Consider the following 57,671-nt stretch of genomic DNA (forward strand, 5'->3'; position numbering starts at 1 on the left):
ATGCATTCTGATTTCCTCGATGAATGAGTTTTACGTGCCTCTGAATTTGGGGATCGTTCCTTTGTTTATCGGTATTTTATACGGCAGCAGAAGGGATGGAATTGTGCTTGCTGCCACCTATATTATGCTTCTGGCATGGATCGGCGAATTCTCGTACATTCTGATCCCGCTGCTTGCGGTCTGGATCGCTTATCCCTTCCTCCCATGGTACTCAGCACATTTCAGCAAAGGCTCCAAGATGGAGAAGGTCGGCTGGTTATGGAGCGGACTCATACCGGCCATGCTGATTATTATTGCTTCCCGTGTGATGGATGGCAAGATCAACAACTATCATCTGGACCCCGATGAGCTGCTGGCTATGATTCTTTATGTTTTGACCGGTATTTTTCTCGCCGGATTTATCGTGTATGGGATTGAGACTACGCAAGAACGGCTGATATACACCCGTTATTATACGATGCAGCAATCGCGCGATGGACTGCAAAAATTACTGGAGATGGTGCCGCTGGGGATGGTTACGGTGGATCGCCAGGGTGGCGTCATTGCGTCCAACCAGCTGTTCATGGCTAACCTGAAGTCGATCTTCCCGCATCTGACATCCCGTGATCTTGCAGCGGAGCCGCTGATTGACGTGCTGGAGCAAACGCATGAAAAAGAATACATACATTCCAAATTTCATAACGCTCTCCTCGGGGAAGAAACGAATGGAGAGATCGTTCGCTGCGGCTCCAGAGTATATTCCGTCAGTGTGTTCCCGCTTCGCCGATTATATCAGGAGGAGGTCACCGAAGTGGTCGGCATCCTTCACGACATGACGGAGCTCGAACGCATGCGGACAGAGTTCCGCAATGCCGAGCGGCTCAGCCTGGTCGGGCAGATGGCGGCCAGCATCACGCATGAAATCCGCAATCCGATGGCCGTTGTCCGCGGTTTCCTGCAGCTGATGAAGGAGAAGAGTCCGGATGAGCTGGATCATTATTACCGGATCGTCATGGAGGAGCTTGACCGGGCCAACGGCATCATTAACGACTTTCTGTCCCTGGCCCAGAACCGCGATCAGGAGAAAGAGGATTGTCATCTCCATGACATTATTCAAGAGCTTAGCCCGCTGCTGTGGGCCGATGCGAACTTGCGCGGACAGAGCATTGAGCTGAAGCTGGCGACAGCGGTGCCAAACATGCAGCTCAATCCGAAGGAAATCAAACAGCTCATCTTGAATCTGTGCCGCAACGGCATGGAAGCGATGAAGGAAAAAGGTGTGCTCACGATTGAAACGAAGCGTTCCGAGGATGACGTGGAACTGTACATTATCGATACGGGAATCGGCATCCCGGAAGAAGAGCGCGGGCGATTGTTTGAGCCCTTCTTCACGACCAAGAGCAAAGGGACCGGTCTCGGTCTGGCACTATGCCTTAGCATTGTACAGCGGCATAACGGCACGATTGCCGTAGATTCGGAGGAAGGGAAGGGGACGGTCTTCAAGATCAGACTGCCGCTTCGCTCCTATGCCCAGTCTGTTCTTCCGTCTGCAAGTGCTGCATCGGCTGCTTCCGCCGAATAAGCTGCTTCTGGAGAAGACATAATATAGTGGAGTTTTACTTGAAAAGGAGGCCACTATCGGATGAGCAAAAACGATTCCAAGCAGCAGGAGCAGCAAAAGCGGGACAATACACAGCGTCGCGGCGAACCGATCGCCGATAAGAAGAAGGACGGCGTGAACTATCCGGCTACCTAGACTCCGGGATGACGGGCGAGCGGTATTGCGACGGAGCAGATACCGCTCGCTTTTTTATAATGTCGATGGAGGCGGGCAGCCGGGTCTATTCCGTAGGCCAAGGGGCACTAGAGTCCTCCTTGTTTTCGGCTTTATGAAACATTCATCATGGCCCCAAGTACGCATTGCCAGGCCTGCCCCGGTCAAAAGGCGCTCCTTCCCGGCTTGTTATTCCTTGCTTTCATATTGTGTGATTGTATAATATAGATAGCGAACAGCTGTTATACATTGAACAATCTTGTTTATATAAGGAGTGAAAGCAGTTATGGGTATGTCTTTTGATCGATATATGCGCGATATGGTTCAACCGATGAGGGATGAACTGACCCGTCTGGGGATCCAGGAGCTGACCACACCTGAAGAGGTGGAACAATCGCTTCCGAATGCTAAAGGCACGGCGCTTGTCGTGGTCAATTCCGTATGCGGATGTGCAGCAGGTCAAGCGCGTCCGGGAGTCGCTCTCGCGCTGGAGAGCACGGTGAAGCCGGATCACCTATATACCGTATTTGCCGGACAGGACAAGGAAGCAACGGCGAAAGCCCGTGAATATTTCGCTCCATATCCGCCATCTTCTCCTTCAATTGCGCTTTTGAAGGATGGGGAGCTGGTACATTTTATCGAGCGCCATCAGGTTGAGAACCGCTCGGCAGAAGAGATTGCGGCGGATCTTGTGGACGCGTTCGAGCGTTATTGCCAGTAATTCGGCAGCATTTTGCAAGGCCCCGATGCATTCGGCATATCCGATGCCTGCGGGGCTTTCTCATTTATTCTCGAAGGGAGTCGTGAGGGATGAGCCTACAAGAACAAATCATCGCTGAACTGGGTGTCAAGCCCGCTATTAACGTGGAGGAAGAGGTCCGCAAGCGGGTAGATTTTCTGAAATCTTATGTGAAGAATGCCGGTGCATCCGGTCTGCTGATCGCGATCAGCGGCGGGATCGATAGCGCGGTTACAGCGGGTCTGTGCAAGCGTGCAACGGACGAGCTTACTCAGGAGGGCAATCAGGAGTACAAGACGCTTGGCGTATTCCAGCCGTATGGGGAACAGGCCGATATTGCAGACAGCTATGCGGTGGCCAAAGCATTCGATCTGAAGTATACCGTGGAGACGAATATCGAGGAAGCGGTGAATGAGATCGCGCTTGAGGTTGAGCATAGTCTCAAGAACATCGGTGTGAATCAGCATATCAGCATCCCTGGCAAAGGCAATGTCAAGGCTCGTGTGCGCATGGTTATGCAGTATGCCCTGGCATTTGAGCAGAATCTGCTCGTTGTCGGTACAGACCATGCCTCCGAAGCGATCACGGGCTTCTATACCAAGTGGGGCGACGGCGCAGTGGACATTACTCCTCTCACATCGCTGAACAAGCGCCAGGTGCGGCAGCTGGCCTCTTATTTGGGCGTGCCTCAATCGATCCTGGACAAAGCCCCTTCGGCAGGGCTCTGGGAAGGGCAGACCGACGAGAAGGAGCTGGGCATCAGCTATGATGACAACAGCGATTATCTTGAAGGCAAAACGATCCGTCCAGAGGTTCAGGAGAAACTGGAACGCATGTATGTGAAGACGGCTCACAAACGGAACCAGATCCCCGGGATTTAATCCCGATCCGTTACATAAACAGGAACGACAGGCATCTTTTAAGTCTCATTATAGGCTTAAGAGATGCCTTTTTCGCTGCCCAGGCTCGCGTTAGGCGGGCTTGGACTGATACAATAGAGAAGATGTTTTTATTTTCCCAAACGACATATTGGCATATTGGAGAAGAAGGGGAGTAGATCTCGTGATATACGGAATCGGCCATGACGTCCTGGAAATCGGGCGAATGGAGATTTTGCTGACCGGACCGCACGGTCAAAAATTTATAGAGCGTGTGCTTACCGAGGCGGAGCGGGTGATCGCAGAGAGGAAGGGCGCCAAGCGTACGGAATTCGTGGCCGGGCGCTTCGCGGCAAAGGAAGCGATATCCAAGTCGTTCGGCTGCGGTATCGGCAAGCTGATCGGCTTTCTCGATATGGAAATATTGCCGGATGCCTGCGGTAAACCGGTGGTTACTTTGTCGCCGGATGCATGGGCGAGGCTCGGCTTGGGCTCTCCCCGGGGCTACACGATTCATCTGAGCATCTCCCATCAGCCCGAGCTGGCCTCCGCTTTTGCCGTTGTCGAAAAGAATGTGGGATAGTTCAATGAAGGAGAACCGCTATTAAATATGTACAATACAGAACATAAACGATATTTCAGCCATGAGCTGCTTGACTGGTACGACAGAAACAAACGTGATTTGCCTTGGAGACGCCACCGGGACCCCTACTATATATGGGTGTCGGAGATTATGCTGCAGCAGACCCGGGTGGATACGGTCATTCCATATTTCCAGCGTTTTATTGAGCGCTTCCCGACGATTGAAGCGCTGGCTGATGCCCCCGAGGATGAGGTGCTTAAATGCTGGGAGGGGCTCGGCTATTATTCGCGTGCCCGCAATTTGCAGCAGGCTGCCCGTCAGGTCAAGGAGCAGTATGGCGGCATGATGCCAAGCGGCAAGGATGAGGTGGCTGGCCTCAAAGGAGTTGGTCCGTATACAGCGGGTGCGATCCGCAGCATTGCCTTCAATATTCCGGCCCCTGCGGTCGATGGAAACGTCATGCGGGTGCTGTCCCGATACTTTCTGATCGAAGAGGATATTATGAAGGTTCGGACCCGGACGCATATGGAGGAGCTGGTCATGACGCTCATTCCGGAGGGCCGGGCCTCTGATTTCAGTCAGGCGCTGATGGAGCTGGGTGCGCTGGTGTGCACACCGAAGTCGCCTAAATGCCTGACGTGTCCGGTCATGCATCACTGTGCGGCCAGATTCGAGGGGAAGGAAGAACAGCTGCCGATCAAGACGAAGGCGAAGCCGCCAAGACCAGAGTATCGGTTGACGGCGATTGTCGAAGGGAGCGGTCAGCATCAGGGCAAGATCCTGGTCCGCAGGCGTCCTGCAACCGGCCTTCTGGCCGGGATGTGGGAGCTGCCGCATGTGACGGTATCGGCTGATGGCAGCGCGAATCTGGCGTCATTGCCGGAAGAGGCCGCTATGGAACGCCTGACAGGCGCGCTGCGGGAAGAGGGCATTCCTGCCACTGCGGCCAGCTATTTCATGGATGCAGAGCATGTCTTTAGCCATATCCGCTGGCATATGCGGGTGTACCGCTGCCAATATCAGGAGCTGCCCTCCGCTGAAGCTTGGGTCGCCGAGACGGCAGCTGCTTATGAGGCACCAGAAGCGCAATATCAATGGATCGATGCGCAGGACATGGAGCGCTATGCGTTTCCTAATGTGTTTATCCGCATTTTAGGCGCATATTTTGCATCCTAGACGGTCCGAGGGTCAAGGTGCCACTCGTCTGTTTGGACTTAGAGGGACATAGGGGGAATAAGCATTGCAGAGCTGGAGGCAGGCACTGCTGTACATTGTCGGGATTGGCATCTCCAATTTGGGAAACTGGATTTATCTGGTTGCGATTAACCTGCTCATATTGCATATGACGGGGTCTCCGGCGGCGGTGGCCGGCTTGTTCATCATTCGTCCGCTGGCCGTGCTGCTGACCAACTCATGGGCCGGAAGCCTGATCGACCGGATGAATCAGCGAAGGCTGATGATCATGACCGATGTGATCCGTGGGGTTCTTATCGCAGTCATCCCTTTCCTGTCGTCGGTATGGGCGATTTATGCGGTGATGTTTCTTGTCAGTGTGGCTGGCGCATTCTTTGGCCCGACTTCGATGACTTACGTAACCAAGTTGATTGCACCCGAAGACCGCAAGCGATTCAATGCATGGTCCAGCTTTACTACATCGGGAGCCGTGCTGCTCGGACCGAGCATATCCGGCCTGCTTATCGCCTACACGGATATTCGGGTATGTATTTTCATCAATGCGATATCCTTTCTTCTCTGCGCATGGGTGATCCGTCTCCTGCCTGATGTGGATCAGGAGAAGGCTGCCGAGGGCGAGCCGAAGCAGCGGCTGACGCTGCAGGTCTGGCTTCAGGACTGGAGGTCCGTCATCCGGTTCGGTCAGGCGGCGAAGTATTTCGTGACGGTGTATATTTTATTCCAGACGGCGATGCTGCTCGGGTTCGCGCTGGATTCGCAGGAGGCCACCTTTATCAAGCAGGTGCTGCTGCTTGGCGATGAGGGCTACGGCTTGCTGGTGAGCGTGGCGGGTGCAGGCTACTTGGCCGGTTCAGCGGCAGCGTCCTTTTCCGTGAAGCTCTTGTCCCTGCGGATGTTCATCAGTGCGGGCACTTTGCTGTCGAGTCTCGGTTATTTATTGTTCTATGCGTCGTCCGGCCCGATGGTTGCTGCGGCGGGGTTCATTCTGTTCGGATTCTTCTCTTCCTATGCCAATGCGGGCTTTACCACGTTCTTTCAGAATCAGGTGCCGATTGAGCTAATGGGACGCTTTAGCAGTGTAACCCGGCTGGCGGAAGGAATGCTGCAAATTGTGCTGACGCTCTTGCTCGGCTTTGCCGCAGACCTGTGGTCATTGCAGGTGGTTTGTCTGATCGGCGCCGGCGCGGCCGTTGCCGTATCGGTGGCTGTGCTTGTGGCGGTATATGCGCCTTCCAGGGCGCATCATTATGAGCCTCCGGCATCTAACAGAAGTGCGGCAACGTAGCCCCCGGTTGATAGACGGGCGGGTGCAGGATGAATGATGTGTGGTTATGAATATGCATATAAAAACAGGCTGCCAATGTAGAAATCATCTACAGGCAGCCTGTTCTTATATAGACCGTAACTTACTTCGCGTTCTCGTAGCGCTTGCCAACTTCTTCCCAGTTTACAACGTTCCAGAAAGCAGCGATGTAGTCAGGGCGTTTGTTTTGGTATTTCAGGTAGTAAGCATGCTCCCATACGTCCAGACCAAGGAGAGGCGTTTGCCCTTCCATGATTGGGCTGTCCTGGTTAGGCGTGCTGGTGATTGCAAGCTTGCCGTCTTTTACAACCAGCCATGCCCAGCCGCTGCCGAAGCGAGTTGTAGCTGCTTTCGCAAAATCTTCTTTGAATTTGTCGAAGCCGCCAAGCTCGTTGTTGATCGCATCAGCCAGTGCGCCGGTAGGTTGTCCGCCGCCGTTTGGCCCGATGATTTCCCAGAACAGGGAGTGGTTGGCATGTCCGCCACCATTGTTGCGAACCGCAGTGCGGATGCTCTCAGGTACAGCGTCAAGGTTGCCAATCAGCTCTTCCAAGCTTTTGTTTTGCAGTTCAGGAGCGCTTTCCAGAGCTGCGTTCAGGTTCGTTACATAGGTGTTATGGTGGCGATCATGGTGGATCTCCATCGTTTGTGCGTCGATGTGTGGCTCGAGCGCGTCATTTGCGTAAGGAAGCGGTGGTAATTGGAATGCCATAATGAAATACCTCCTGATATTATATAGTTTTTGGTTATGATCAAAGCACTTCCTTCATTATAAAGTGGAGGAAGTCTTTATCATCCGAAGCCAGCCCATATGTAATGTTGACTACACTACATATATTAAACCTTTTGAGGGGATTAAATCAACATTTATGTTTGAAAAGTCCATGAAGAGGGGATGAAGATGTTTTTGAAACTTATTATGGAAATCTGTCGTTATTGTAGTATAGCCCATCCACCCGTAGAAAAATCAGGGATGGTGGGAAGGAAGGAGGAGCATCCTAGTATGCCTATCAACAGTAAAAACTTCAAAGCAGCAGTCATCCTGCTGGCTGCTGCCATGGCCGTCTCTCCGACGGCTAGTGCATCTAACAATGGGACTACAAGTTCGAGGGAGACGGCGCCGGCTGCTAACACGTCCCTTAACTGGAACGTAAAGCTGGGCAACGGGGTAACCGCATCCCTGGAACAAGCGGACGTATGGAATCAGGATAGCGGCAATGTGGCTGTCTTTACTCTCCGCTACAGGAACGGAGGCAAGAGCCCTGCACGACTAGTAACTTATTTTCCTAAGGCGGTACTTCCCGGGGGGGACGTCAAAGCTGCCAATCCGATTACGAAGGATCTGGCGAAGAAGAAGGTCGAGCCGGGCCAGAGCCTGAGTGTGACCTACTATGTAAAAACGGAGCAGGCATCCATTTCCGGGATGAAGCTGGTTATGGACGTGTGGAACCCGAAGGTAAAAGGATACTTGGAGCGCGTCGGGTCTTATAGAATACCGGCTACATACTCGGCTGCGGTTGCTTCCGGGGCAGCCCGGAAGCTCAGTTTAGGGGGAACCCCGGTTACGGTCAAGGCTGAATCGCTGGAGGTGATCAAGTATGACGGCAAGGTATATGCCAAGGTCGGCATGTCGCTGACGAATCACGGAAGCCGCGTCTGGACGGACAATGCACTGAATCCGTATTTGGCGACAGGCAGCGGGAGTGCGTTCCAGCTTCAGCGGGAAGCGGGAACGGAAGGAGTCCCTGTGCAGCCCAAAGAACGGAAAAAGGTTTACTACATAACAGAAATCCCTTCCTACCTTAAAACAACCGATCTTCGTTTTTTGTGGACGGAAACTGACGATACGCTGAAACTGGATCTCCCGGTGGCCTCTTTCAAGCTGCCTAAGGCCATAACGCCCCAGTGGGATGTGCCTGAGGGAGAGGCCAAGGCCTTGACGATATCCGGACAGCCGGTAAGAGCCAGCGTCCGCCAGGCATTGCTGCGGGTTTCAGGCGATCAGGCAATATGGAATATCGAGGTGGCCTTCAAGAACAACGGGAAGAAATCGGTGACGATTCCTGCCTATGATTATGCCATCAAAGCCTCGGAGGGCTCTCTGTATCCTTATGAGGCAGAGGATCGGGGCGCGCTGACCATCAAGCTCAGCCCGGGGGAGGAGCGCGCAATCACACTCGATATGGCGCTGCCGGCTCAATTGGATCAGGAACGGCTGAGACTCCGTATGATCGCACCATCCGGGGAGTACGGGACAATCGGTAAGTCCGCAGATCAGGAATCAGGCAGCCCTGTTGCTCCTACGGAAATGGCTCATATTAACCTGCCTTTGGCCTATTTCAGCATCCCTTATCAAACCGAGCGCAGATCCTCGATCGGCGTGGAGTATCCTCCACAAAGCCCGCAAGGATTCGCCTATACACTGGAATCCATCCAGCGGCTTCCATGGCAGGATACGGATCTTGTGGTGGCGAAGCTTCGTTTGCGTAATCCCCATGAGACGAATTCGATTCTGCTGCCTGAACTGACGGCGGAGGTGATAGCGGATGAAAAGGTCTTGCTGTCGGCTCCAGAAGTGATTGCCGAGGAACAAGGATCACGGATCGCACCAGGAGCTGCGACAGAAGTGTATGTCATGGCAAAGATTCCATATACAAATGATATTCAAACCCTGCGCTTCCGATTGTCTACGCAGCAGGATAGCGCCAAAAGTCCTTTCCTGACATGGACCGCTTCGGGTCACGCCCAATCCGTGGAGCGTCTGGAACAAGGAAAGCCTTATTCAATCAAGACCGCCGGCAAGAGGTCGGAATTGCAGGAGCGGCGAACGATCATCTATGAAGGAACAGACTCGGACATCATTTATTCTGAATTTACCTTGGCCAGCAGTGAGCAGCGCCGGATCCAGGCTCCATTAATGAAAGGGTATTTCCAGGGGACCAGCGGACAGATCTACGAGGCCGAAACGGTACAGCCGGAAACGCCGCTTCAACCCGGAGCCAAGCAGTTGGTTACCTTCTGGGCGAGAGTGCCGAAAGGGGCCGGAAACGATTTGCAGCTGGCTCTGGGTACAGCGATGACGGGGAACAAACTGGCAGAGTCGGGGACAGAAGCAACCGGCATAATGAGCGTGAAGAAGCTGACGCTGAATCCGATTCGACCGGCCACAAGCAGAAGTCTGACTCAGCTGGACTGGTATCCTTACAACATTTCGGTTACGAAATTAGCAGGGTCTCTGCAGGAGGGAAGCCCGACCATTTCGCTGAATCTAACGTTTGATGTTAAACGGACTGACAGCATCACCGCAGCCGATGCCGGGCATAAGCTGATCTTAACGATCAAGGACAGCCTGGGTCAGACACAGGAGCGGGTGCTTACCCCGGGAACCGATATCCAGGTGCCGGGAACCCGGACGGTTTCGCTTGAATTAACGGACGAGCAGTATAAGAGGCTTCGGGGTGGATGGCTTAGCCTGACGTTGTCGGATGAGTTCCAGAATGAACGGATTATTATGGGAAGCCAAACCGTTAACCTGACCTTCTATCCGAATTCGGTGCCGGATTCGGAGTGGTAACGATGAGCAAAGGAAAGGAATCGAGCGAACATGTTACGTTTGGAAAATGTATCGCACAGCTTCAAGAACGGCAGTGAAGTGCTGAAGGTGCTTCACCATATCGAGTTCGAGGTGAAGGAAGGCGAGATGATAGCTTTGCTTGGCAGCTCGGGCTCGGGGAAGTCCACATTGCTTAACTTGATGGCGGGGCTGATGAAGCCGACGGAGGGCCATATTTATATCGCCGGCCAGGATATCGTCAAATTCAGTGAAAACAAGCTCGCCGTCTTTCGGCGCAAGCATATCGGATTTATATTTCAGGCTTATGAACTGATTCCTACGCTGACGATATTGGAAAATGTGGAGCTTCCGCTAGTCTTCCAATCGGTTTCTGGATCAAAACGCCGGAAAAAAGCACTGGAGCTCTTGGAAATGACGGGAATCGCAGACAAGGCCCGCCTTTATCCTTCCCAGCTTTCGGGAGGCCAGCAGCAGCGGGTTAGCATTGCCCGTTCGCTGATTACGGAGCCCTCGGTCATTTTTGCTGACGAGCCAACGGGTAATCTGGACACCCGTACGGAAGAAGAGATTATTCGGATCATGATGAATCTTAACGAATCGATGAATACGACATTTGTCGTCGTCACGCATGAAATGGAAGTTGCCGCCCAGATGAAAAAAACAATCATGCTTCGAGACGGTTATTTGGTCCGTCCGGATGAGAAGCAGCCGATGCTGGCTCATGCTCCATCGCTTCCTGGAGGCGATCTGCAGGCTTCTGCTGATGAATCTGACATGCAAGATGATTCGGAGAGCGCGGAGAAGGCAGGTGACGTCAGCTGAAACTAACAGACAGTATGCGGCTCGCGTGGGGGCAGATCAAGCGCCGTAAAGTCGTTACAGCCTTGTGTATGACAGGTATATCGATTGGCTGCGCGGCGATCATTGTAGCGATCAGCATAGGCAATGCCGCTCAAAGTTATTTGGATAAGGAAATCATAGGCGGTTTGAAATTAGATGAAATAACGGTAACCCCCCAGAGCATGGGAGGAAATAGAGGTGGCGAGGAGCAGGATGGACTGGAGCGGGGACTGCTGACCGAGGACAAGCTTCAAGTCATTGAGGGTTTCCGCCACGTAAAATCTGTCATTCCATCCAAGCAGCTTGGATATCTTCGCTTTGTCTCTTCCGACAATCTGGTCCATGATGGGATCAATGTCATGGCTGTGGATCTGTCGAAACTGAGGGAGCAGGGGAATCAGTTCCAGCAGGGCGGTCCGCTCGATCAGGTAGGTGCCGTTGTGCTTAATTACGGAGCCACAACAGGCTGGAAGGATTCGGAGACAGCCAAAAGATTAATGGAGATGATCAATAGCGACGGCAATAACCCGATGCTGTGGGAAGAATATGAAATGTATGAAAGAAACATCACAGATATGATGGGCAAGAGCCTTCAGCCGGAGCAGATGATTGGGGAGAAGATGGTGCTCGGCCCGCAGCTTTATATCGGAGGCATTCTGGAGGTAGAGAAAGGTCAAAACCCGATGTATGCCATGTATGACCGCCGGGCTTATATCTCCTTTGAAACGGCGGAGTGGTTGAGCGACTATCTAAACCCTGAAGACAACTCTTCCACAAAGCGGCGGACCTTCGATACCTTGACGGTAAAGGTAGATGATCTTCAGAACATCAGGCCGCTTGAAGAGCTGATATCCAAGCTGGCCCTGAATGCCACCGACAATCTGGCGGCGCGGGACCAAATTGCTTCTCAGCTGAATACGTTCAAGGCAATTGCACTGGGTATCGGTATTTTCATTTTGCTGCTGGCCTCAATCTCGATTATTGTGGCTATGACGATGTCCACGCATCAGCGCCGTCGCCAAATCGGTATTATGAAGGTTCTCGGAGCGCATATGGGTCAGATTCGGATCATGTTTATTGTGGAGGCCAGTGTGCTCGGTTTTCTTGGTGGCTTGCTTGGGATCGTCTTCGCTTTTTTGATTATTAACGGGTTGAACTCGTTTATTACGGCATCGGCAGGGATAGCCGGGCTGCAAATTGCCGTGACCCTGGATACATTGCCTATCGGAATCGCATTCGCAGTTATGACGGGAATTCTATCGGGGATTTACCCGGCGATCAGTGCGGCTAGGACCAACGCGCTGCTGGCGATTAAGCGGGATTAGGATATGAGAGACATCGGAAAGGATGCTAAAACGGTATGAAAAAGGTCATTAAATGGTTGGTCATTGTATCGGTGCTGGCTGTGGCCGGCTATTGGATTTATGGGCAGATGAAGCCGGGGGAGCCTGAAGTATTCATGATGGAGGAGCCGCAGGTTATCTCTTTTCCAGTGACCGAAGAGACCGTCGTATCGACTGTACAGGTTAAGGGGGCCTCGGAGTATGGACATGAAACGATGGTGTATGCCCCTTTTGAAGGTACAGTGGAGGCTTGGAACGTCACGAACGGTCAGCAGGTCAAGAAGGGCGATGTCATGTTTAAGCTGGACCAAAAGCCCATCCGCCAGCAACTGCAGCAGAAGGAAGCCGAACGGAAAAAGCGGAAGCTGGAGCAGGAAAAGAGGGAGATGGAGCAGGAATTGAAGGAATTCACCCTCAATCAGGAGCTCGACAACGCGCCGATGGGAGCGACGGAGGCAGAGCGCTTGAAGATGCTGGCTGACCAAGAGAGCGCGCGTCTTAGCGGCGAGCTGGATTCTGTGAACGAGCTGATCGAAGAACAGACGATCACCGATTTGAACGATCGGCTGAAGAAATCGACCTACACATCGCCTACAGCAGGTATTTTTCTGTTCGGCAACTCAGAGCAGCAGCCGCAATCCCTTACAGCGAACCAATATATAGGCAAAATTGTGGATCTGAATTCGCTTCAGTTTGTGGCCTATGCCGGGGAAAATGAGGTGTTCAGCATTAAGCCGGGCATGGAAGTCGAGGTGAAGCATTCGTCTCTGAAAGATATCCGACTGAAGGGGGAGGTGAAGGAGGTAGCCAAATTCGCGGAGACGATCTCCCAGGAGAAACAGACCTCCCAGGCACCTCAGTTCAAGGTCATCATCTCTCTACCTGAAAATGATCGCTTGATCGGCGGACTGACCTTGACCGGGGACATCGTAACCGAGCGCAAGGAGAAGGCTGTTGTTGTTCCGAAGCTGGCGGTATTGACCGAAGGCGAAACCAGCTACGTTATGGTGGATAAGGGCGACGGACAAATCGAGCGGCAGGATATCCAGACCGGGATGCAGACACTGGACAAGATAGAGGTGTTATCCGGGCTAAAGCCGGGGGACACGGTCGTCCTTCAATAAAATCATGACAGTATACCAGGCGTCTTTCCGGGCACACCGGAAGGGCGCTTTTTATATAAGGATGCAAGAAAGAGATCGAAAAAGAGCGGGAAATGTTGGATCTTATCATTTAACGTTCAGCTAATAAATACCCCGGTTTTATCAAATATTTTCGCTGTGTAATATGGAAATAAATGTTTCCCTAAAAATGTAAACGCTTAATATGAAGCGCTTTCAGAAGAAAACTCGTGAATTTCTGCGGAAATTGTGGTTTAATGGACAAGGGAAAAGGATTATGGCCATTTTTGTAGTATTGAAAAATGTTAGGTTTGCATAAACGCAAGACGATAAAATTGTAAACCGCATCATGTTAACGAAAAGGGAGATTGGGAGATGCATGTTCGTTCCTTTCAGTTGAGTGATTGTAACCCGGTAACAGAACTTCTGCGAATCGCTTTGTCGGAAGAATGCTACGAGAATACGATGAAGCCCTTCTCAAGACAACTCGCTTGGGACTCGGACCTGATTATGGTAGCGGAAGAAGACGGGGAAATCGTCGGTGCCTTGATCGGCACGATTGAGCGCAATCATGGTTGCTATTACCGCATAGCCATTCATCCTGATCATCGCAGAAAGGGAATTGGCAAAGCGCTTGTTTCGGCTATGGAGCAACGCTTTCAATCGCGCAAGGTCAGCCGGATCCTCGTTGCGGGTGATGAGCACAATGCTGCCGCTATGCCATTTTATGAGGCTCTGGGTTACGGAGCTAACCAAATCCTGAAGTCGTTCCAGAAGCTTAGCATCGTGAGCCAACAATAGGTACATATCGCGAAAATAAGCCCCTAGAACAGCAGGCCTGCAGGCTTCCATAGAGACATGAATGGACCGTTAAACAATATGAGCATATCTTTCAGCCGTTGCAAATGGGTGGGAGATATGCTTTTCTATTAATGTACCTGTATTTGGGTGAAGGCATCGTCTTCCGGTGCTTCCCAGGTGAAAAAGACACAAGGAAGGTGTATTATGGAACAAGTAATTCCACCGGAATCTCCCAATCGCGGAGAGGGTAACGGTCCTGAGAATCCTAAGACCGGCAGTAATGGATGGGCTACGGAGCTGTGGGACTGGATCAAGACGATTGCTATTGCATTTGTTATCATGGTGCTTCTTAATATGTATGTTTTCAATCTGTCCATGGTAAAAGGGGAGTCGATGCAGCCTACGCTGGTGGCATCGGAGCGACTGTTCATTAATAAAGTGGTGTATCATTTCTCCAAGCCTGCGCGAGGAGATGTTGTTGTGCTGAAAGATCCGAGCCAAGGGCCGGACAAGAAGGAATTTCTGGTGAAGCGTATTGTTGGCGTTCCGGGGGATACCATTGAAGTGAAGAACCAGAAGCTGTATGTCAATGGTGAAGCCCAGGTGGAATCGTATACGGATGTTCCGATTGAAGATCCAGGCTTCCAGCCGGTTACGCTGGAGGAAGGCCACTACTTTGTAATGGGGGATAACCGCCATCTTGGAAAGAGCAAGGACAGCCGCATGTTCGGAAGTGTGAAGGAATCCGACATTGTTGGCCGGGCGGAGTTCATCTTCTGGCCGATCTCGGAAATTAAAAAATTATAACGCTGTTTCTCAAACGGTGAAAGGAGGCGCTGGAGAATGACAGACAGACTAGGCTCTTACGCTCCTCCGCCTTCGGTTTGGGAGGAATTGAAAGCGGAGCTGAAGCAGGCTGCGCCGGAGCTCGGTATTGATGATATCGGATTCGCTTCAGCGGAACCGTTCGTGTCGCTGAAGTCCATCCTGCAGCAGCATCGTGATAAAGGCTATGAGTCCGGCTTTGAAGAGCCGGACCTGCACAAGCGGGTGACGCCTATGCTCCCGGGGACCGAGCCGGCGTCACTTATTGCGATTGCGGTGGCTTATCCGTCGAAGATGGCCAATCCGCCGAAGTCGGAGCCCGGCAAATATCGGGGCATTATGGCCCGGTCGGCGTGGGGGCGGGATTACCATCATGTGCTTCGGGAGGCGATGAGCCGTCTGGAAGCTTTTATTCGTGAGCGAGTGCCTGATGCGGTGCTCGAGAGCATGGTGGATACAGGCGCGCTGGTCGATCGCGCTGTAGCGCAGCGGGCGGGCATCGGCTTTAGCGCCAAAAACTGTGCGATCATCTCCCCGAAGTATGGATCATGGATTTACTTGGGTGAGATGGTGACGAATATCCCGTTTCCGCCGGATACGCCGGTTACCGAGGACTGCGGCGAATGCACGAAATGCATTGATGCCTGCCCGACTGGCGCGCTCGTCGGACCCGGGCAGCTTAATAGCCAGCGCTGCATATCCTTCCTTACCCAGACGAAGGGATTCCTGGACGAGGAGGTTATGCGCAAGATCGGCAACCGGCTGTATGGCTGCGACACTTGCCAAATCGTCTGCCCGAAGAACCGGGGGAAGAACTGGGACCATCATCCGGCGCTTCAGCCTGATCCGGAGAAGGCGAAGCCGCTCTTGCTGCCGATTCTGGATCTGAGCAACCGCGAATTCAAGGAAACTTACGGGGATACGGCGGCGGCCTGGCGAGGCAGAAAGCCGATCCAGCGCAACGCTGTAATTGCGCTTGGCAACTTTAGAGACGCTTCGGCAGTACCGAAGCTTAGCGAGGTGCTGCTGAAAGATCCGCGCCCGGAGCTGCGCGGTACCGCTGCGTGGGCTCTGGGCCGAATTGGAGGCGAAGAAGCAATGAACAACTTAGAGAAAGGCATGGCTTCCGAACAAGACAGTCAGGTTCGGAACATGCTGCAGCAAGCCTTATCCAAATTGAAATCGGCATCGAATAACGATACACCGGCTGCGGAACATGAGCAGGCGGGATCGCAGACTGACAATGCGGAAGCGCACGGCGCTTCCGGACAAGGGGGTACACAGCAAGGCAGCGGCCCGGCTGATGCGCCTGTTCAGGGAGCCGAGCCGATGGCCGTCCCGGAAGGCGGTCCGGAGATGATCTATTATGATGAGATCCAATCGCCCGTCGGGCCATTGACGCTGTGCGCAACCGACAAAGGCCTGTGCTTGATTGAATTCGGCAGCTTTTATGTAAAGGAAGCCGTCATTCAGCAATGGTCCCGGACCTGGGCCGGCAACGGCGGGTACAAGCGGGATCCGGAGCGGCTTGCTCCGGCAGCGCAGCAGCTTAAGCAGTATTTTGCCGGTGAATTGAAGGCGTTTGATCTGCCGCTTGATATGCGGGGCACCTCCTTCCAGCTCCAGGTATGGGAGGCGCTCAAGGCCATTCCTTACGGTTCGGTGCGCTCATATAAAGACATTGCGGAGTCGATTGGACGTCCGAAGGCGGTGCGGGCGGTCGGCGGCGCAAACAACAAGAACCCGATTCCGATTGTGGTGCCATGTCACCGCGTGCTCGGGGCGGACAACTCTCTGATCGGTTACGGCGGCGGGGTGGAGCTTAAGCGAACACTGCTGGTGCTTGAAGGAGCTATTGCCGATCGGTAGAAGGGAACACGGCTTGTCTTTACTGAAATATGCCTAGCGGCATATTTCTTATTTGCCGTCTTTTAGAGGACATGCTATGATAGGTTCGTCGTATATGCGACAACGAGTGGAGAATATTAGTGTCTAAAGGTGGTCAAGTGATGCATATTGTCATTCCGATTATCACGTTAATTGTGGGTTTGGTGGCCGGATTTTTCATCGGTGCGTTTTATTTGCGGAAGCAATTGGAGAAAATGCAGAGTGATCCGGAAATGCTGCAGAAGATGGCGAAGCAAATGGGCTATAATATGAACAGCAAACAGATGCAGCGCGCACAGCAAATGATGAAGAATCAACCGCTTCCTGGCAAAGGGCAAGGTCGCAAACGTAAATAATCATGACAGAAGCGTCAATCCCGCTTGAAGCATGGGGCGGTGGTGGCCGCTTCTCTTTATAAATACCGCTAACAGCGGAAATGTTGCCCGTTGTATTCGGAAACGGAAGGAGGATGTACCGTGTCAGGCGTTAAAGACTACGTTAATCATAAAGTGGGTCAGCATCGTGAGCAGATTGAATATCATGTAGAGCAGATACTGAAGCTGATCGGTGAAGATCCAAGTCGGGAAGGACTGCTTGAAACCCCTGCAAGAGTGACCCGAATGTACGAGGAAATTTTTGCAGGGTATGAAGTGGACCCGAAAGACGTTCTGGGTGTTACCTTTGACGAGAACCATGAAGAGCTGGTGATCGTGAAGGATATTGTGTATTACAGCCAGTGTGAGCACCATATGGCGCCGTTCTTCGGCAAGGTCCATATCGGCTATGTACCGAGCGGGAAAATTGCCGGATTGAGCAAGCTGGCCCGTCTCGTGGAGGCCGTTACCCGCCGCCTGCAGGTACAGGAGCGGATTACAGCGCAGATTGCGGATATTATGGTTGAAGCGCTGCAGCCTAATGGTGTGATGGTTGTTGTGGAAGGGGAGCATCTGTGCATGTGTGCACGGGGCGTGAAGAAGCCTGGAAGCAAAACCGTGACCTCTGCCGTTCGCGGAACGTTCCAGAGCGATGCTGCGCAGCGTGCCGAGTTTCTGTCCTTGATCAAGGACTGAGTGGGTCATATATTCATAAGGAAGGGCTTTGCCTGTGATGGCAAAGCCCTTTTTGGTGTGTGCAGCAGGATGCGAAAGCTAGAATGTCAGGGAGCGAATCCCCAGTATATGTTTTGACACGGAAGACGCAGAGGCATCCGCAGCGGTGCCCTGGGTGGGGCCTGCTTCAAGAGGCGCCATCCACACGCTTCATCTCCTGCACGTACTGCACCAGCACTCTTTTTTGCTGTTCAATGTCCTGGATGCGGCGAGCGATTTCGGTGAAGAACACCTCGATCTCATCGCGCAGCAGCAGGGCCGATTGTCCTTTCCAATCCTGCAGACGGGCGTACAGCATGCGCGCCTCCCGCTCATCGGCCTGTATCGCTGCCAAAAGCCCGGTCAGCTCGCGCTCGGCCTGCAGCAAATCGTCCAGCTCGAGTAATATTTCCCGGTTCATATAATCCCTCCCCAGGGGTTAGTTGAAGGTTGTTAGCTGCTGCGATCGGTTCGCTCGAACAGATCGGCTTTATAACTGATGTAGTTCACGATATCGGTCGTGTGCTGCAAATGCCACTGGCTCATCGACACAATCGAGGCATCCAGCTGCTGTACGATCGGCTGCAGCCGCCGGCTGTGGCTGGAGTTCAAGTATCGGGCAAGACGCTGGCGAATGCCCTGCAGCTCGTTGTGACTGTGCTGGGCGTGGGCTCTCCACCGTTCGGCCACATTTCTTAGCTCAGCTGGCGTCACCTGAATCGTCCCGGCTGAGAGGCCTGCCAGACCGCCGGTTAAAGACCAAGGCATCGCTTGGCCAAACAGGCTCAAGGCAGGGGAGCCGCTCGCCCATGGCGCTCTTGAGAAGTCAACCCGTTTATCGGTTGCTCCATCGTACAGCGGGTTGGAGATGTACCCGTTCTCGAACTGGTAGCGGTCCAGCTGATGATAGTTCGGTCCGCCGAGGGTATTGGCGATTTTGTCCTTGATGCTCAAGCCGTCGTTAGCTTCTCTATAACTGGAATCTATGTAGTAGGTGGAGCCGACATGCCCCTCATACCCACCGAACGCTCCGCTGGCGATAATGTCGCCCGGGTGGGCATAGTTCACGATCAGGTCGTTAAATTCGCCGTTCTCGGCTCTTCTTCGGTATTCGGGAGACAAGCTTCCGATGACGGAGGGAGCACTGAAGGTGACGGCCGGTATGCCGGTATAGGCTGCTGCGTACTGCGCGTTCGCGCCTCCCAGCGAGTGTCCGGTCATCGAGAAATCGAAATTTTTGTATTTCTTCTGCATGTCCTTGGCATAATCCTCAGCCTGGTACAGCTGGTTTTTGCCAATAAAATCAGTGGTCTTGTCCCACTTGCGCGATTGTTCGCCGAACCAGTCCTTGACCGTGGTAAGGCCAACCGTATCCTCGATCTTCGTTAGATGTTCATCAAACGGGCGCTTGACCTCGGTTTTTCGCTTGATCTCGTTGATGCCGATGCCGGCATCGGTGATGTAATCGGGAACGGATGCGCTCAGCCCCTCGCTGCCCTCGGTGCCGCGGTAAGCGATGACCGCTTCACCGGAGTTGCGGTTGACGAAGGTGACGGCATCGAAGCCGGATACCCGATAGCTTTTCGTATCCTCGAGAACTTCCCAGCCTGGAAGATCCCCGATCTGTTCACCTTCCTTCAGATCCTTGTACGCGAGTCTGGATAACTTCTGATATGTTTCATCATCTACCATCTTGCGGTCCTCCGAATGAATACATTATTTCGAGCCTTGAGCCTCAAGCGCTTCTTTCAATTGCGGGCTCATGACAAAATTCTTGGTCTCCTGTGTGTTGAAATTGACGGACAGGTTGAAGGTCTGGTCCTCATGCCCTTGTACATAGCCTTCAACATCAATTTCATCGGCAACATAGGAAGGGACCTTCTTGGCACCGGTAATCTGGACCTCGAGGCCGTACTCCTCCCGGAAGTGCTTAATCACCGTTTCCTTGGCTTGTTCAAGCAAGGCTTCCTCCTCTGTTGCAGGTGTTACCTGGCCCCCATTATTCGGGGATTCATGGGCGTTCATGCTTTGGCAACCTCCTAATACGATCGTAAATAACATCCCTATCGCAAGCAGCATCCGGAATCCGAAGCGAGTGCGGCTCGGCATAACCCTATCATCCCCTTGATATTCATCGATTGGCTTACCGGTATCATAATCCAGTATTCAGGTCCATTCAACGGGAGAATTAACCAGAAATTTGGTGAATTAGGCCTAAGATTGGATTGTGTCCCTGGACCTGGATGTTGCGGCTTCTCGGAGAGACGAGCCTCGGCATAGTTCATGAGGAGAAGGAAGCCCGCCCCACGCTTACCGCAAGCGAGAAGGGCAGGCTGTACTCTGCTTAATACCCCGTTATGCGAAGTTTGAAGCATCGGTTATGCAAGACAACTGGCATTTCCTTATCAGAATGGCGGCCACTTCAGAGTACGGGCGTGGCGGAAGCGCTCGGCCACCTCAGGCCAGTACACGACATTCCACCAGTTCCGAATATAGTCGGCGCGCTTGTTCTGATATTTCAGATAATAGGCATGCTCCCATACATCCAGCGCGAGGAGCGGGACGACATCCCACTGGGATAAATTCTGATGCTTCTCGGCCTGAAGAATTTCCAGGCGATGGCTGCGCGGGCTCCAGACGAGGATGGCCCAGCCGGAGCCTTCGACTTTGTCGGCGGCTTCGGTGAAGTGCTTCTTGAAACGCTCGAAGCTTCCGAAGTCTTGATTGATCTGCTGAGCGAGTTCCCCTGTCGGCGCACCTCCGCCTTTCGGGTTCATAATGCTCCAGAAGATCGTGTGCAGATAATGACCGGCTCCATGGAATGCCAGCTCGCGTTCCCAGTGCTTCACCAGCTCGAAGTTGCCGGTTTTGCGCGCTTCCTCAAGTTTGTTCTCCGCGTTGTTGAGCCCGTCTACATAGCTTTGGTGATGGGCATCATGATGCAGGCGCATGGTAGCCTCATCAATATGGGGCTCCAGCGCATTGTACGGGTACGGAAGCGGCGGCAGCTTGTGCCCGCCTATCGGAACAGGCTTGCTGCCCGCCGGGCCATAGACCGAGCCAGGACCGTTACCGCCGGGCGCATGATCCGAGGCGGCCCGGGCCTCGGCCTCGGCTTCCCCCTCGGCCCGGGCATCCGCCGTGGCAGCTGCCTTGGCGGGCTCCGTGGCTGCCGATATCGCCGCAGCCGGGGCGTTGCTGCCCGTCCCCTCAGGGGCAGAGGTGATCCCCGCCTCTAGGGTGTCCGATGGATGCGGCGCGGCGTCCTGGGCAGCCTGGGGAACTTGGATTTCGGCCCGAGGCGGGTGGAGCGTCTGCTCCGACTTGGCGCTCGCCATCCATCGTTCAAGCGCTCCAGGAGCATTCAAGGGCTCGAGCACGCGCAGGAAATACTCGGATTCGCGAATAATGTGCAGCAGCACCTTGTCTGCGAGCGGCGCTTGTCGTACAGCCGGGCTGGCATTTCTCAAGTCATGCAGCTGGCGGATGAAGTGCTGGGATTGGTCAAAGGATACTCTGAGCAGCTGCTCCACCTGGCTGATCAGATGAGCCGGGACCGAAGCGCCGTGCTCCAGGATCTGACGAAGCAGTGCGTCGGCCGCTCTCTCCGTCTCTGCAAATACGACATGCCATTCATTGAACAGCCTGACGTAAGGTTGCTCCAGTGTTGGCACAACCGTCTGAATAAACTCGGTATGCTCCATCTCCTGCTGCTTCCAGAAGCGGATTTCCTCCAGGATGCGTGCCGGGAGCAGGGTGCCGTATATCAATAACATAATTCCTTCCCTCCTGTTCCTGTCCTCACTATTACATACTGTATTCGCAGGCAGGCTTGTACTATGAGACAAGAATAAATAAATAACCCCGCTGTCCGAATTGCAGGACAGCGGGGGAAGGGAAATCTTCATTAAGAGCCTTCTGGAACCGGCAGTTTGCCGAGAAAGGTGGATACACGTCGTAAATATTCGCGCGTGTGCGCCCGGTAGATAAGCTCGTGATGAGCATCCTCAACGATCCACACATCCGAATCCTCGTGCGTCTGATTAGCGGCTATTTTCTCGGCGATCGGATAAGGGGCTTTGTCGTCGAGCGTGCCGTGGATGAACAGGATCGGGAACGGATAATCATGGCGTCTCACTTCGCTATATGGAATCTGGTCGAGACTGGTGCCGTTCAGCACCGGGAACAGCAGCTCCAATATTTCAAGTGATGGATGTCTCGGCAGATTAATGTGATTTTGGATATTATGGTACAGTGTGTCCGGCTCAAGCAGGAATGTGCTGTCCAGAATCATGGCGTCCACATCCTTGGTGTCAAGGCCTGCCTGAAGCGCGGTTCCGGCCCCCATCGAGAAGCCCCATACGACAATCTGCTTAGCACCGCGCTGCTTCGCTTGCTCGATCGCGCCCAGAAGCTGCCTGCGCTCTTCCTTGCCGCCTGTCGCCGCTGCGCGGCTGGTCTGGGAGGCAAATCCGTAATCAAACATGAGGACGTTAAAATTCATGTTGTGGGCGTAATGGGCAATATCGTACATCGGAACCCAGGTCTCTTCCCGGTTGGCCCCATAGCCGTGGCTCAGCACAATCGTTCTTGTGGAATCCTTGGCAGGGATATACCAGCCGTCCAATTCGCGCTTCCCATCGATGGAATGAAAGGTGATGTTCTCATAATTCATATCCTTGGCTAGCTTCGGATTGGAATAAAGCGGAGCGACCGTCGGGTTAGACAACACCCAGGCGATATAGGCATGGAGCGCAATAAAGCAGAAGATAAGGAAAAAGACGACCGAAAGAACAAGAGCGAGTGCGATATGCTTGAATCGAACCAGGCTGGGTGACAGCTCGGTTGGATTGTTCGTTTGGGAGAGTGGGGCGTTTCTACCAGTAATCATGCTCATGTCTGGCCCCTCCTTACCATATATAAATTCCTTAACATGAAAAAAGGCTGTTTGTATCATCGTATGCCGGGCAGTAATGAAAGTCAATCGATATCCATAGATTGTTAGACAACTGTAATGTCTATGAATGCGGTTTACTTCTGGGCCATTTTTTCATATAATTCTTGTAACCAGGTTTCATGTAATGAAACGCGAGAGGAGCAGGTCGGTATGGAGGACCGCAAATTGACTGTGCGTGCCGTTGAACGGGCATTGGATATATTGCTGTGTTTCACGAAGAGCAAGGAGCTGGCGCTAACAGAGATTGCATCGTTGATCGGACTTCATAAAAGCACGGTACACCGGCTGATGGCTACGCTGGAGGATAAAGGATTTGTCGTTCGCAACAGCGAGACGGAGAAGTACCGCCTTGGCTTGAAAATATGGGAGTTGTCTGTGCATATGTCACAGAGCGACGATCCGGCAGCGAGGCTGCTGCCTGCCATGGAATCGCTGCGCGACCGGCTCGGAGAGACGGTCAGCCTATATTTAAGGGATGGCGCAGAGCGGATACGTATTCAGGCAGTGCAGAGCAACCAGGCCATTCGCCGGGTCGCCCAGGTCGGGGCCAGGCTGCCGCTTTCCGTTGGGGCTTCGAGCAAGGTGCTGGTCGCCTTTGCTGCGCCGGCGGATCAGGAGGAGCTGTTAAACGCCCCGGATTGGCCTGAATCGGTAGATCGGGACGCGTATCGGAAGCAGCTGGTGGATATCATTCAGGATGGCTATGCCATCAGCATGGAGGAGCGCGAGCCGGGTGCAGCGGCTGTTGCGGTGCCGATCTTTGATCGGAACGGGAAGGTGGCTGCCGCGCTGTCTATGTCCGGGCCGGTGACCCGGCTGTCGGCGGAGAAGCTGCGCGAATATGCCCCGATCTTGAAAGAAGCAGCGCATGAGATGGGAATGATGATTTAGAACATGAATAATGAATAGGGCCTCAGTCTTCCATGCTACAGTGGAAGCTGAGGCCCTTCGTATTATTGGGCCGGCCAGATACTTCTGGCTGGCCTTTAGGTGCTTGTACCGCCCCGGGGCTTGGTGAGGGCTTTGAGTATCGTTTTATCTGGCTAACAGCGTCACTAGCACAATCAGGACAATCGGGGCCAGAAGGATCAGCCAGCCCAGCGGATGGGCGTGATTGATCGTCCAGCCGACGCCCATTCTTTTCTCCACGAACAGGGAAGGGTCCTGGCGGTTGAAGTAGAAGAGACCGAGCTTCCAGTGTCTATCGTCATTCGGATGATATGTCGAAGGCGAAGCATCCGGCGTTCTTCCGATCCGGCTTCCGCCTTGGCCGGTTGTGATCGTCAGCCCTAACGCGGCAACGACAATGACGACAGGGATGATCAGGCTGACAACCGTGAGCAGATTCGGATCCAGCTGAAGCGCCATGTTCACCTGAATACAGGAGAAGAGCAGCACAATCAACAGGCCGGACATGATGCTGAACAGGGACCATCTTCTGCGGAAGATGGTGTTTCGCGCTTTGGACTGCTCCGGGCGATTCGGGTCAAGCTGCTGCTTGCTGTTCCCGATAGACCAGTTGATCATCAGGAATACCAAGATCATAATGACCTGCAGAATGTTCGGAAGGAACACATTCAGGTAAGACTTGGCGGCTGTCTGCGTGACATTGCCGGCAAAATCGAATTTCATCGCCAGCGTATCCGGGATCCGGTCGTAATATGTCAGCGTCCAGACGGCGCTAATCCCGGCGATGGCGGCGTGGATGAGAAACCACAGGTTGCTCAGCACCAGCTTCGTATTGCGGAAGCTGGTATCTACCGCGACGATCTGACGCTGCGGGGAGGACTGAGGGAGCGTCTCCTTGATCGTTTTGGCCATGAAGTGAAAGCGCAGGTACAGGAACGTATGAAATACAAGCATGGCAGTAATGCAGACAGTCAGGAGCCATCCTTGCCCGTTCATGTCCAGGCGTATCATGCCGGTCAGGGAAGCTGCGAATATCAGCGCGTAGCCGATGCAGCTGATCCGGATGAACCTTCTGCGCAGACGGTTCAGCGGCTCGCTGCGGTTCATCTCCTCACTGACAGAGACGCCGAAGCTGATGGTTTCCCTGGTGAATAGAGGCATAAAAGCCAGCGTTAGCGCTATGGGAACAAGTAGACAAGTCAATACTAAAGCGGCTGCGAAATTCATGGGGCATCCTTCCTTTCATTGGTTGTAATGTGGCTGTATAGGTCATGGACGACGGCCAGCAGCTGCTGCTCATTCATGCCGCGGCAGATCGCTTCCGCGATAATCGGCCGCAGCTGGGCATCGCGCCGATGTGCGTAATCGCTAGTCATGCCAGGCAGTGCGTCAGGCTGAACGACAACGCCTTTTTGCCGGTGAATCTGAATGAAGCCCTCCTGTTTCAACAGCGTGTATGCTTTATTCACCGTGTGCAGGTTAATGCCGATATCAGCGGCCAGGCTGCGAACAGAGGGGAGCGGCTCGCCCGGCTGGAGACGGCCGCTGGCTATGCCTTCGATAATCTGGTTCATCAATTGGGTGTAGATCGGAGTGTCCGACTGGAGATCCAGCTCAATAATCACAAGATGCTCACCGTCCCGTTCGTGGTATAGTTCTAACTGTTATATTTATAGTATAACAGATGGAACAAAAAATATATAGATGAAACTATAAAAAAGGAATGCCCGATTTATGATCGGGCATTCCTTAACGTGTATTATGGCTTGCGCTTTGCCTGCGATTCCTTCATTTTCTGATTCAGTATTTCCTGAAAGGTCGGTTTAGCGTCATTGGCCTTTTTGCTTGCGGATATATAGTACGGTCTAGGATATTGATAGTGATAAGGCATAAGATGATGGATTTTGATCATAGCGGTAGTCCTCCCATAGCCGCCAGGGATATAAACGGCCTTTACAAGGATATAACCCGCATGGCCCGCAGCGAAACCCCTTGTCTGAAATTCAGGAAGATCGCATTACGGAATAAACAAAATCCCCGGCATCCGGTCATGGATGCTGGGGATATATGCCTAGAGCCTGTGTTTGGATGTTAGGAGTACGAATGACCTGCTTATTGGTTCGAAGCGATCATTTGACGGAGCACCGTTTGCAGGATGCCGCCGTTATGGTAGTAATCCACATCAACCATGCTGTCAAGACGAGCGGTTACAGGGAATTCGAACTTCGTGCCGTCCTCGCGGGTAGCGACCACCTTCAGCTCTTGCCCTGGCTTGACGTCATTGCTCAGCCCTTCGATATCAAAGGTTTCACGTCCGGTCAGCCCAAGGCTCTTCCAGCTCTGGCCGTCCTGGAACTGGAGCGGAAGCACGCCCATGCCGACGAGGTTGGAACGGTGAATCCGTTCGAAGCTTTCAGCCAGAACCGCCTTGACGCCGAGGAGGAAGGTTCCTTTGGCAGCCCAGTCACGGGAGCTTCCGGTACCGTACTCTTTACCGGCGATAACGATCAGGTTCTGTCCGCCAGCCTGGTAGTTCATCGAAGCATCATAGATCGACATCACTTCCTCGGTAGGCAGGTATGTTGTCACACCACCCTCGGTTCCAGGCGCAACCTGGTTGCGGATCCGGATGTTCGCGAATGTACCGCGCATCATGACCTCATGGTTACCGCGGCGGGAGCCGTAGGAGTTGAAGTCCTTGCGTTCCACACCGTGCTCGGTCAAGTATTTGCCTGCCGGGCTGTTCACCGCAATGTTGCCTGCTGGCGAAATGTGGTCGGTCGTTACGGAATCGCCGAGAAGGGCGAGTACGCGAGCCTGCTTGATGTCCTGAATGTCAGACAGCCCGTTGCCCAGTCCTTCGAAGAACGGCGGGTTCTGAATGTAAGTGGACTTGTCGTCCCACTCATACAGTTCGCCTTCCGGAACAGGGATCTGGTTCCAGCGCTCGTTGGCAGTAAATACATTTTCGTACTTCTTGCGGAATGCGTCTGCGCTGACGGACAGTCCGATCGCTTCGCGAATTTCCGCGCTTGTAGGCCAGATATCCTTCAGATATACAGGCTGGTTGTTCGGATCGTAGCCGATCGGATCGTTCTGGAGGTCGATATTGACCGTACCTGCCAGTGCGTAAGCAACTACGAGCGGAGGAGAAGCCAGATAGTTCGCCTTCACCTGTGCATGCACGCGGCCTTCGAAGTTCCGGTTACCGGACAGCACGGCAGCTACCGTCATGTCGTTGTCAGCGATCGCTTCGCTTACTTCGTCCGGAAGCGGACCGGAGTTACCGATACATGTTGCGCAGCCATAACCAGCTACATAGAAACCGAGTGCTTCAAGGTACTGGAGCAATCCGGCTTTCTCCAGGTAGTCGGTAACGACGAGGGAACCCGGAGTCAAGCTGCTCTTCACGTAACCTGGCTTCGTCAGGCCGCGCTCCACCGCTTTTTTCGCAAGGAGACCGGCACCGAGCATAACGCTAGGGTTTGAAGTGTTCGTGCAGCTTGTAATTGCCGCGATAACTACGGCGCCTGTACCCATAGTGCTCTTGCTTCCGTCTTTATGGGTAACTTCAACCTTCTGCTCGATTTTCTCATCGCTCAGACCATAGCCGCCCTTCTCGATCGGGGTGCGGATGATGTTGTTGAAGTTCTCTTTCATTTGGGTCAGCTCGATGCGGTCCTGAGGACGCTTCGGACCAGCCAAGCTTGGTACAACCGAAGCCAGATCCAGCTCGATCACATCGGTAAACTCCGGATCCGGCGTATCCGCTGTGCGGAACATGTTCTGCGCTTTGTAATAATTCTCAACGAGCGCTACCTGCTCATCGGTACGGCCGGTGTTGCGAAGGTAAGCCAACGTCTCGTCATCGACAGGGAAGAAGCCGATCGTAGCGCCGTATTCCGGAGCCATGTTAGCAACCGTTGCACGGTCAGCCAGGCTGATGTTCGCAAGGCCAGGGCCGTAGAACTCCACGAATTTGCCGACAACGCCCTTTTTGCGGAGCAGTTCCGTTACAGTCAGGGCAAGGTCAGTTGCCGTTGCGCCTTCCGCAAGGCTGCCTGTCAGTTTGAAGCCGATAACCTCAGGGGTTACAAAATAGAGCGGCTGACCGAGCATGCCGGCTTCAGCCTCGATACCGCCAACGCCCCAGCCGACAACGCCCAGACCGTTGATCATGGTCGTATGGGAGTCCGTACCTACGAGGGAGTCAGGGAAGACCAGCGTTTCGCCGTCAACGGTCTTCGTGGCGGCAACCGATGCGAGATACTCCAGGTTAACCTGGTGAACGATCCCTGTTCCCGGCGGCACCGCACGGAAGTTGTTGAATGCGGTTTGAGCCCAGCGCAGGAAGCGATAGCGCTCTTCGTTACGCTCAAATTCAACCTTCATATTGTATTCCAGTGCCTGATCGGTACCGAACGCGTCAACCATGACGGAGTGGTCGATGACAAGGTCAACCGGAACGAGCGGGTTGATCTGCTTCGGATCTCCGCCGGCTTTCTTAACGGTGTCACGCATAGCCGCCAGGTCAACAACGACCGGTACGCCGGTGAAGTCCTGGAGAACGATACGAGCTGGAATGAATGGGATTTCCTTATTGCTGCCTAGACCTTCATTCCATTTGGTCAGCAGTTTGACATGATCTTCGGTAATTGCCCGTCCGTCAAATTGGCGGACAGCTGCTTCAAGCAGTACCCGGATAGAGAAAGGCAGCTTGGAGATTTGGCCAAGTCCTTGCTCTTCGAGGGCCTGCAGGCTGAAATAGCGGTATTCCTTGCCCCCTACCGTAAGATTACGGGAGATAGAGAACTGATCCTTTACTGGCATACATGATCCTCCTTGTGTGCTGTCAATCTGGCTGTAGTTCCACCAGATGAAACTCAATTTCAAAATTCAACATACTTTAAGTATAACGTTTTCACCCCTGTACGTAAAGTTTTTTTTGAGAGATCGAGAAGCCCGATTTTGTAGACATACTGCCTGATTCAGGGCGTATTTCAAGGCTTCGGGGACGCGGGGAAGATAGAGGAAAGGAAGCGGTAGTGAAGCCTATTCGGAAGGAGGTTCATAGCAGAGCGGATTACTTCATATAGTTGTGATAGGGAATAGGGCTGATGTTGAAGGAGGGAATGGCAATGAGCAGCGTAACGGAAGCGGAACAGCCGTGGAAAAACGCATTATATACCTATGTCAATCAGTATAATCAGAACCGGATTGATTACTCCTCAGGGCTGAAAGAGCAGATCGTCACAGACCTGGATTATTTAATGGAACGCGGGGAGCGCCAGTCTCGTCTGGCGGCGTGGTTTGAGGAAAGGGGCGTATTGCCGCTGAAGAGCGAGACTCGGGCGAAGCTGCAGCGCGTCGTGCATGAAACCGAGGATAGCGTTACCGTGGACGTAAGGCTTCACAGCCTGTTTTATTATGATAAAAGAGGGGTGACCCACCGGGAGGACACCATTCAGTTGGAGCGGCTTACGCTTGTGCGGGACGGGGATTCCTGGCTTATCGTCGGTATCGAGCGCTTGTCGGACGAACGCCATCCCGCGTGGAATCTGGAGGCCAAGACAGAGGCTAGCGGCGGGGAACCGCTCCCTTCAATTCCGTTGCTGAATAACCGCGTATATGCCGGAGGCAGTCATCCCAGATCGGGGCGATATGACCGCGAAGCCGCGGCTGCTTATGCGGACCGCTGGTGGGATTCCGGCAACCCGGAGTTTGCCGTATTCGATGTGAATTGCACGAATTATGTCTCGCAATGCCTCTTTGCAGGCAAAGCCCCAATCCACTATACTGGTAAAAGAGAAACGGGTTGGTGGTATAAAGGCTATATCAATAAGCGCGAGTGGTGGAGCTATAGCTGGGCGGTATCCAACAGCCTGGCCATTTATTTAGGCACCAGTGCATCCGGGCTTCGGGGCGAGCTCGTGGAGCGGCCCGAGCAGCTCATGCTTGGCGATGTAATTCTGTATGACTGGAACGGAGACGGGGCTTATCAGCACAGCACCATCGTGACCGCGTTCGATGCAGAGGGGATGCCTCTGGTGAACGCACATACGGTCAGCAGCCGGCACCGCTACTGGGATTACCGGGATTCCTATGCATGGAACGATCGGACACAGTATCGTTTTTACCATATCCCTGATGAATTTTAAGGATAGATCATTAGCTCCGCTGTAAAAGGATGAAAGCCGTTTACGCATGGGAGACAGCATGAACAAGCTGCATTACGGACAAGAGAGAGGTTGACATGGGACAGAACAAATTGACGGTTGGTTTGGTATACGGCGGGAAATCGGGGGAGCACGAGGTTTCGCTCTCGACGGCATTTGCCGTGATGAACGCGTTTGATTATGAGAAGTACGAGATCCTCCCTTTTTATATTACGAAGCAGGGAACGTGGAAGGTAGGTGCAGTCATGTCCGCTCCTTTCTCGGAGCAGGAAGAGCTGAAGCTTTCGCAAGGGGAAGGAACTGAGGCGGCGCTGAATGCCGTATTCAGCCGGCTCTATGGCAGCGAGCAGCCGAAGGTCGACATCATGTTCCCGCTTTTGCACGGAACGTTTGGCGAGGACGGCACGATTCAAGGACTGTTCGAAATGGCGGACATTCCTTATGTCGGAACCGGCGTGCTGGCATCGGCAGCAGGCATGGACAAAGTAGTGATGAAAAAGCTGTTCGAGATCGCCGGACTGCCGCAATGCGATTACGACTATTTCAATCGCACCCAGTGGAATCGCAGCCAGCATGATGTGCTTCAGAGCATTGAGGATAAGCTGGGGTACCCCTGCTTTGTCAAGCCGGCGAATCTGGGTTCGAGCGTCGGCATATCCAAGGCGAAAGACCGGGAGCAGCTGACCAGCGCGATCGAAACGGCGCTGAAATTCGATAACAAGATTATCGTCGAGCAATTTGTGGATGCCCGTGAAGTGGAGGTCAGCGTGCTTGGTAATGATGAGCCGATGGCATCCGTGCCGGGTGAAATCGTCTCTTCCAGCGAATACTATGACTATGCTGCCAAGTACACCGACGGACAATCGCAGATGCAGATTCCGGCGAGCATTGACCCGGATACGGCCGATCGGCTGCGCGAGCTGGCGATCCAGGCATTCAAGGCGATTGAAGGCAGCGGCATTACCCGCGCCGATTTCTTCATCCGTCGCTCGGACGGCGCGATTATGATCAATGAAGTCAATACGATGCCTGGCTTTACACCGTTCAGTATGTACCCGCTGCTGTGGAGAGAGACAGGTGTCTCCTACCGAGAGCTGCTCGACCGAATGATTGAGCTTGGCCTTGAGCGCTACAACAGCAAGCAGTCCCTGGTATATGAGAATCAATTCTAATAGAAGTTGAATAAAGCCCATTCATCCGTGCTGGACAGCATAACGGCCGGAAGCGAAGGCGAAGAGGGGCTGAAGAAGCAAGGCGCTCGCCTATGTCCCCCTCAAGTTCCACCGCCAAGGCGATAAGTGAAGAAATCTGGATCCAGGAGCGATCCGAAGTCCAGCTGGTTTGTTCCGCAATCTATGGAATTTGTACATGTGCAGTCAAGCCGAAGAAGGTTTATCATGGTGTACAAGGAATAACAATATAGATAACGCCGGGGGGAGTCCGTCTATTGCAGCGGCTCCCCTTGAATATAAATTTATAACGAAAGGAAGCTGGCACATGGGATTTCAAACCGAGTTCAATTCCGTTTGCAAGTTCAAGAATGAGCAGGAGCTGTACGAGCTGTTGGAGTATGGACGGGGGAAGATGCTGAAGCAGGGCCTTCGGGTGTTTCCAACCGGACAGAAAGTGATCGCTTACTCTCCGGACAATGTTGCGGTGGCGATCGTGCGGATTACGGCATGTGTTGCCGAGATTAATTTTCAGGGACAGGAAGTGACGTCAGTGGAGCTGCAGCTTGTGCGCAGGCTGACGGAAGAAGAGTCCAAGATGCAGACCGCGCTCGCCCATGAAATGTTCTTCGGAGACCATGCGTGATTGTCCGCTTCGGCTATGTGGCTATGTCAACCGTTATTGAGAATGCATCGCCTTCCAGGACGATGACCATGAAAAGTTTCTCAAAGCTTGAGGACAGGGAGGCAGGCCTGCGAAAGCTTGAACGGATCGCGAATGAGAACCTCCACAATACGCTCCGTCTGCTCAAGCATAACGAGGCCCATGACATCAAGGTCTACCGCTTTTCCTCCAAGCTGATTCCACTGGCGACACATCAGGACATGCAGGATTGGGATCCGTTCCCGGCCCTGTCGGCAGGATTCTTGGAGATAGGCAGCTACGTTAAGCGACAGAAGATGCGGGTGTCCTTTCATCCGGATCATTTCACGGTGCTCAGCACGCCTAGACCCGAAGTGTTGCGAAGTTCGATCCGCGACCTGAAGCAGCATGTGCGCATGCTGAAGGCGATGGGGCTGGACGCCAACATGAAGAATAATATACATATCGGTGGAGCATATGGAGACAAGCCTTCCGCTGCGGCGAGATTTGTGGAGCATTTTCACGAACTTGACCAGGAGATCAAGGAGCGCCTGACGCTCGAAAATGATGATAAAACCTTCACGGCCAAGGAGACGCTGGCGGTATGTGAAGCAACCGGATTGCCGATGGTGTTGGACCTTCATCACCAATGGGTAAATCATGATGGGGAGTCGCCGGCGGATCTGTGGCCGCACATTGTGCAGACATGGACCACCCCGCTTGCTCAGGCTGGCTCACAGCCTGACCACCCGCTTCCGCCCAAGATTCACGTGTCCAGTCCCAAAAGTCCGTCAGATCCCCGCAGTCATGCGGATGAGGTGGAGGTGGCACCGCTTCTGGGCTTCCTTCGGAGCATCGCCGGAACAACCTCCAGGCTGGATGTCATGATAGAGGCCAAGAGGAAGGACGGAGCGCTGTTTAAGCTGATGGAGGATCTGGCAGGCTATCGCGAAGAGGGCGTTGAAATCGTAAATGGGGCTTCGGTTCGGATTGAACCGTGAGCGCTGGATTAGGTCTAGTCAAGTAAAACTATGGGTTGCAAAATTATGGAAATTAAGGTACGTTTGTGTAAAGGCCTGACGGTCTATCTACCATTTTGTATCCGAATAGAATGTAGCCCTTACCTACGGGGGATGAAGTGAATACGATGTAATATCATAGATTGATATAGAAAGTAGAGTGAGCCATTTGAACGAGAAGGATAAAGTACCTTATGTAGTCAGCAGCAAGAGTTACACGGCTGTGGCGATCAATTGCGCCGCGAAGGCGGGCGAGTGGATCAAAAGCAGACTTGGCACGGTTGCGCAGCTCAGCACCAAGACATCCGCTCAAGATTTGGTGACAGAGGTCGATAAGGGCGCAGAGCAGATGATCCGTAAACTGATCCTGACCCATTTCCCTGATCATGCGATCCTGGGAGAGGAAGGGGTAGAGCCGGGGCCGGAGGCTTCGGCCCAAGCGCTGGAGGCCGCCCGTCAGGAAGAGTATTTATGGATCATTGACCCGGTGGACGGAACGACGAATTTCGTGCACGGCTTTCCGTTCTTCTCCGTATCCATTGCGCTTGTGCATCGGGGTGAAGTGATCGTCGGTGTCATCTATGATCCTTCCCGGGATGAGCTGTTCGTGGCGGAGAAGGGCAAGGGCGCTTATGTTCATGGCAATCCGACCGAGGTATCGAAGGAAGAGAAGCTGTCAAGCAGCTTGATTGCCACAGGCTTTCCGGTGGAAACGTCAACGCTCCTGCCGCAAAATATGGCCGCGCTTCAGGCGCTGGTGCCGAAGGTTCGCAATGTCAGAGCCGGAGGATCGGCAGCCCTTCATATGGCCTATGTCGCTGCAGGGCGTCTGAGCGGATTCTGGGAGGTCGGCCTGAATGCATGGGATATTGCGGCAGGCTCCTTGCTCATTCAGGAATCCGGCGGCACGGTAACTGATCTGAATGGCCGTCCGTACGAGCTATCCGTGCGCAATGTCGTCGCAACCAATGGGCGCATTCACAATGCGATCCTGGATGTGATGAAGGAAGCAAGCACCGGGAGCTGAAGCCGGAAATAGAGGCCAAAACCGGGATCAACAGCGGATAATGTCGCCATCCAGCCGGAACACTAAGGCAAAAGGAGGGTTTGTACACGATGCATGATTCATCGGAACAAGATTTGGAGCGCCAGCTTAGTGAGATGTTGACGGAAGGCGAGATGCAGGACAAGGACCGGGAAAAGGAGCAGCGTCGTCTCGTCTCCCCGAAATATGAAATCCGGATTCAAACCCAGCTTGATCCGATTGTGGAAGAAACGCTTAAATTCCGCAGCATGGCCAAGGAAGTGGACGGTCGGTATGACAAGTACATGAAGCAGGCGGGCCATAAGGATCAAGCGAAGCCGAAGGATGACAAAGACAATGTTTGATGGTTAGTGAAGTTATCGGTTTTATTCAGGAATGGGCAGCGAGCAAGGGGCTGTCCATTTTTTTATGCTTTTACAGACAAAAGCGATCAAGCTGGCAATGTACTTTCTATCAATGGGAGTGGTAAAATAAGGATGTTCATAGATTTTATCGTTATGGGAGTGAGGATATGCGAAAAGTTTGGAAAAAATGCGTTGCTGTCGCCGCAGGCGCAATGCTGCTCGCAGCAACCTGGCTCGGTCCCGGGGCGGCATCGGTATCCGCGAATACGCAGCTGGCACAGCAGCATACATACCGGATCGTCGCGCTTGGCGATTCGCTGACCGTAGGTTATGAGCCCGGCATGCAGCCAGGCAGCAGACCTTACGGCTTCGTGGAGCGAGTGCACGAGCAGGCGCTCTACCATGGACGGACCGAGGTCGTCAACTTGGGCATCGGCGGATTGAAAACCGGCGGACTGAGAAACTACGTCCGGGCGATATCCGAAGGCCGCACTATTCGGGCGGAAGAGATTCAGCCTGGACTGGCCCAGATTGATCCACGCGCTCAGCAGATTGGCGCAGGGGCAGCCCAGCTGAAGCCGGTATTGGTCCAAGCGGATCTGATCACCGTAACGATTGGCGGCAATGACCTGATCGAGCTTGTTCATACCGCCAGCGATCTTAGCGAGGCAGAGCTGACAGCGCGCCTGCAGGAGATGTTCCGGCTGTACAGAGAGAACGTAACCGCTGTGCTTACCCAGCTTCATGCCCTCAACCCGGATGCGCTTATCGTACTGGCCGACCAGTATAATCCGGTTCCGAAAATTGCCGGCGAAGCGACCTATGTTCAGCTTGTTGAAGCTACGCGGGAGTTCACCCGCATGATTGACGAGCTGGCTGCGGAATTCGGCGAGCGGGGCGTTAAGATCAAGGTGGCGCATGTGGCACAGGAGTTCGTCGGCTCCGAGCTGACGATGACCCATATTCTGAAAAAGGACATTCATCCGAACCAGTACGGGTATGAAACGATTGCCAAGGCATTCGCCCGAACGATATGGGGAAGCTACAAGCTGTCACCGGTCCCGGAATCCGGGCAGCCGATGCGGATTGTGGTCAAAGGCGAGGACTTGATCACACCGTACCAGCCGATTATGCGGAGCAATCGAAATTATGTGGCTATCCAGGATATCGTGAACGCGATTGGAGCCGCGACGAAGTGGGACAACAAAACCTCCAGCGCGACCATCACGTACGGAGATCAGACGGTTGTGGTCAAGATCGGCGCTAACACGATCAAGGTGAACGGTGCGGACGTTCCGATTGAAGCCCCGGCGTTTCTGCACAAGGTAGGTAAAGAAGACAAAACCTATGTTCCGCTAGCGGCGATTGCAACAGGGCTCGGCCTTGACGTTCAATATGTCGCCAAACTGCGAACCGCCTTTATTAATCTGTAATTCACTTCAGTAAGTAATGGATTGTCATGTTCCGCCCCGTATGAAAAAAAGCGGCCCCGCACCGACAGAATCTCTGTCTGTGCGAGCGGCCGCTCTTGTTATCTAAACTGCGTTGCTCCCTTCGGAAGCTGTCGGACGCGCTCCAGATAGTCCGTCACCCGCTGATCCTCTTCGAGTGGATACGTATAGTCGAGACGGGCTGCCACATCCTTGGCTGTTAGACGGAATAGACGTCCGCTTGCGAATAGTGCATTCCACACCGCTTCGTATGATCCCCCGGCATAGGTATCCATAAGCAGCTGCCACCTGTCTTCCGGCAAATGGTTCTTTATATATTTGCTGCATTTGCCGACACTGAGCGAGAAGTCGGTCCGGGTGCCGACCTCCCATTCCAGCATTTTCATGAGCATCGCCCGGACATAGTTGTTGAGATGCTCCTGGGCGTACAAGATTTCCTGTCTCCACAGCCCTTTGGCCACATAGGTGGATACCCACCAAAACTCATTGCAGCAATCGGCATAGTAGGCCGCCGAGGGGCGCTTGACCCAATAATCCACATCTGTCGGCGGGGAGATAACAGGAAAGGTGCCGTCCTTGTCGAGCAGAACCTTGAGCAGCTTGTCTTCCTGGCAATAGGCTTCTTTCTCTTCAATCGGAATCAGGGTCATGTCAATCCGGTTGCCATCTGTAAACAGCATCAGATACGAGAACCGGTTTCCAAGCTCGGGAGGAAACATAGCCATATCCTCAGGATTCTGCATGATCACCCGCTCGCCGAACACATCGACCCAGCCGGGATCCTTCAGAAAGCTGTCCATCTCGGTGACATGGTAGCTGATATCGTAATCCTGAAAAATATCCCTCGGCACGTTCGGGTTCGTCCGCGAGCCTTCGAGTGTCACCGCACGCACCCGTTCATCCCGTCTTGCAACCTCCAGCACCAGTTCCATCATCTGTTCTTCACTTCTCATCATGGCGAAATCCCTCCATTATCGGTTTGGACGTAAGCGGCATGAAGCGAATAGGTGCCAGGAGGGGCCCGTATGCGAGCAGGCTGCAGGCCTCCCGTAACCGGACGGGACCGGAGAAATCCCTGGCAATGGCATGCTCGAATTGCGGTCGATCCTCCGGATGGACATAGAGCATGGGAGGGCAGCCAGGCCGAGAGGCACGAGCGTTATAATTTATCGAGCAGCTTTTTCATTCAACGGCATCTCCTTTCGTTCAGAAATCCCTCAGAAACTTGCTTTAAGTGAACTTGTGATGGTCGTTATGGAATCGTTCATGTTATTCATTCTTCATGGCCTTAAAGGATTCCTCCGCGGCCTTAATGGTTGTCTCAATATCCGCTTCGGTATGGGCGGTCGTTAAGAACCAGGCTTCATACTTGGACGGCGCGAGATTGATGCCGCGATCCAGCATATGGCGGAAGAAGGCAGCGAACGCTTCCCCATCGGTATCCTGCGCTTCGTCATAATTCGTAACCGGATGATCGCAGAAATGAGTGGAGAAGGAGCCGCGGATGCGGTTGATGGTCAGCGGGACATCCCAGCGTTCGGCTGATGCTTGCAGCCCTTCGGTCAGCTTGATCGTCAGCCGCTCCATCTCTTCGTATACGCCTTCGCCCTGCAGAACTTCAAGGCAGGCGATCCCCGCTGCGATGGAAGCGGGATTGCCTGCCATCGTGCCGGCCTGATATGCAGGGCCGAGCGGGGCGACCTGCTCCATAATATGCTTGCGGCCGCCGTAGGCTCCGATTGGAAGACCGCCGCCGATAATTTTGCCAAGCGCGGTCAAGTCCGGTTGAATAGCCTCGTGGTTCTCAAGGCCGGGATACGTCTGGGCAGAGCCATAGTGGAAGCGGAAGGCGCTGATCACCTCGTCATAGATGACGAGGGAGCCGTTGTCATGCGCCATTTGGCACAGGCCCTCCAGGAATCCCGGCTTCGGCATCACCATGCCGAAGTTGCCCACGATCGGCTCGACCATCACGGCGGCAACGTCATCGCCCCAGCGCTCCAGGGCAGCGCGCAGACCGTCCAGGTCATTAAACGGCACGGTAATGACCTCCTGGGCGATGCTGCCCGGAATGCCGGCGCTGTCCGGAATGCCAAGCGTGGACGGGCCGGAGCCGGCGGCAACGAGCACGAGATCGGAGTGGCCGTGGTAGCAGCCGGCGAACTTGACGATTTTATTCCGCTTAGTATAAGCGCGAGCGACGCGGATCGTCGTCATGACCGCTTCGGTTCCGGAATTGACGAAGCGGACCTTGTCCATAGACGGAATAGCGGCTTTCAGCATTTTGGCCAGTGTAATCTCAAGCTCGGTCGGGGTTCCATACAGCGTGCCGTTCTGGGCGGCCGTGCTGATGGCCTTGGCAATATGCGGATGGGCATGACCGGTAATAATCGGTCCGTATGCCGCGAGATAATCGATGTAACGGTTTCCGTCTTCATCCCAGAAATAGGCGCCGCTCGCCCGTTTCATGAATACGGGAGCGCCTCCTCCTACTGCCTTGAACGAGCGGGAGGGACTGTTGACCCCGCCGACGATATGCTGAAGGGCTTCCTGATACAAAGCTTCTGAACGTGGTTTGGATTTTGTCATAAATTTTAAACATCCTTTCTTCAATGAAGCAGGACAGGCTGCTTGAACGCGGCCTGTCCTGACTGTTGTATGGAATCAAGTTAGTTATCTGCTCCGGCGGATAGCGAAGCTGAATTGGATTTGGAGTCCGGACTGTCTCCAGAGGAGTCTTGACCATCGTCTGTTGAAGAGTCCCCCTCGGCCGGTTCTTCTTCAGCCTGCGGATTCATCACTTCCTGGATGTACGCTTTCAGGTTATCCTCGTTCGGAACGGTCAATACGGCCGCGCCGCCAATCGTTTCCTCTCGCAGCAGCTTCATCGGAGGAACCTGTTCGCTGCCGCTCATATTGCTCTTGTATGCGACGTTGGCAAGCTTCCACATGTCCTCAACATCCATGTTGGTATCGATGTATGGGCTGACCGATTTCAGAATATCAGGCAGCTTCATGATGGAAGTGGTGGTTTGCATTTTCTTGGCTACCGCCTTGATTAACTCGCGCTGCCGCTCGGTCCGGGTGTAGTCACCCATCTTGTCATAGCGAAAGCGAACGTACTGGAGCGCTGCATCGCCATCGAGATGCTGCATGCCTTCCTTCAGGTCGATGTCATATTCGTTCTTATCGGCAATACTGGAATAGGACATGTCCTTCTCCACATAGAAGTCGACGCCGCCAACGGAGTCAACCAGCTTGATGAAGCCCTGGAAGTCCGTATACACATAATACTGGATCGGAATGCCTAGCAGATCGCTGACCGCTTTCATCGCCGTATTCGGGCCGTGGGTAATGGCGGTGTTGATCCGATTTTTTCCATGTCCTGGTATATCGGTGTATGTATCGCGCAGAATAGAGAACAGATACATGTTCTTGTTGACAGGATCAATGGAGGCAACCATCATGCTGTCCGAGCGAGGAATCTCGCCTTCCTCAAAGCCTCGGGCGTCAACGCCCATCATCAGAATGTTGACAGGCTCGGTGCCCTCCCATTCCGGCGGGCCGGGAACTTTCGCATCCACCTTTTCAAGATCCTTGAAAGGGGAAGCTTCGCCTTCCTTTTGGAGACTTTGCAATCCATCGTAAAAGGAGACTCCGTAATAAGTGCCATACCCGAGGATTGCTGCAAAAAAGATGCTCACGCTCCATATTAAGGTTTTCTTCGTTTTTTTAGTCATTGGGTTCTTTCCTTTCGGATAACGCTGATGAATAATTTCGATAGAAGATTTGAATATTCGACATTCACTCTATTATAATTTTTTTTGGCAATACAATCAATTTTGCGGGCATAAACGCCCGTGTAGCAGGGAGTTGAAGCTATCCATGGAACCATCATCACCCATTACGACCGGCAGCACGGTTCCGGATTTCACCCTACCGTCCTCAGGCGGAAACCATGTTTCCTTGAGCGATTTTCGCGGACGGAAGGTCGTGCTGTTTTTTTATCCGAAAGATATGACCCCGACATGTACGCAGGAGGCTTGCGACTTCCGCGATCATTATTCGGCATTGAAGGAAGCCGGTGCCGTCGTGCTTGGAATCAGTCCCGATCCGCTCACGTCCCATGCCAAATTCATCGACAAGCATAGTTTACCCTATACACTGCTTGCTGATGAGGAGCACAAGGTAAGCGAAATGTTTGGCGTCTGGCAGCAGAAATCGATGTTTGGCCGCCAGTACATGGGCATCGTCCGATCCACCTTCCTGATTGACGAAGAGGGTGTGCTCGTTCGGGAATGGCGCAAAGTTAAGGTGAAGGGTCATGTGCAGTCCGTATTGGATGCCGTGATGTCATAGCTATATGATGATAAGGTCCGTCCGCATGCCTGCATGCAGGGCGGGCCTTTTGTCTATGCCTTTGTTTATGCCTTTGGCTGTGCCTTCCCTAGCGGCAAGCGTGTGCCGGGTTCGCTGGCAGCTGACCCGGATATTTTCGTAAAACATCATCAGCGCCTAGTCTTTTTTTAGAAGCATCTCCATATAATCTACCAGAAAGCCGAACTCATAGAAACGGTGGAGGTAGAGTTTTGTGATGAGAAGAGCGGGTCATGCGTGCGCAGCGCTTATCTTTTTTAGCATGTTGGCGTTATTGTTGATGGCAGGGCCGGAAGGATGGAGAGGAGTGATGGCTGGCATGAACGCAGAATCTGAATCGACAATGTCCGGCGAAGCGCCGGTATTGGAGGGGCGGGTGACAAGAGCGACCGATCAGGATGTACAGGCGTCCAGTTCATCAGCTCACACCTCACCGGCTTTATCATATAAGCAGCTTGTGAAGAAAACGGCGTCCGTCGAGGCCGCAGCAGCGGTACCGGAGCCTGAGGCCGGGACGGAACAATCTGGCAAGACGGTGTACCTGACTTTTGATGACGGACCGTCCGACCTGACGGATGAGGTGCTGGCGATATTGAGGGAGCATGAGGTGCCCGCTACCTTCTTCGTGTTGGGACAGTATGCGGAGCAGCGTCCAGAGGTGATAAACCGCATTTATGATGAAGGCCACGCGATTGGAAATCATACGTATGATCACCGTTATGACAAGTTATACGGGAACTTCCAGGATTTCTGGAAGCAGATCAAGCAGACGGAGGAAATCATTCGGCTCATTACGGGCGAAAGGCCGCAGCTTGTCCGTGCGCCGGGCGGAACGGCTGGTCATTTCGACGAAATGTATTTCCGCTTGCTTCACCAGGCGGGCTATCGGGTGTTCGATTGGAATGTGGACAGCGGCGATTCCAGGCGAAGAGGGGTGCCGGCAAGTGAAATTGTCCAAGGGGCAACGACGCCCGTAGCCGGCAATGAAGCGATCGTGCTGCTGCACGACGGGATCGGACATGAAGAGACGGTTCAGGCTCTGCCGCACATTATTGCGTATTACAAGCAGCACGGCTATCGCTTCAAGGCGCTTGAACCGGAGACCGCCCCGGTACAGTTCAGGGTCAGTGGCAAACTGCCGGATCGTCCTGCGCCATCGCAGCAGTGGATTAAGGATCATATTGCGGGCAATGCCGCGTTGTTCGCACCGGGCAAAACGCTGGCGATTGAATTCGGCGGGATGGAAACCGCGTTCGAACCGGGGGAATACGATAATGTAAACGGCAGCCTGTATGTTCCGCTGCGGGCGCTGGTGGAGCGGCTCGGAGGGGAAGTGGCCTGGAATCAGCATAGCAAAACGGTACAGGTGCGCCTCGGAGGCGCAGCGTGGCAGGCAGACCCGCTAAACGGCCTGTTGAGCAAACCGGGCGAGCCGCCGGTCCCCTCGGGCGTTCATCTTCGGGGAGGTGCAGTGTGGGTGCCGCTGCGGGACGCGCTGGCCTTCTCGAGCCATCCGGTAAGGTCGCTGACCGCGTCGGATACGGAGCTGCGCGTGATCGCGTTTGGGACATCCATTTTTTAGCATAAGTTTTTAGTCGAAAATTGTAATTTGTGTTTGTAATTATACGGAACAAGTTATAGACTGTACTTAGAGATAAATATCACAATCCCAAAGAATGTGTGTTCCGTAAAGGAGGGGGAGACTTCCCCCTGCTTTATTTTGGCGCGAGTGAGATCACCTGTGCATCCCTTCGGCAAGGGATGAATAATAGATACCGGTTAACCGAAAATTATAGCTAACCGGTTCGATCGTCGCCAAGTTCATCTTGGGAACCTACTTAGAGAAAAGGAGGCAATTCTTTATGACTGAAACATCTTCCCCGCAACCGTCCGAAACGCCGGAGAACCTTGCCGGAAATCAGGGAGCGTCGGCGGGCCGTCTTGACGTGCTTGAACAATTGCTGAAGCCGGAGGTTCAGGAGTCGCTGACCGTCCTTGTGGATAACCTTCCTAAGCTGACTGAAATGCTGACATTCATGACGAAAGCTTATGATTTTGGCAAATCCGTTGCGACTGACCCTGTGCTTGCAGAAGACACGATGGCTTCCCTGACCGGGTTTACCAAACCTGTAACCGACAAAGTGAAAAATGTTGCATCCGCAGCCATTGAAGCAGGTGACCGCATTCATGAGCAAGGCGACCAAGGTCAGATCGGCCTGTTCGGTTTGATGAAGATGCTGAAGGACCCGCAGGTTCAAAAGGCGCTTCGTTTCACGCAAGCATTCATGGATGTATTGAACGAACGTGAGAAGCAAGGCAAACGTTAATTCCACTAACCACTAGAAGAACGGAGGATGGTCATGTCTAAACATATTTTAATTTTGGGCGGTGGCTATGGCGGCCTGCTGAGCGCACTTTCTGCGCGCGAGCATTTTGGCGTCGATGGCGCAAAAATCACCCTGGTCAACCGTTTCCCGACCCATCAGATTATTACAGAGCTTCATCGTCTGGCTGCAGGCAATATCGCCGAGAAGGCGGTTGCTCTTCCATTGGATAAGCTGCTGCGCAACGCCAATGTGGATCTTCGCATCGGCAATGTGAAGGAGATCAAACCTGACGAGCGTTCGGTATCTCTGGATGATGGCGGTAAATTTACTTACGATGTGCTGGTTGTTGCCCTGGGCAGTGAGACAGCATTTTTCGGCATTCCTGGACTTCAGGAGAACAGCTTCATCCTGAAATCCGTGAGCGACGCCAACCGTCTTCGCGAGCATGTGGAAAGCCGCATTGCGGAATACAGCAAAACGAAAAACAAAAAGGACGCTACGATCGTTGTCGGCGGCGGCGGCCTGACTGGCGTCGAGCTTGTCGGCGAGTATGCGGACATGAAAACCGAGCTTGCTCGCAAGTACGGCATTGATCCGGAAGAAATCACGCTGTACTGTGTAGAAGCAGCGCCTTCGATTCTGCCGGGCTTCCCTGCGGAGCTGGTTGACCGTGCGACGACAAGCCTGCAAAAACGCGGCGTTAACTTCCTGACCGGTCTTCCGATCACGAAGATGGAAGGTTCGACAGTAGAACTGAAAGACGGCAGCACCATCGAGACAAGCACGCTCGTATGGACGGGCGGCGTACAAGGCAACTCCGTTGTTGCCAACTGCGGCATCGAAGTGAACCGCGGACGCGCCGTGGTTAACGAATTCCTGCAATCGACTTCCCATCCTGACGTCTATGTTGCTGGTGACAGCGCAGTCGTTATGGGTCCTGAAGGACGTCCATACCCGCCAACAGCTCAGCTGGCTTGGCAGATGGGCGAGCTGATCGGCTACAACATGTTCGCCTACCTGAACGGCGGTGCGCAAGCCGAGTTCACGCCGGTATTCTCCGGTACGCTTGGAAGTCTGGGCCGCAAGGACGCGATCGGTACGATCGGCGCCAACAAAACCCAGCTGAAGGGTCTGCCTGCAACCTTGATGAAGGAAGCGAGCAACTGGCGCTACCTGTCCCACATCAACGGTTTGTTCACTCTGGCATACTAAGACCGGCGTCAGCCGCTTGATATGCAGGGGACAGAGGCTGTCCACACGCAGTTGTTTCACAGCCTGCCCTTGACTTTATAAACACGGATCTGGTTGGAGTTATCCGGCCGGGTCCGTTTTTTTATTTTGCAAGCCCATTTCTCGGCGTTATTGTCGCTTACGATTGGATTTAGGGCGGACAGTATGACGGCATTCAAATCTGCGGAACCAATGAATTTACAAATCGAATGAACTTGCGGAACGACCTTCCCAGCGGAAACAAACACCCGCTCGACCGCCGGAATCTCTTAATGGCTTCGGATCCCTGTTGCTTTTCTGCTCTTCTTCCCTGCTACCATTCCTATTCCTGCATCTGTTTCTGTTTCGTTTCTGTTCTGATCTGATCCTTATCTTTATCTTTATCTTTATCCTGATCCTGCGCCTCTTTCACGTTCCCTTCTGCGTCTATTCCCTCTTTTCTCTTCTTGAAGGTCTAACTCTCTCAATTCTTGGAAAACCTATTCATAGATTTAATATTATGACGGATCTTGTGACGTTATTCGAGGTATGGAGGGGATGTTATTGTTAGGCTCGTCCGTTTATTCAGAAGAACCGAATGTGCCGGATTGGGCGCCTGAACTGCTGAACCGGGTTATTCAGCGGGTGGGAGGTGTCGTGGTTGGCCATCGGGAGCAAATATCGCTCGTGTTCATATCGATGCTGGCTGGCGGACATGTGCTGCTGGAGGATGTGCCCGGTGTCGGAAAGACGATGATGGTAAAGACGATTGCGGCTTGTCTGGGCTGTGATTTCAACAGAATTCAGTTTACCTATGACCTGATGCCGGGGGACATTACCGGCACTTCGGTCTACTATCCGCATACAGGGGAGTTTGTGTTTCGGCCGGGTCCTGTGATGTCCAACATCTTGCTGGCCGATGAAATTAACCGGGCGACGCCAAGGGCCCAGTCAGCGCTGCTCGAGGCGATGGAGGAGGGACATGTGACAGTGGATGGCAACACGCATCCGTTGCCGGCGCCTTTCTTCATTATGGCGACACAGAACCCGTATGAGTTCGAGGGAACCAGCCCGCTGCCCGAAGCGCAGGTCGACCGGTTCATAATGCGCTTATCCCTTGGGTATCCGGGGATTGAGGAGGAGATGGTGCTGCTGGAGAGGGGGCTCGACGGCGCTCGCTTAAGCCAGCAGGTGAAGCCGATGCTCACGGGAACGGAGATGGTATCGATGCAGCAGGCGGTGCGGCGCGTTTATGTGGATGAGAGCATTAAGCGTTATATGGCTACGGTAGCTGATGCGTCGAGAAGCCGGGAGGATGTGGCGCTGGGCATAAGCCCGAGAGGGACGCTGGCATGGATGAGAGCTTCCCAGGCGGCAGCCTTTCTGGACGGACGCATGTATGTTATACCGGACGATTGCTTGCGGACGGCTGTGCCGGTGCTGGCTCACCGGATTCAACTGCATCGCGGCGTGAGGTCCGTGGCCGGGGCTCAAGGCCAAGTGATAGCGTCGCTGCTGACCCAATTTGAACTGCCGCGACAGCGCAGCCGCCGGGGTGGTCGAGCATGAACTGGCTTGGCAAGAACGGACTGGAGCTTCTGCGTGCCGTTGGTTTATGGGGTCTTTCTCTAGGGGCTTATCTATGGCTTGGGGGAGCTTCCCTGAGGATGATATGGTACATCAGTACCATTATGCTGGCCTATGGCGTATTGCTTCGGCTGTTCGGCATTTCCCGAATCCAGGTCCGCCGCATGTTCACTCCCTCTGTTGTACAGGCCGGGGATCGGGCTGAACTGCAGGTGGAGTTGAGTTGGAGAAGCTGGCTTCCGATTCCGTGGATGATCGTGGTGCATCGGGTGGGGGAGCAGAGAACAACGAAGGTGCTGTTTCCCGGCTGGCGGCAAAAAGCAAGCTTTACCTGCATTCTGACAGATATTCCGCGCGGGGAATGGACCGATATCGACAGTGAAATCCTATGGGGGGACCTGTTCGGGTGGTATCGGGTCCGGCGCCGTCTGCCGGGTCAGTCGGCATTGACGGTTCACCCCCGGCCTATGCGTGTGACGATACCGGATTATGCAGGTCATGGCGGTGATGTGCGCCTGGAGGCCGAGATGGCCGCATCTGTGAGGAGAGCCGAATATCCAGGGGGCGGGGTTCGGAATTATATGCCCGGTGATCCGCTGAACCGCATCCATTGGAAAAATTCTGCACGCTCCGGAAAATTGCAAACGATGCTTCCGAGCAGCGGGTGGAGTTCGAATACAAACATTTGGCTATACAGCGGCAGCGACGGTTATCCCGCTCTTACAGCTTCCGAGCAGCAGGCGGCATATGAATTGGCGGTTTCGGCCGCGGCGGGTCTGGCCGAGTACCTGGAGTCCATTGGCATCATGTATACGCTAAGCACTGCTGCTATCCAGGGTACGAAGGGTCCAGCCTATCCAATCGCTCCTATGAACTTAGGCAGCAAGAGTTTAAGGGATGTGCCGGACGGCCACACGCGGCCAAGCATGCAGACAAGCCATACACAGACGAGCCACACACGGACAAGCCATACGCAGACGAGCCACACACGGACGAGCCTTACGCAGACAAGCCATACACAGACAACCTATCATGCACAGACGATCCCTGCGCGGATAGATGGAGAGATGAGCCAGATGCAGGCAAGCCGCTCGCAGGAACCAAGCCGCATACAGACCGGGAGGCAGCGCTATGCTCATGCACTGAAGATGCTGGCCGGCGCCCGACTCTATGAACCTGCGGCGGCAACGGGTGCAGCAGGGAAGAAGGGGGAGACGGAGCTGGGATATGACGCTCAGTCTGCGGCTGGTCATCTCGATGCAAACCAATATGACGTTAGCCAGCATGGCGCCGGAGGAGCTGCTGCACACGAGTCAGACGCATCCCGATATGCTGCTGGACGATCTGCTGTAAACCAGTCAAACGCAGCTTCATATAACGCTGGAGGAACTGCTGTAAACCACTCGGACGCAGCTCAATATACCGCTGGGCGGTCAGCTGCTAACCAGCCTGATGCTGGCCTATTTGCCGCTGGAGAGGTTCATGCGGGTTCGGTTTACAAGTCGGCTTATGCAGGACCGGGGCATGACCGTTCCTCGTGGATCATTGTTACCGGTACGGTCAGCAGATCGCTGGCGCAGACGGCGCACGCCATCCAGTCAGCCGGACGAAGCGTTACGATCTGTTGCACAGGCTGTATGGGATCAGGCGCTTCTGCAGCGGAGCCACACCGTTTCGGTGACAAGGGGAGTGAGGAATGGATCCAGCGGTTCCTTGCGCTCGGCGGCAGGCTGTTCGTGCTGAACGTTGCGGAGGGACGATTCGAGCGGGCCGCTGCGGTTCGCCTGGGTCCCGACTATGGAGGTGATCAGGATGCAGACAAGCGGCAAAAGTTTGCCTATTGATCAGGCGGTTCCTGGCGGCAGTGTTATGCCTGGGGGAATGGTGTTGCCCAAGGAGCCTGAAGCTTCAAGGAATTCTTCGGGGTCCTACGATTCTGCTGCAGGAAGTGAGCCGCCTCACAGCAGCCTATTCTTGCGCATTTCCCCAGGGCCGCTGATCTATCGTATATTGATTACGCTGCCTGTAGCAGGGCTGCTCTCCCAGTGGCTGCTGCCGCTGCTGGAACTGGGCGGTGACAGCGGACGGGTCGTTGACACGCTTGCCTTATGGGCGGCGGTGCTGATCATCCAAGGGGTGTTCACGGTAAGCGGATGTGTCTGGCTGCCGCTCAATCTTGTGATCCTTATCCTGTTGTGTGGCCAGTTGTCCGGGAGCGGGCCGGCTTTAGACTGGGTAGTATCCTATGCTGCTGATATCGTGCCAACGGATGTCGGGCAATTCAGGCAAACGCTTCGGTTTACGGAGCTGAGCAGGGAGAGCAGGACGCTGATCCTGCTTACAGGCTGGGCCATTCTCGTATCGGCAGTCCAGATGATGGCGGTGTATCGCCGGACGATATGGTTGTTTTCGGTCTCGACGCTGGTGTATTTGCTGCTGCTGGAGCTGTTTGTCATTGAGAGCGCTTATCGCTATATCGCCTATACGCTAGGGCTTATGCTGCTGGCGCAGGGAATGATGCAGCTGCTCCGACTAAGACAGGGGCAGGAGGCAGAGCTGCGCGAGCAACGGAGCGAGGGTTCGCAACAGGGGCAGGAGCAGAGGTTCTGGCTGGATCCCGCTCGCCCTGTGGTGCGTGCTGGGGGCGGCCGCGCCATCCGGCATCAGCCGGGGCGAGTCCCGCTGCTGCGCTGGTGTACGGTTGTGCCGGTGGCCGTTGCCATTATGCTGGGCGCGGGTCATTTAGCCGGAGGCATCGCGGAGCCCGCTGCCGGGACCGGAGTGACTCCGCAGCAAATGGCAATGACGGTCGCGGATTGGGCTGCCAGCCTGCGCCATGAGATCGAGCTGGTGCCAACCGTAACCATGACTGGCTATGATGCTTCCGATGCGGAATTGGGCGGGCCGCTTGAAATGAACGATGCGCTGCTGTTCACGGCGTCCACACCGGTGCCGACGTATTGGCGCGGTGATGTGTACAGCCGATATGACGGGCGGAAGTGGCTGCCGCACCGGCCTGCTTTGTCCTCGGTGAAGACCGGCGTTGATCTGAGATCGGTCCTGCCGGATTGGGGGGGAGCGGGCCGGGAGACTGTCGTTCAGGGGATTACGTTTGCCAAGGCGGAAACGGGTCTAAGCACGCTGCTGTCCGGCGGCAGCATCGTGGAGGTAACCGAGCTGGAAACTGTCCGGCGCGAGGTGGAGAGGCTGTCCGTGGACCGTATGGCACAGACGATAGCTATCCAGGGCGGAGCGGCGATCCCGATCAGCGGCTATACGGTCAAGGCCGAGCTGAACCGCCCGAAGGAGCAGGAGCTGCGCCGGTCAGCAGGGGGAGACCCTGCGGCGATTCAAGACTTGTATTTGCAGCTGCCTGCGCATATTCCGGAGCGGGTCAGGGAGCTTGCTGCAGAAATAACGTCAGAAGCCGAGGGACGGTATGAGAGGGTCTCAGCGGTCGAAGCCTATCTGGAGCGGAACTACGCCTATTCGCTGGACACCAGTGTGCCTCCGGCGGGCAGTGATTTTGTCGATGATTTCCTGTTTGAATCGAGGAAGGGGTACTGCTCTCATTTTGCTACGGCGATGACGGTGCTGCTCCGAAGCGAGGGCATTCCTGCGCGGTATGTGACAGGTTTTGCCCCGGGAGAGCCGGTTCAGGGAAAGAGCGGATTCTATCAGATTGCATATAAGGATGCCCATGCTTGGGTGGAGGTTTATTTTCCCGAGCATGGCTGGGTAGCGTTCGATCCTACGCCTGGCTTTGAACCGGGACAGGTGCCTGTCACAGAGGCGGAACAGCCTGTTGTGGAGACAACTCCTGATATGATGGAGAGCCTGATCGGCTTCGCGCGGAAGACGGCTCTGGCTGTGCAGTTGTGGTTAACCGGGGTGCGTCCCTTGCTGCTCGCGGTTGTTCTGCTGCTGGTCATTCCGGCGGCCGCTGCCGCAGTTATGCTGCTGCCGAAGCTCAGATTGGCGCTGGCGTTTGCGCGGCTTGCCCGGCATATGGCTGTCACCGGACGGGATGGCTTGCTGTCTGCCGCCCAGCTGGTGCTGGACAGGCTGCAGAAGTCCTTCGGCCCGCTTGGAAAGGGACAGACCATGCGTCAATATATGGATGCCTTGCCGATTGCTGACGATGAGCTGAAAGCGGAGATCGCGCTGTTTGCATCCCGCTGGGAGCGGGCGGCCTATGTGGATTTGCGGTGGTCGCGCACGGAAAAGACAGCCTTTTTGCGGCAATGTATCCGGATTGTCAAAAAACTGGTATGAAAACGTCGGGGCCTCTTTCTTGACGGTATGAATTCAGGTTGCGTATAATTAATTTCATTAATCAAGGGAGGCCCGGTAATGAACAAGCCTAATGAAATCATCGTAGTTATGGACTTCGGTGGACAGTACAACCAACTTATAGCACGACGCATTCGTGATCTGGGCGTATATAGCGAACTGCTGCCATATAATACGCCTGTCGAGAAGATTAAAGCGATGTCGCCTCGCGGAATCGTATTCTCTGGCGGACCATCCAGCGTATATTCGGAGAATGCTCCGCATGTCGATCCTGCGATCTATGATCTGGGCGTGCCGATCTTCGGCATTTGCTATGGTATGCAGCTGATGGCCCAGCAGCTGGACGGCAAGGTAGAGCGCGCGTCCAAGCGCGAGTACGGCAAGGCCGAGCTGGAGTTCAAGCCGGATACAACGCTGATCAAAGGGCTGGAGCTGAAGCAGACAGTATGGATGAGCCACGGCGACCATGTCGTCACGCTGCCAACAGGGTTCAAGCTGGATGCCGGTACGGAATCTGCTCCAATCGCGGCGATGAGCAATGAAGAGAAGAAGATGTACGCGGTGCAATTCCATCCGGAAGTACGCCATTCCGTTCAAGGTAACGAGATGATCAAGAACTTCCTGTATGAAGTGTGTCAATGCGAAGGCAACTGGAGCATGGAAACCTTCATCGAGGACCAGGTCCGCGAGATCCGTGAAGTGGTCGGGGAGCAAAAGGTGCTGTGTGCGCTTAGCGGCGGTGTCGATTCTTCCGTCGTGGCGATGCTGATTCATAAAGCGATTGGCGATCAGCTCACCTGTATGTTTATCGACCACGGTTTGCTCCGCAAAGGCGAGGCGGAGAGCGTCATGGACACTTTTGTCGGCAAGTTCGACATGAAGGTCGTTAAGATCGATGCGCGCGATCGTTTTATGTCCAAGCTTAAGGGCGTGGAGGATCCGGAGAAAAAACGGAAAATCATCGGTAACGAGTTCATTTATGTGTTTGACGAGGAATCCAGCAAGTTCGATGATTTTGCTTTCCTTGCACAAGGCACGCTGTACACCGACATTGTGGAGAGCGGCACGGACACGGCACATACGATCAAGTCGCATCATAATGTCGGCGGACTGCCGGAGGACATGAAGTTTAAGCTGATCGAGCCGCTGAAGGCTCTCTTTAAGGATGAGGTTCGCAAGGTCGGTGCAGAGCTCGGCTTGCCGGACGAAATCGTACACCGTCAGCCATTCCCGGGTCCGGGTCTGGCGATTCGGGTGCTGGGCGAGGTTACCGAGGAGAAGCTGCAAATTGTGCGCGACTCCGATTACATCCTGCGTGAAGAGATTGCAAAGGCTGGCCTTGACCGTGAGATCTGGCAGTACTTCACCGCCCTGCCGAACATGAAGAGTGTTGGTGTTATGGGGGATGCCCGTACCTATTCCTACACCGTCGGCATCCGCGCCGTAACCTCCATCGACGGCATGACCGCCGACTGGGCGCGTATTCCGTGGGACGTGCTGGAGAAGATTTCGGTGCGTATCGTCAACGAAGTGGAGAACGTCAACCGGATCGTGTATGACGTGACGTCCAAGCCACCAGCAACGATTGAGTGGGAATAAGACCACGAAAAACGAAGGTTTGAACGTTTGATCTGAATCCGATGTAGTGCGGCAGCGAGTCCTTCGCTGCCGCACTTTTTGCGTTGGCTGCTTATATTCCTCAGGAGGCTGGAAATACTGGAAGTAATAGCTTTTGTAAAAATCACGAACGTTAAAATGTAAAAAGAGATTTAATATTCGTTTTTTTCATTGACAACCTGAACGGACATGCCTACAATATGATTTGTGAAACTGATGGAACATGATGGCGGGAACGCCTGACAATAGGAATAGCAATTCGTATAATTCCGGGAATTGGCCCGGAAGTTTCTACGAGGTCACCGTAAATGATCTGGCTACGAAGAGGGATGAGGATAGAGGGTTGTGCTTTGGAGAAGAGCAATCTTGTTCAGGCGACCTGTACCTTTTCCGTGCTTACAGCGAGGACCCGGGGAATTAGGATATACCCGGGTTGTTTGTCGTTCACATCGTGTTCATTCGTACATACTTTTAAGGGGGATATCTCTACAATGGAACGTTTCTTTAAGTTAAAGGAACACGGGACCAATGTCAGAACCGAGATGATTGCAGGCCTGACGACTTTCATGACGATGGCCTACATCCTCTTGGTCAACAACCTGTTCCTCGGCCCTGAGGGCGCAGGAATTCCGGCAGAAGGCGTATTCTTCGCCACCGCTGTCGGCGCAGGTCTGGTGACGATTGTGATGGGTCTGTTTGTTAACATTCCGGTCGCGCTGGCTCCTGGTATGGGTCTGAACGCATACTTCATGACGGTGGTTCTAAGCTCGAACGGGGCGATTACGTGGCAGGCTGCACTTGGTGCGGTATTTCTATCCGGTATCGTATTCCTGATTCTGACCGTTACGAAGATTCGTCAGATCTTGTTAACAGCCGTGCCGGACAACCTGAAAATTGCAATTACGGTCGGTATTGGTCTGTTCATTACGATCATCGGTTTGAAGCTCGGTAATCTGGTGACGGTCTCGATCAATCCGGGGACAGATGTGAGCCAGCCTGTTGCGGGCGGAGCTTTCAATCTGGGGATGGGCAATTTTATCGATCATAAGGATACGCTGCTGGCCCTGATCGGTCTGCTCTTGATTGCGGTCATGATGGTGCTGAAGCTGAAAGGCGCTTTGCTGATCGGTATCGTACTGACTACGCTGATCGGGATTCCGATGGGCGTTACGGATCTGTCCAGCCTGAACGGTGCAAGCTGGTTCCCTTCTTTTGAGAACCTGGCTGTAGGTCAGATGGATCTGAAGGGTGCCATTGGCATTGGACTTCTTGAAGTGATCTTTATCTTTACGTTTGTAGAGCTGTTTGATACATTTGGCACGCTCGTCGGAACGGCGGGACGCGCAGGGCTGCTGAAGAACAAGGAAGAAGGCGAGAAGAAGCTTGGAAAAGCGATGCTCGTTGATGCAGGCGGCGTCAGCGCCGGTGCATTCCTTGGTACAAGTACGATCACAGCTTATGTTGAAAGTACTGCGGGCGTCGCTGAAGGCGGACGCACAGGTCTGACGGCAGTAACGACCGGTATACTGTTCATTCTGGCGCTGTTCCTGGCTCCGATCGCGCTGGTGGTTCCATCGGCGGCGACTGCTCCGGCGCTGGTCGTTGTGGGCGTGCTGATGATGAATCAGGTTCGCAAAATCGATTGGGACGATTTCTTCCAGGCGTTCCCGGCATTCCTGACAATCGTGCTGATGCCGTTCACCGGCGGCATTGCGAACGGGATCTCGGCAGGGATTATCTCCTTTGTCATTCTGGCGGCAATCGGTAAGGCGACCGGACGCATCAATGCGAAGGTGCATTGGCTGATGTGGATATTATTCGTAATTATCCTCATACGGTATGCCTTCATGGGCGCAGAGTAACATACACAAAACTCGCGTTTGCGCCCTCCGAGTATGGAGTTATTAAGGGTTCATTATTAAGGGTTCACAAAGCAAAGCCCGCTGCAATTGCTGTTCGCCGAATAGGGCGGCACAGACTGCAGCGGGCTTTTTCTATTTCCCGTGTGAGCGGGAGCGTGCAGATCTTTCTTATTGGCGTACTTCTTATTATAGAAGAAACGGGTTTTGAACGAGGGTGTGGTAAGGGTCGAGGGCCAGGGCTAGGTGTGATGAATATTGCATTTGAAGCCGAGCAGATTTGGTAGAGTAGACGTGAGGGAGGATTGCTGACGGATTTAGCGGAAGCATGTCGAAATATGACGCAAGCGTAGTGGGTGGCGAACGAGAGGGAACGAGAGGCAAACGTACGGTGCAAGGGACGCCATCGTAAAGCCGTCAAGGAGCGTTGCGTTAACCGTGGTATGAACCGGTAGAGACAGCCAGATGAGCATGGACTGGCACAAGTGCAATCATGCCCACTTTAATGTGATTAATTTCACAATCAAAGAGATGTCGGCAATCATTAACAAATTCACGCATAAGTACAGGGGGATTGGCGTATGGCAAGATATTTTAACGGCAAAGAGGTTGAATTGTTGGCTCCTGCTGGCACCTATGACATTTTTACCGAGGTGATTGATGCCAATTGTGATGCGGTGTATTTTGGCGGACCGTCCTTGAATATGCGCATGATGCGAAAAGGCTACAATCTCACTTATGAGGAGGTCGCGAGGGCGGTTCAGATGGCGCATGATCGGGGAAAGCGGGCTTACATCACCGTTAACAATCTGCTGAACGAGGAGGATCTGGACGAGGCGAAACGGTATTTTGCCTTTCTGAACGAGGTTCAGCCCGATGCGATCATCGCACAGGACATGGCCGTGTTTCCGCTGATTCAGCAGTTGAATGATGCCAAGATCCCGGTGCATTCCTCGGTCATGATGAACGTTCACAATCTGGATATGATCAAGGCGGTTCGGGATATGGGCGTCAGCCGGATCGTGGCCTCGCGGGAGATGGATCTGAAAACATGCGAGGTGCTGCAGGCGAAGAGCGGGATGGAATTTGAATATTTTATCCATGGTGATATGTGTACGGTTCATGGGGCCAACTGTTATTACAGCGCGCTGCTGTTCGGAAACAGCTCGAGCCGCGGACGCTGCATGAAGCCATGCCGCTGGGACTATCGGGTGAAGAAGGATGGAGAGGTCTATCCGACGGAATACCCTCTGGCCGCTAAAGATATGTATATGTACGAGCATATTCCCGAGCTGATTCAGGCGGGCATCACCTCTTTCAAAATCGAAGGGCGCATGCGCGACAAAGATTTTCTGCTGATGCTGGTGAACAGCTATGGGGATGGGATTGATCGTTATATCGCCGATCCGCTTGGGTTCGACCGCCGCAAGGATGCGGAGCTGCTGCACCAGAACCGGAAGCGGGATTTCTCAACGGCCTATGCGTTTGGCAATCCGGGGCTTGATTTCGTCAATCGCCGTTATGAAGGAACCGGGAAGTTCTACAGCACAGGCAAGGTGTTCAGCACGCCGACAGCGGAACGGGAGATAAAAGCCGACAGAGTGGAGGAAGTGAAGGAAGCGCTGCGACAGGTCAAGCGGGATTCTGGCGTGGCCGGAATATCTCCAGCCCTTACGGTTCATGTGAACAATGTGCAGCAGGCGCGTGCCGCTATGGAGGAAGGGGCGAAGGTGGTGTATCTGGCGGGGGATGTGTTCCAGCCGGATCAGCCTTTTGGCAGAGAAGAGATTGAGGAGCTTGCGGCCATCAAAGGTGATGCGGAACTGGTGCTCGGCATGCCTCGCATGATGAATGAGCTGCAGCTGGACCGATATCAGCATTTTCTCGAGATGGGGAAGGTGTCCAGCTTCTACGGCATCGATGGTCTGCTGGTATCGAATCTGGGCGCGTTTCGGCGGCTGCGGTATTTGGGACTGCCGATGATCGCCGACTTTAATCTGAATATCTACAATTATATGGCGGCTTCGTTATATCAAAAGCAATTTGGTGCTGCTCGGATGACGCCGTCGCTGGAGCTGCCGCTGCAGGATTATGCTAAGCTGATTCAACACGCTCCGCTGCCGGTCGAGGCGATTGTTCATGGCTCCCCGATTGTGATGTATTTGGACCTGGACCTGTATGCCAACGCAGAGTATATGGAGCCGATCGGTCAGGAAGACAACCGATATGTCGACAACAAGCACCTCGTTCTGATGACCGACAAGGGCGAAAACCCGGTATACCGTGATCAGGACGGGCGCAATCATCTGGCGTTGTCGAAGGAGCTGTGCGGCATGCCGTTCTTGAAGGAACTGTATGAAGCAGGTGTGCGTCATTTCCGAATTGAGGGCAAGTCGTATACAACAGATCAGCTGAGGGAATTGGTGCGGACGTACCGTGAGGCACTGGAGCAGTTGGAGCTGTGCGGTGACAAGTTTGCGGTGATGAAGCCGGTGTATGCCGGATATACGCTGGGGGCGCTTCAGTTCGGGTAAGCCCGGCGCCAGCAGACGGAATGATGAAATGGTAGGGATCCGGGTGATTGTTGGATGGTTGAAGAGATGGATCAACATAGAGAAAAAAGGAGATGAAAGCCATGCTTGATCCTACAGGAGCCATGATGGGACCAGAGGCGATTGTGGAGCGGCGGAAGAAGTATGGGCTGCCTTGCACCGCCCATTTCTACAGCAATCCTCCGCATATTGTTCGGGGCAGCATGCAGTATTTGTACGATCAGGAGGGACGCAGGTATGTTGATTTTTTCACCGGGGTATCGGTTGTGGCCTGCGGTCACTGCAATGAGGCGATTACGGAGCGAACGGTCGAACAGCTGCGGAGGCTGCAGCATACGTCTACGATTTATTTGACCCAGCCGATGGTTGAGCTTGCCGAGCGACTTGCGGATGTTCTGCCCGGGGCAGTGCGTCGGACATTCTTCTGCAACAGCGGATCGGAGGCGAATGAAGGGGCGCTCCTGGCGGCAAGGCTGCATACCGGACGGCGAAATTTCCTGGCGTTGGAGTACGGCCTGCATGGGCGCACGTTTCTGACGATGAACGTAACCGGCATTCCGATGTGGCGTGCTGACGACTGGCTTGATTCTGATACGGCGACCTTCATCCCCCGCCCGTGGTGCGACGGGCTCGAGCCGAATGCGGCTGCCCGGCGCTCGCTTGAAGCGCTGGCCGCTGTGCTGGCGGACAAGGGGGAGACATTCGCCGCGATGATCGTGGAGCCGATTCAGGGCAATGGGGGCATCATCAAGCCGCCTGACTGGTATTACCGGGAGCTGAAGAAGATGCTCGAGGCGCATGGCATTCTGCTCATTGCCGATGAAATCCAGACCGGGATGGGGCGCACTGGGCGGATGTTTGCGATGGAGCATTATGAGGTGACGCCCGATATCATAACGATGGCAAAGGCACTTGGCAATGGGGTGCCGATAGGCGCTTTTTCGATGACGGATGAGATTGCGGCCAGTTATAACCGGCCTTCGGCTTCGACGTTTGGAGGCAATCCGGTGTCCTCTGCTACTGCCCTGGCTGTACTGGACTATATTGAGCGGCATGGGCTGGTGGATCAGGCGATGGTGTTGGGGGAACGGCTAATGAACGGACTGTGCATTGTGCAGAAGAAATACCCAGACATCGTGGCTGAGGTGCGGGGCAAAGGGCTGATGGTTGGCGCTGAGCTGAAGGGATGCGGCGAACGAACAGACGCGGAGATGACGGATATCGTGTTGGAACAGATGAAGGACCGCGGCTATATTATCGGCAAAAATGGTGTGAAGCGGAATGTGCTTGCTTTTCAACCAGCGCTGATCATTTCTGCGGACGATATTGACGGCATGCTGGGAGCGCTTGATGGTGTACTGGCTGACGTATCGGCTGAATCTTACCAGTCCCTGTAATGTGGGATAGGGGTTGCATTTTTTATGAGCTGTTTTTGTTTTGGGCGATTCAGAAGGTTTCGTGAGCGCTAGAGAGGTTCGGACTGATGCAGGTTGGACCTCAAGGAATGGGTTTACGATGGAATGACCGAGAGAACGATGAAAGACTTCAAAAGGGGATGGAGTGGCTATGCAGGTATATGTGCAATCAATTCAGCGGGTGGTGGCCAAGGTTCGGTTGTTTGGGGAGCTGGTGATGTTCTCGCATACGTTATTTTCATTGCCCTTTGCGCTGATTTCGCTAATCTGGGCTGCTGGCGGCATCCCGTCCGGACGGGTGATGTTATGGTCACTCATTGCGCTCGTGGCCGCCCGAAACGGGGCCAATGCGTTTAATCGGATCGTGGATCTGCCGTATGATGCGGCCAATCCGAGAACCGCGGAGCGGCACATGCCAAGAAAACTCCTTCTCCCTCGCGAGGTGTATGGGTTTGTGATCGGGAATTTTGTACTGTTCATTATCGCTGCCGGAATGCTGAATCCGTTATGTCTTGCGCTATCGCCGGTTGCAATATTGCTGGTCTGCTCTTATTCCTATACCAAACGGTTTACGTGGCTGTGTCATCTGTTTCTTGGGTTTACAATTGCTTCGGCGCCGGTCGGAGCCTGGTTTGCGGTTACAGGTACGGTCGCGTTCACGCCATTCGTGCTCGGCACGGTAGTGATGTTATGGATTGCGGGCTTCGATATCATCTATGCGACACAGGATGTGGAGTTCGATCGAAAGGCGAGGCTGTGGAGTGTTCCCAGTATATTTGGGGTGGAGCGGGCA

48 protein-coding genes and 1 riboswitch (2 of these 49 cut by a window edge) are annotated in these 57,671 nt (G+C 53.9%); of the genes, 35 read left to right on the forward strand and 13 right to left on the reverse strand.

Annotation, left to right across the window (positions count from 1 at the left end; genetic code table 11):
* The 6 genes from CHH75_RS15020 to CHH75_RS15045 all read left to right on the forward strand — a co-directional run.
* On the forward strand, positions 1-1,561 hold the 3' portion of the coding sequence (locus CHH75_RS15020; RefSeq protein WP_095398572.1) for a two-component system sensor histidine kinase NtrB. The gene continues 179 nt to the left of window position 1, outside the view; 1,561 of the gene's 1,740 nt are visible here — the last part of the coding sequence; the start codon falls outside the window, past its left edge; the stop codon is at positions 1,559-1,561.
* A 478-nt stretch (positions 1,562-2,039) separates the two neighbouring features.
* The gene (locus tag CHH75_RS15025) at positions 2,040-2,474 is read left to right on the forward strand and encodes a BrxA/BrxB family bacilliredoxin (protein ID WP_095266002.1); all 435 of its coding nucleotides are present in this window, start codon (positions 2,040-2,042) and stop codon (positions 2,472-2,474) included.
* An 89-nt stretch (positions 2,475-2,563) separates the two neighbouring features.
* Positions 2,564-3,373, forward strand: a complete 810-nt coding sequence (nadE, locus tag CHH75_RS15030) for an ammonia-dependent NAD(+) synthetase (protein WP_095266003.1) — start codon at positions 2,564-2,566, stop codon at positions 3,371-3,373.
* 181 nt (positions 3,374-3,554) lie between these two features.
* Complete coding sequence (acpS, locus tag CHH75_RS15035; RefSeq protein ID WP_095398573.1) at positions 3,555-3,953, forward strand: holo-ACP synthase; 399 nt, start codon at positions 3,555-3,557, stop codon at positions 3,951-3,953.
* Between the two features lie 27 nt (positions 3,954-3,980).
* Complete coding sequence (gene mutY, locus CHH75_RS15040) at positions 3,981-5,129, forward strand: A/G-specific adenine glycosylase (RefSeq protein ID WP_095266005.1); 1,149 nt, start codon at positions 3,981-3,983, stop codon at positions 5,127-5,129.
* Between the two features lie 64 nt (positions 5,130-5,193).
* The gene (locus CHH75_RS15045; RefSeq protein ID WP_095398574.1) at positions 5,194-6,432 is read left to right on the forward strand and encodes an MFS transporter; all 1,239 of its coding nucleotides are present in this window, start codon (positions 5,194-5,196) and stop codon (positions 6,430-6,432) included.
* Between the two features lie 121 nt (positions 6,433-6,553).
* On the opposite strand, the gene CHH75_RS15050 is transcribed toward CHH75_RS15045, so the two are convergent.
* A complete protein-coding gene (locus CHH75_RS15050) occupies positions 6,554-7,162 on the reverse strand; it encodes a superoxide dismutase (RefSeq protein WP_095266007.1) in 609 nt (202 codons plus the stop codon).
* 291 nt (positions 7,163-7,453) lie between these two features.
* Here CHH75_RS15050 and CHH75_RS15055 point away from each other — a divergent pair, with 291 nt between their 5' ends.
* From CHH75_RS15055 to folE, 9 genes are all read left to right on the forward strand, one after another.
* The gene (locus CHH75_RS15055; protein ID WP_155618790.1) at positions 7,454-10,024 is read left to right on the forward strand and encodes a hypothetical protein; all 2,571 of its coding nucleotides are present in this window, start codon (positions 7,454-7,456) and stop codon (positions 10,022-10,024) included.
* 30 nt (positions 10,025-10,054) lie between these two features.
* Entirely contained in the window at positions 10,055-10,846 is a 792-nt protein-coding gene (locus tag CHH75_RS15060; RefSeq protein WP_230875817.1) for an ABC transporter ATP-binding protein, read from the forward strand.
* Positions 10,847-10,860: 14 nt separating this feature from the next.
* Complete coding sequence (locus CHH75_RS15065; RefSeq protein WP_095266008.1) at positions 10,861-12,189, forward strand: ABC transporter permease; 1,329 nt, start codon at positions 10,861-10,863, stop codon at positions 12,187-12,189.
* A gap of 35 nt (positions 12,190-12,224) precedes the next feature.
* A complete protein-coding gene (locus CHH75_RS15070; protein WP_095398575.1) occupies positions 12,225-13,331 on the forward strand; it encodes an efflux RND transporter periplasmic adaptor subunit in 1,107 nt (368 codons plus the stop codon).
* 372 nt (positions 13,332-13,703) lie between these two features.
* Entirely contained in the window at positions 13,704-14,129 is a 426-nt protein-coding gene (locus CHH75_RS15075) for a GNAT family N-acetyltransferase (RefSeq protein WP_095266010.1), read from the forward strand.
* Positions 14,130-14,333: 204 nt separating this feature from the next.
* Positions 14,334-14,936 (forward strand): signal peptidase I, encoded by a 603-nt coding sequence (lepB, locus tag CHH75_RS15080; protein WP_095266011.1) that lies wholly within the window; start codon positions 14,334-14,336, stop codon positions 14,934-14,936.
* A gap of 36 nt (positions 14,937-14,972) precedes the next feature.
* Entirely contained in the window at positions 14,973-16,823 is a 1,851-nt protein-coding gene (gene queG / locus CHH75_RS15085; RefSeq protein ID WP_095398576.1) for a tRNA epoxyqueuosine(34) reductase QueG, read from the forward strand.
* A gap of 140 nt (positions 16,824-16,963) precedes the next feature.
* Positions 16,964-17,197, forward strand: a complete 234-nt coding sequence (locus CHH75_RS15090) for a YneF family protein (protein WP_095266013.1) — start codon at positions 16,964-16,966, stop codon at positions 17,195-17,197.
* Between the two features lie 120 nt (positions 17,198-17,317).
* Positions 17,318-17,911, forward strand: a complete 594-nt coding sequence (gene folE, locus CHH75_RS15095; protein WP_095266014.1) for a GTP cyclohydrolase I FolE — start codon at positions 17,318-17,320, stop codon at positions 17,909-17,911.
* A gap of 166 nt (positions 17,912-18,077) precedes the next feature.
* On the opposite strand, the gene CHH75_RS15100 is transcribed toward folE, so the two are convergent.
* The 5 genes from CHH75_RS15100 to CHH75_RS15120 all read right to left on the reverse strand — a co-directional run bounded on the left by CHH75_RS15100 (position 18,078) and on the right by CHH75_RS15120 (position 22,826).
* On the reverse strand, positions 18,078-18,350 hold the full coding sequence (locus CHH75_RS15100) for a hypothetical protein (RefSeq protein ID WP_095398577.1): 273 nt from the start codon (positions 18,348-18,350) through the stop codon (positions 18,078-18,080).
* Positions 18,351-18,382: 32 nt separating this feature from the next.
* On the reverse strand, positions 18,383-19,621 hold the full coding sequence (locus CHH75_RS15105) for a Tle-like phospholipase domain-containing protein (protein WP_095398578.1): 1,239 nt from the start codon (positions 19,619-19,621) through the stop codon (positions 18,383-18,385).
* A 24-nt stretch (positions 19,622-19,645) separates the two neighbouring features.
* A complete protein-coding gene (locus tag CHH75_RS15110) occupies positions 19,646-19,954 on the reverse strand; it encodes a hypothetical protein (RefSeq protein ID WP_095266017.1) in 309 nt (102 codons plus the stop codon).
* Positions 19,955-20,334: 380 nt separating this feature from the next.
* Positions 20,335-21,705: a Fe-Mn family superoxide dismutase gene (locus CHH75_RS15115; RefSeq protein ID WP_095398579.1), complete on the reverse strand. Its 1,371-nt coding sequence runs from the start codon at positions 21,703-21,705 to the stop codon at positions 20,335-20,337.
* Positions 21,706-21,836: 131 nt separating this feature from the next.
* Complete coding sequence (locus CHH75_RS15120) at positions 21,837-22,826, reverse strand: alpha/beta hydrolase (RefSeq protein WP_095266019.1); 990 nt, start codon at positions 22,824-22,826, stop codon at positions 21,837-21,839.
* 210 nt (positions 22,827-23,036) lie between these two features.
* On the opposite strand from CHH75_RS15120, the gene CHH75_RS15125 reads away from it, so the two are divergent.
* Positions 23,037-23,777: an IclR family transcriptional regulator gene (locus tag CHH75_RS15125; protein ID WP_095266020.1), complete on the forward strand. Its 741-nt coding sequence runs from the start codon at positions 23,037-23,039 to the stop codon at positions 23,775-23,777.
* Between the two features lie 144 nt (positions 23,778-23,921).
* On the opposite strand, the gene CHH75_RS15130 is transcribed toward CHH75_RS15125, so the two are convergent.
* The 4 genes from CHH75_RS15130 to acnA form a co-directional block, all read right to left on the reverse strand.
* Positions 23,922-25,022 carry a DUF1648 domain-containing protein gene (locus CHH75_RS15130; RefSeq protein WP_095398580.1) on the reverse strand — a complete coding sequence of 367 codons (1,101 nt, stop codon included), beginning with the start codon at positions 25,020-25,022 and terminating at the stop codon, positions 23,922-23,924.
* Positions 25,019-25,420, reverse strand: a complete 402-nt coding sequence (locus CHH75_RS15135) for a GntR family transcriptional regulator (protein WP_095398581.1) — start codon at positions 25,418-25,420, stop codon at positions 25,019-25,021. The genes CHH75_RS15130 and CHH75_RS15135 overlap by 4 nt, the downstream gene beginning before the upstream one ends.
* 134 nt (positions 25,421-25,554) lie before the next feature.
* Positions 25,555-25,707: a hypothetical protein gene (locus CHH75_RS24900; protein WP_176475578.1), complete on the reverse strand. Its 153-nt coding sequence runs from the start codon at positions 25,705-25,707 to the stop codon at positions 25,555-25,557.
* A gap of 200 nt (positions 25,708-25,907) precedes the next feature.
* A complete protein-coding gene (gene acnA, locus CHH75_RS15140; RefSeq protein WP_095398582.1) occupies positions 25,908-28,625 on the reverse strand; it encodes an aconitate hydratase AcnA in 2,718 nt (905 codons plus the stop codon).
* A 308-nt stretch (positions 28,626-28,933) separates the two neighbouring features.
* Between acnA and CHH75_RS15145 the strand changes: the two genes are divergently transcribed.
* The 7 genes from CHH75_RS15145 to CHH75_RS15175 all read left to right on the forward strand — a co-directional run bounded on the left by CHH75_RS15145 (position 28,934) and on the right by CHH75_RS15175 (position 35,624).
* Positions 28,934-29,953 (forward strand): amidase domain-containing protein, encoded by a 1,020-nt coding sequence (locus CHH75_RS15145; protein ID WP_095266024.1) that lies wholly within the window; start codon positions 28,934-28,936, stop codon positions 29,951-29,953.
* Between the two features lie 95 nt (positions 29,954-30,048).
* Positions 30,049-31,143 carry a D-alanine--D-alanine ligase gene (locus CHH75_RS15150; protein WP_095398583.1) on the forward strand — a complete coding sequence of 365 codons (1,095 nt, stop codon included), beginning with the start codon at positions 30,049-30,051 and terminating at the stop codon, positions 31,141-31,143.
* Positions 31,144-31,468: 325 nt separating this feature from the next.
* Positions 31,469-31,786 carry a hypothetical protein gene (locus CHH75_RS15155; RefSeq protein WP_095266026.1) on the forward strand — a complete coding sequence of 106 codons (318 nt, stop codon included), beginning with the start codon at positions 31,469-31,471 and terminating at the stop codon, positions 31,784-31,786.
* Positions 31,783-32,784, forward strand: a complete 1,002-nt coding sequence (gene uvsE, locus CHH75_RS15160) for a UV DNA damage repair endonuclease UvsE (RefSeq protein ID WP_095398584.1) — start codon at positions 31,783-31,785, stop codon at positions 32,782-32,784. Before CHH75_RS15155 ends, uvsE begins: the two co-directional genes overlap by 4 nt.
* 187 nt (positions 32,785-32,971) lie before the next feature.
* Positions 32,972-33,829, forward strand: coding sequence for an inositol monophosphatase family protein (locus tag CHH75_RS15165; RefSeq protein WP_095266028.1), 858 nt, complete (start codon positions 32,972-32,974; stop codon positions 33,827-33,829).
* An 89-nt stretch (positions 33,830-33,918) separates the two neighbouring features.
* The gene (locus tag CHH75_RS15170; RefSeq protein WP_095266029.1) at positions 33,919-34,191 is read left to right on the forward strand and encodes a hypothetical protein; all 273 of its coding nucleotides are present in this window, start codon (positions 33,919-33,921) and stop codon (positions 34,189-34,191) included.
* A gap of 167 nt (positions 34,192-34,358) precedes the next feature.
* Positions 34,359-35,624: an SGNH/GDSL hydrolase family protein gene (locus tag CHH75_RS15175; protein WP_095266030.1), complete on the forward strand. Its 1,266-nt coding sequence runs from the start codon at positions 34,359-34,361 to the stop codon at positions 35,622-35,624.
* A 98-nt stretch (positions 35,625-35,722) separates the two neighbouring features.
* On the opposite strand, the gene CHH75_RS15180 is transcribed toward CHH75_RS15175, so the two are convergent.
* From CHH75_RS15180 to CHH75_RS15190, 3 genes are all read right to left on the reverse strand, one after another.
* A complete protein-coding gene (locus tag CHH75_RS15180; RefSeq protein ID WP_095398595.1) occupies positions 35,723-36,595 on the reverse strand; it encodes an aminoglycoside 6-adenylyltransferase in 873 nt (290 codons plus the stop codon).
* A 316-nt stretch (positions 36,596-36,911) separates the two neighbouring features.
* Positions 36,912-38,231, reverse strand: coding sequence for a glutamate-1-semialdehyde 2,1-aminomutase (locus tag CHH75_RS15185; RefSeq protein ID WP_095398585.1), 1,320 nt, complete (start codon positions 38,229-38,231; stop codon positions 36,912-36,914).
* 80 nt (positions 38,232-38,311) lie between these two features.
* Complete coding sequence (locus CHH75_RS15190) at positions 38,312-39,382, reverse strand: LCP family protein (protein WP_095398586.1); 1,071 nt, start codon at positions 39,380-39,382, stop codon at positions 38,312-38,314.
* A 145-nt stretch (positions 39,383-39,527) separates the two neighbouring features.
* Here CHH75_RS15190 and bcp point away from each other — a divergent pair, with 145 nt between their 5' ends.
* The 12 genes from bcp to CHH75_RS15250 all read left to right on the forward strand — a co-directional run.
* Positions 39,528-40,001 (forward strand): thioredoxin-dependent thiol peroxidase, encoded by a 474-nt coding sequence (bcp, locus tag CHH75_RS15195; RefSeq protein WP_095398587.1) that lies wholly within the window; start codon positions 39,528-39,530, stop codon positions 39,999-40,001.
* A gap of 337 nt (positions 40,002-40,338) precedes the next feature.
* Positions 40,339-41,601: a polysaccharide deacetylase family protein gene (locus CHH75_RS15200; RefSeq protein WP_255223041.1), complete on the forward strand. Its 1,263-nt coding sequence runs from the start codon at positions 40,339-40,341 to the stop codon at positions 41,599-41,601.
* 280 nt (positions 41,602-41,881) lie between these two features.
* The gene (locus CHH75_RS15205) at positions 41,882-42,346 is read left to right on the forward strand and encodes a DUF1641 domain-containing protein (protein ID WP_095266034.1); all 465 of its coding nucleotides are present in this window, start codon (positions 41,882-41,884) and stop codon (positions 42,344-42,346) included.
* Between the two features lie 33 nt (positions 42,347-42,379).
* Positions 42,380-43,558 (forward strand): NAD(P)/FAD-dependent oxidoreductase, encoded by a 1,179-nt coding sequence (locus CHH75_RS15210; protein WP_095266058.1) that lies wholly within the window; start codon positions 42,380-42,382, stop codon positions 43,556-43,558.
* A gap of 555 nt (positions 43,559-44,113) precedes the next feature.
* Positions 44,114-45,124: an AAA family ATPase gene (locus tag CHH75_RS15215; RefSeq protein ID WP_095398588.1), complete on the forward strand. Its 1,011-nt coding sequence runs from the start codon at positions 44,114-44,116 to the stop codon at positions 45,122-45,124.
* Positions 45,121-46,986 (forward strand): DUF58 domain-containing protein, encoded by a 1,866-nt coding sequence (locus tag CHH75_RS15220; protein WP_095398597.1) that lies wholly within the window; start codon positions 45,121-45,123, stop codon positions 46,984-46,986. The genes CHH75_RS15215 and CHH75_RS15220 overlap by 4 nt, the downstream gene beginning before the upstream one ends.
* Positions 46,955-49,417 carry a transglutaminase-like domain-containing protein gene (locus tag CHH75_RS15225; RefSeq protein WP_176475579.1) on the forward strand — a complete coding sequence of 821 codons (2,463 nt, stop codon included), beginning with the start codon at positions 46,955-46,957 and terminating at the stop codon, positions 49,415-49,417. Before CHH75_RS15220 ends, CHH75_RS15225 begins: the two co-directional genes overlap by 32 nt.
* A 78-nt stretch (positions 49,418-49,495) precedes the next feature.
* Positions 49,496-51,034 carry a glutamine-hydrolyzing GMP synthase gene (guaA, locus tag CHH75_RS15230; RefSeq protein ID WP_095266037.1) on the forward strand — a complete coding sequence of 513 codons (1,539 nt, stop codon included), beginning with the start codon at positions 49,496-49,498 and terminating at the stop codon, positions 51,032-51,034.
* 257 nt (positions 51,035-51,291) lie between these two features.
* A riboswitch (purine riboswitch) is annotated at positions 51,292-51,392 on the forward strand.
* Between the two features lie 151 nt (positions 51,393-51,543).
* Positions 51,544-52,914, forward strand: coding sequence for an NCS2 family permease (locus tag CHH75_RS15235; protein WP_095266038.1), 1,371 nt, complete (start codon positions 51,544-51,546; stop codon positions 52,912-52,914).
* A gap of 578 nt (positions 52,915-53,492) precedes the next feature.
* A complete protein-coding gene (locus tag CHH75_RS15240; protein WP_095266039.1) occupies positions 53,493-55,445 on the forward strand; it encodes a peptidase U32 family protein in 1,953 nt (650 codons plus the stop codon).
* A gap of 101 nt (positions 55,446-55,546) precedes the next feature.
* Positions 55,547-56,860 carry an aspartate aminotransferase family protein gene (locus CHH75_RS15245; RefSeq protein ID WP_095266040.1) on the forward strand — a complete coding sequence of 438 codons (1,314 nt, stop codon included), beginning with the start codon at positions 55,547-55,549 and terminating at the stop codon, positions 56,858-56,860.
* A gap of 169 nt (positions 56,861-57,029) precedes the next feature.
* Positions 57,030-57,671: the 5' portion of a UbiA-like polyprenyltransferase gene (locus CHH75_RS15250; protein WP_483310953.1), read on the forward strand. It continues 243 nt past the right edge of the window; only the first 642 of its 885 coding nucleotides appear in the window; the start codon lies at positions 57,030-57,032; the stop codon falls past the right edge of the window.

The organism is Paenibacillus sp. 7541 (genome assembly GCF_002276395.1).
GTDB classification, from domain to species: Bacteria; Bacillota; Bacilli; order Paenibacillales; family Paenibacillaceae; genus Paenibacillus_AQ; species Paenibacillus_AQ campinasensis.

What these genes read in the sequence shown, in the direction of transcription:
- CHH75_RS15025 (WP_095266002.1), top strand. Translation starts at nt 2,040, where the DNA reads ATGGGTATGTCTTTTGATCGATATATGCGCGATATGGTTCAACCGATG.
- nadE (WP_095266003.1), top strand. Translation starts at nt 2,564, where the DNA reads ATGAGCCTACAAGAACAAATCATCGCTGAACTGGGTGTCAAGCCCGCT.
- mutY (WP_095266005.1), top strand. Translation starts at nt 3,981, where the DNA reads ATGTACAATACAGAACATAAACGATATTTCAGCCATGAGCTGCTTGAC.
- CHH75_RS15050 (WP_095266007.1), bottom strand. Translation starts at nt 7,162, where the DNA reads ATGGCATTCCAATTACCACCGCTTCCTTACGCAAATGACGCGCTCGAG.
- CHH75_RS15055 (WP_155618790.1), top strand. Translation starts at nt 7,454, where the DNA reads ATGCCTATCAACAGTAAAAACTTCAAAGCAGCAGTCATCCTGCTGGCT.
- CHH75_RS15060 (WP_230875817.1), top strand. Translation starts at nt 10,055, where the DNA reads ATGTTACGTTTGGAAAATGTATCGCACAGCTTCAAGAACGGCAGTGAA.
- CHH75_RS15065 (WP_095266008.1), top strand. Translation starts at nt 10,861, where the DNA reads ATGCGGCTCGCGTGGGGGCAGATCAAGCGCCGTAAAGTCGTTACAGCC.
- CHH75_RS15070 (WP_095398575.1), top strand. Translation starts at nt 12,225, where the DNA reads ATGAAAAAGGTCATTAAATGGTTGGTCATTGTATCGGTGCTGGCTGTG.
- CHH75_RS15075 (WP_095266010.1), top strand. Translation starts at nt 13,704, where the DNA reads ATGCATGTTCGTTCCTTTCAGTTGAGTGATTGTAACCCGGTAACAGAA.
- lepB (WP_095266011.1), top strand. Translation starts at nt 14,334, where the DNA reads ATGGAACAAGTAATTCCACCGGAATCTCCCAATCGCGGAGAGGGTAAC.
- queG (WP_095398576.1), top strand. Translation starts at nt 14,973, where the DNA reads ATGACAGACAGACTAGGCTCTTACGCTCCTCCGCCTTCGGTTTGGGAG.
- CHH75_RS15090 (WP_095266013.1), top strand. Translation starts at nt 16,964, where the DNA reads ATGCATATTGTCATTCCGATTATCACGTTAATTGTGGGTTTGGTGGCC.
- CHH75_RS15100 (WP_095398577.1), bottom strand. Translation starts at nt 18,350, where the DNA reads ATGAACCGGGAAATATTACTCGAGCTGGACGATTTGCTGCAGGCCGAG.
- CHH75_RS15105 (WP_095398578.1), bottom strand. Translation starts at nt 19,621, where the DNA reads ATGGTAGATGATGAAACATATCAGAAGTTATCCAGACTCGCGTACAAG.
- CHH75_RS15110 (WP_095266017.1), bottom strand. Translation starts at nt 19,954, where the DNA reads ATGAACGCCCATGAATCCCCGAATAATGGGGGCCAGGTAACACCTGCA.
- CHH75_RS15115 (WP_095398579.1), bottom strand. Translation starts at nt 21,705, where the DNA reads ATGTTATTGATATACGGCACCCTGCTCCCGGCACGCATCCTGGAGGAA.
- CHH75_RS15120 (WP_095266019.1), bottom strand. Translation starts at nt 22,826, where the DNA reads ATGAGCATGATTACTGGTAGAAACGCCCCACTCTCCCAAACGAACAAT.
- CHH75_RS15125 (WP_095266020.1), top strand. Translation starts at nt 23,037, where the DNA reads ATGGAGGACCGCAAATTGACTGTGCGTGCCGTTGAACGGGCATTGGAT.
- CHH75_RS15130 (WP_095398580.1), bottom strand. Translation starts at nt 25,022, where the DNA reads ATGAATTTCGCAGCCGCTTTAGTATTGACTTGTCTACTTGTTCCCATA.
- CHH75_RS24900 (WP_176475578.1), bottom strand. Translation starts at nt 25,707, where the DNA reads ATGATCAAAATCCATCATCTTATGCCTTATCACTATCAATATCCTAGA.
- acnA (WP_095398582.1), bottom strand. Translation starts at nt 28,625, where the DNA reads ATGCCAGTAAAGGATCAGTTCTCTATCTCCCGTAATCTTACGGTAGGG.
- CHH75_RS15145 (WP_095266024.1), top strand. Translation starts at nt 28,934, where the DNA reads ATGAGCAGCGTAACGGAAGCGGAACAGCCGTGGAAAAACGCATTATAT.
- CHH75_RS15150 (WP_095398583.1), top strand. Translation starts at nt 30,049, where the DNA reads ATGGGACAGAACAAATTGACGGTTGGTTTGGTATACGGCGGGAAATCG.
- CHH75_RS15155 (WP_095266026.1), top strand. Translation starts at nt 31,469, where the DNA reads ATGGGATTTCAAACCGAGTTCAATTCCGTTTGCAAGTTCAAGAATGAG.
- CHH75_RS15170 (WP_095266029.1), top strand. Translation starts at nt 33,919, where the DNA reads ATGCATGATTCATCGGAACAAGATTTGGAGCGCCAGCTTAGTGAGATG.
- CHH75_RS15175 (WP_095266030.1), top strand. Translation starts at nt 34,359, where the DNA reads ATGCGAAAAGTTTGGAAAAAATGCGTTGCTGTCGCCGCAGGCGCAATG.
- CHH75_RS15180 (WP_095398595.1), bottom strand. Translation starts at nt 36,595, where the DNA reads ATGAGAAGTGAAGAACAGATGATGGAACTGGTGCTGGAGGTTGCAAGA.
- CHH75_RS15185 (WP_095398585.1), bottom strand. Translation starts at nt 38,231, where the DNA reads ATGACAAAATCCAAACCACGTTCAGAAGCTTTGTATCAGGAAGCCCTT.
- CHH75_RS15190 (WP_095398586.1), bottom strand. Translation starts at nt 39,382, where the DNA reads ATGACTAAAAAAACGAAGAAAACCTTAATATGGAGCGTGAGCATCTTT.
- bcp (WP_095398587.1), top strand. Translation starts at nt 39,528, where the DNA reads ATGGAACCATCATCACCCATTACGACCGGCAGCACGGTTCCGGATTTC.
- CHH75_RS15200 (WP_255223041.1), top strand. Translation starts at nt 40,339, where the DNA reads ATGAACGCAGAATCTGAATCGACAATGTCCGGCGAAGCGCCGGTATTG.
- CHH75_RS15205 (WP_095266034.1), top strand. Translation starts at nt 41,882, where the DNA reads ATGACTGAAACATCTTCCCCGCAACCGTCCGAAACGCCGGAGAACCTT.
- CHH75_RS15210 (WP_095266058.1), top strand. Translation starts at nt 42,380, where the DNA reads ATGTCTAAACATATTTTAATTTTGGGCGGTGGCTATGGCGGCCTGCTG.
- CHH75_RS15215 (WP_095398588.1), top strand. Translation starts at nt 44,114, where the DNA reads ATGTTATTGTTAGGCTCGTCCGTTTATTCAGAAGAACCGAATGTGCCG.
- CHH75_RS15220 (WP_095398597.1), top strand. Translation starts at nt 45,121, where the DNA reads ATGAACTGGCTTGGCAAGAACGGACTGGAGCTTCTGCGTGCCGTTGGT.
- CHH75_RS15225 (WP_176475579.1), top strand. Translation starts at nt 46,955, where the DNA reads ATGCAGACAAGCGGCAAAAGTTTGCCTATTGATCAGGCGGTTCCTGGC.
- guaA (WP_095266037.1), top strand. Translation starts at nt 49,496, where the DNA reads ATGAACAAGCCTAATGAAATCATCGTAGTTATGGACTTCGGTGGACAG.
- CHH75_RS15235 (WP_095266038.1), top strand. Translation starts at nt 51,544, where the DNA reads ATGGAACGTTTCTTTAAGTTAAAGGAACACGGGACCAATGTCAGAACC.
- CHH75_RS15240 (WP_095266039.1), top strand. Translation starts at nt 53,493, where the DNA reads ATGGCAAGATATTTTAACGGCAAAGAGGTTGAATTGTTGGCTCCTGCT.
- CHH75_RS15245 (WP_095266040.1), top strand. Translation starts at nt 55,547, where the DNA reads ATGCTTGATCCTACAGGAGCCATGATGGGACCAGAGGCGATTGTGGAG.